Source organism: Frankia alni ACN14a (assembly GCF_000058485.1).
Taxonomy (GTDB): domain Bacteria; phylum Actinomycetota; class Actinomycetes; order Frankiales; family Frankiaceae; genus Frankia; species Frankia alni.
Window position 1 is genome coordinate 1 of record NC_008278.1, and the last position, 57,671, is coordinate 57,671.

At 72.9% G+C, this 57,671-nt stretch carries 44 protein-coding genes and 1 tRNA gene (1 of these 45 running past the window's edge); 23 read left to right on the forward strand and 22 right to left on the reverse strand.

All coding sequences use genetic code 11. The annotated features are described in order from the left end of the window. The first annotated feature begins 423 nt into the window (after nucleotides 1–423). From dnaA to gyrA, 6 genes are all read left to right on the forward strand, one after another. The gene (gene dnaA, locus FRAAL_RS00055; protein ID WP_011601270.1) at nucleotides 424–2,028 is read left to right on the forward strand and encodes a chromosomal replication initiator protein DnaA; all 1,605 of its coding nucleotides are present in this window, start codon (nucleotides 424–426) and stop codon (nucleotides 2,026–2,028) included. Nucleotides 2,029–2,918: 890 nt separating this feature from the next. Continuing rightward, complete coding sequence (gene dnaN / locus FRAAL_RS00060; RefSeq protein WP_041938587.1) at nucleotides 2,919–4,097, forward strand: DNA polymerase III subunit beta; 1,179 nt, start codon at nucleotides 2,919–2,921, stop codon at nucleotides 4,095–4,097. 1 nt (nucleotide 4,098) lies between these two features. Then, nucleotides 4,099–5,235: a DNA replication/repair protein RecF gene (gene recF / locus FRAAL_RS00065; protein ID WP_011601273.1), complete on the forward strand. Its 1,137-nt coding sequence runs from the start codon at nucleotides 4,099–4,101 to the stop codon at nucleotides 5,233–5,235. Then, nucleotides 5,225–5,941 (forward strand): DciA family protein, encoded by a 717-nt coding sequence (locus FRAAL_RS00070; protein ID WP_231861433.1) that lies wholly within the window; start codon nucleotides 5,225–5,227, stop codon nucleotides 5,939–5,941. The genes recF and FRAAL_RS00070 overlap by 11 nt, the downstream gene beginning before the upstream one ends. Nucleotides 5,942–6,388: 447 nt before the next feature. Continuing rightward, entirely contained in the window at nucleotides 6,389–8,323 is a 1,935-nt protein-coding gene (gene gyrB / locus FRAAL_RS00075) for a DNA topoisomerase (ATP-hydrolyzing) subunit B (protein WP_041938588.1), read from the forward strand. 167 nt (nucleotides 8,324–8,490) lie between these two features. Continuing rightward, nucleotides 8,491–10,995, forward strand: a complete 2,505-nt coding sequence (gyrA, locus tag FRAAL_RS00080; RefSeq protein ID WP_011601277.1) for a DNA gyrase subunit A — start codon at nucleotides 8,491–8,493, stop codon at nucleotides 10,993–10,995. Between the two features lie 155 nt (nucleotides 10,996–11,150). Here gyrA and FRAAL_RS00085 read toward each other — a convergent pair whose 3' ends face one another. Continuing rightward, a complete protein-coding gene (locus FRAAL_RS00085; protein WP_041938589.1) occupies nucleotides 11,151–11,981 on the reverse strand; it encodes a hypothetical protein in 831 nt (276 codons plus the stop codon). A gap of 244 nt (nucleotides 11,982–12,225) precedes the next feature. Here FRAAL_RS00085 and FRAAL_RS00090 point away from each other — a divergent pair, with 244 nt between their 5' ends. Together FRAAL_RS00090 and FRAAL_RS00095 are read left to right on the forward strand one after the other, a co-directional pair. Continuing rightward, complete coding sequence (locus tag FRAAL_RS00090; RefSeq protein ID WP_041938590.1) at nucleotides 12,226–12,897, forward strand: DUF3566 domain-containing protein; 672 nt, start codon at nucleotides 12,226–12,228, stop codon at nucleotides 12,895–12,897. Between the two features lie 64 nt (nucleotides 12,898–12,961). Next, nucleotides 12,962–13,035: transfer RNA gene (locus FRAAL_RS00095), tRNA-Ile, on the forward strand. Between the two features lie 292 nt (nucleotides 13,036–13,327). On the opposite strand, the gene FRAAL_RS00100 is transcribed toward FRAAL_RS00095, so the two are convergent. Continuing rightward, on the reverse strand, nucleotides 13,328–13,957 hold the full coding sequence (locus FRAAL_RS00100; RefSeq protein WP_011601281.1) for an RDD family protein: 630 nt from the start codon (nucleotides 13,955–13,957) through the stop codon (nucleotides 13,328–13,330). Nucleotides 13,958–14,457: 500 nt separating this feature from the next. Continuing rightward, complete coding sequence (locus FRAAL_RS00105; protein WP_011601282.1) at nucleotides 14,458–15,384, reverse strand: hypothetical protein; 927 nt, start codon at nucleotides 15,382–15,384, stop codon at nucleotides 14,458–14,460. 226 nt (nucleotides 15,385–15,610) lie between these two features. Here FRAAL_RS00105 and FRAAL_RS00110 point away from each other — a divergent pair, with 226 nt between their 5' ends. The 3 genes from FRAAL_RS00110 to def all read left to right on the forward strand — a co-directional run bounded on the left by FRAAL_RS00110 (nucleotide 15,611) and on the right by def (nucleotide 17,900). Then, on the forward strand, nucleotides 15,611–15,976 hold the full coding sequence (locus FRAAL_RS00110) for a hypothetical protein (protein ID WP_041938591.1): 366 nt from the start codon (nucleotides 15,611–15,613) through the stop codon (nucleotides 15,974–15,976). 116 nt (nucleotides 15,977–16,092) lie between these two features. Further along, nucleotides 16,093–16,470 carry a roadblock/LC7 domain-containing protein gene (locus FRAAL_RS00115; protein WP_011601284.1) on the forward strand — a complete coding sequence of 126 codons (378 nt, stop codon included), beginning with the start codon at nucleotides 16,093–16,095 and terminating at the stop codon, nucleotides 16,468–16,470. A 755-nt stretch (nucleotides 16,471–17,225) separates the two neighbouring features. Next, complete coding sequence (def, locus tag FRAAL_RS00125) at nucleotides 17,226–17,900, forward strand: peptide deformylase (RefSeq protein ID WP_011601287.1); 675 nt, start codon at nucleotides 17,226–17,228, stop codon at nucleotides 17,898–17,900. A 211-nt stretch (nucleotides 17,901–18,111) separates the two neighbouring features. Here the strand turns inward: def and FRAAL_RS00130 are convergent, their stop codons facing one another. Continuing rightward, nucleotides 18,112–18,504 (reverse strand): hypothetical protein, encoded by a 393-nt coding sequence (locus FRAAL_RS00130; RefSeq protein WP_011601288.1) that lies wholly within the window; start codon nucleotides 18,502–18,504, stop codon nucleotides 18,112–18,114. 578 nt (nucleotides 18,505–19,082) lie between these two features. Between FRAAL_RS00130 and FRAAL_RS00135 the strand changes: the two genes are divergently transcribed. Continuing rightward, entirely contained in the window at nucleotides 19,083–19,700 is a 618-nt protein-coding gene (locus tag FRAAL_RS00135) for a class I SAM-dependent methyltransferase (RefSeq protein ID WP_011601290.1), read from the forward strand. On the opposite strand, the gene FRAAL_RS00140 is transcribed toward FRAAL_RS00135, so the two are convergent. From FRAAL_RS00140 to FRAAL_RS00155, 4 genes are all read right to left on the reverse strand, one after another. Then, nucleotides 19,683–20,939, reverse strand: coding sequence for a hypothetical protein (locus FRAAL_RS00140; RefSeq protein WP_011601291.1), 1,257 nt, complete (start codon nucleotides 20,937–20,939; stop codon nucleotides 19,683–19,685). The two genes, FRAAL_RS00135 and FRAAL_RS00140, sit on opposite strands and share 18 nt — an antisense overlap. Further along, the gene (locus tag FRAAL_RS00145; RefSeq protein WP_011601292.1) at nucleotides 20,926–21,657 is read right to left on the reverse strand and encodes a class I SAM-dependent methyltransferase; all 732 of its coding nucleotides are present in this window, start codon (nucleotides 21,655–21,657) and stop codon (nucleotides 20,926–20,928) included. Before FRAAL_RS00145 ends, FRAAL_RS00140 begins: the two co-directional genes overlap by 14 nt. Nucleotides 21,658–21,668: 11 nt before the next feature. Beyond that, on the reverse strand, nucleotides 21,669–23,120 hold the full coding sequence (locus FRAAL_RS00150) for a glycosyltransferase family 4 protein (RefSeq protein ID WP_041938593.1): 1,452 nt from the start codon (nucleotides 23,118–23,120) through the stop codon (nucleotides 21,669–21,671). Nucleotides 23,121–23,424: 304 nt separating this feature from the next. Next, nucleotides 23,425–23,853 carry an organic hydroperoxide resistance protein gene (locus tag FRAAL_RS00155; RefSeq protein ID WP_041938594.1) on the reverse strand — a complete coding sequence of 143 codons (429 nt, stop codon included), beginning with the start codon at nucleotides 23,851–23,853 and terminating at the stop codon, nucleotides 23,425–23,427. Nucleotides 23,854–24,008: 155 nt separating this feature from the next. Here FRAAL_RS00155 and FRAAL_RS00160 point away from each other — a divergent pair, with 155 nt between their 5' ends. After that, nucleotides 24,009–24,647 (forward strand): TetR/AcrR family transcriptional regulator, encoded by a 639-nt coding sequence (locus tag FRAAL_RS00160; RefSeq protein WP_011601295.1) that lies wholly within the window; start codon nucleotides 24,009–24,011, stop codon nucleotides 24,645–24,647. Nucleotides 24,648–27,500: 2,853 nt separating this feature from the next. Here the strand turns inward: FRAAL_RS00160 and FRAAL_RS00170 are convergent. Then, nucleotides 27,501–28,775, reverse strand: coding sequence for a lipase family protein (locus FRAAL_RS00170; protein WP_063822579.1), 1,275 nt, complete (start codon nucleotides 28,773–28,775; stop codon nucleotides 27,501–27,503). 552 nt (nucleotides 28,776–29,327) lie between these two features. On the opposite strand from FRAAL_RS00170, the gene FRAAL_RS00175 reads away from it, so the two are divergent. Next, complete coding sequence (locus tag FRAAL_RS00175; protein ID WP_011601299.1) at nucleotides 29,328–30,245, forward strand: DedA family protein; 918 nt, start codon at nucleotides 29,328–29,330, stop codon at nucleotides 30,243–30,245. A gap of 344 nt (nucleotides 30,246–30,589) precedes the next feature. Here the strand turns inward: FRAAL_RS00175 and FRAAL_RS00180 are convergent, their stop codons facing one another. Beyond that, nucleotides 30,590–30,928 (reverse strand): P-II family nitrogen regulator, encoded by a 339-nt coding sequence (locus FRAAL_RS00180; RefSeq protein ID WP_011601300.1) that lies wholly within the window; start codon nucleotides 30,926–30,928, stop codon nucleotides 30,590–30,592. 167 nt (nucleotides 30,929–31,095) lie between these two features. Here FRAAL_RS00180 and FRAAL_RS00185 point away from each other — a divergent pair, with 167 nt between their 5' ends. Beyond that, on the forward strand, nucleotides 31,096–31,638 hold the full coding sequence (locus FRAAL_RS00185) for a YbhB/YbcL family Raf kinase inhibitor-like protein (protein WP_041938595.1): 543 nt from the start codon (nucleotides 31,096–31,098) through the stop codon (nucleotides 31,636–31,638). Between the two features lie 263 nt (nucleotides 31,639–31,901). Next, on the forward strand, nucleotides 31,902–32,882 hold the full coding sequence (locus FRAAL_RS00190; protein WP_011601302.1) for an SCO6745 family protein: 981 nt from the start codon (nucleotides 31,902–31,904) through the stop codon (nucleotides 32,880–32,882). On the opposite strand, the gene FRAAL_RS00195 is transcribed toward FRAAL_RS00190, so the two are convergent. From FRAAL_RS00195 to FRAAL_RS32570, 6 genes are all read right to left on the reverse strand, one after another. Beyond that, nucleotides 32,849–34,873: a conjugal transfer protein TraC gene (locus FRAAL_RS00195; RefSeq protein WP_011601303.1), complete on the reverse strand. Its 2,025-nt coding sequence runs from the start codon at nucleotides 34,871–34,873 to the stop codon at nucleotides 32,849–32,851. The genes FRAAL_RS00190 and FRAAL_RS00195 overlap by 34 nt on opposite strands. Before the next feature lie 83 nt (nucleotides 34,874–34,956). After that, nucleotides 34,957–36,459 carry an SCO6880 family protein gene (locus tag FRAAL_RS00200; protein ID WP_011601304.1) on the reverse strand — a complete coding sequence of 501 codons (1,503 nt, stop codon included), beginning with the start codon at nucleotides 36,457–36,459 and terminating at the stop codon, nucleotides 34,957–34,959. 76 nt (nucleotides 36,460–36,535) lie between these two features. Then, nucleotides 36,536–37,918, reverse strand: a complete 1,383-nt coding sequence (locus FRAAL_RS00205) for a hypothetical protein (protein ID WP_011601305.1) — start codon at nucleotides 37,916–37,918, stop codon at nucleotides 36,536–36,538. After that, nucleotides 37,915–38,712 carry a DUF8175 domain-containg protein gene (locus FRAAL_RS31060; protein ID WP_011601306.1) on the reverse strand — a complete coding sequence of 266 codons (798 nt, stop codon included), beginning with the start codon at nucleotides 38,710–38,712 and terminating at the stop codon, nucleotides 37,915–37,917. Before FRAAL_RS31060 ends, FRAAL_RS00205 begins: the two co-directional genes overlap by 4 nt. Nucleotides 38,713–38,781: 69 nt before the next feature. Continuing rightward, nucleotides 38,782–39,195: a DUF6112 family protein gene (locus tag FRAAL_RS00215; protein WP_011601307.1), complete on the reverse strand. Its 414-nt coding sequence runs from the start codon at nucleotides 39,193–39,195 to the stop codon at nucleotides 38,782–38,784. 13 nt (nucleotides 39,196–39,208) lie between these two features. Then, the gene (locus FRAAL_RS32570; RefSeq protein WP_157891934.1) at nucleotides 39,209–40,504 is read right to left on the reverse strand and encodes a MinD/ParA family ATP-binding protein; all 1,296 of its coding nucleotides are present in this window, start codon (nucleotides 40,502–40,504) and stop codon (nucleotides 39,209–39,211) included. 271 nt (nucleotides 40,505–40,775) lie between these two features. Here FRAAL_RS32570 and FRAAL_RS32575 point away from each other — a divergent pair, with 271 nt between their 5' ends. The 4 genes from FRAAL_RS32575 to FRAAL_RS00240 all read left to right on the forward strand — a co-directional run bounded on the left by FRAAL_RS32575 (nucleotide 40,776) and on the right by FRAAL_RS00240 (nucleotide 44,632). Beyond that, nucleotides 40,776–41,339: a hypothetical protein gene (locus tag FRAAL_RS32575; RefSeq protein WP_157734312.1), complete on the forward strand. Its 564-nt coding sequence runs from the start codon at nucleotides 40,776–40,778 to the stop codon at nucleotides 41,337–41,339. A gap of 1,206 nt (nucleotides 41,340–42,545) precedes the next feature. Then, the gene (locus FRAAL_RS35930) at nucleotides 42,546–42,821 is read left to right on the forward strand and encodes a helix-turn-helix domain-containing protein (RefSeq protein WP_011601311.1); all 276 of its coding nucleotides are present in this window, start codon (nucleotides 42,546–42,548) and stop codon (nucleotides 42,819–42,821) included. A 116-nt stretch (nucleotides 42,822–42,937) separates the two neighbouring features. Further along, nucleotides 42,938–43,630, forward strand: coding sequence for a hypothetical protein (locus FRAAL_RS00235; protein ID WP_231861436.1), 693 nt, complete (start codon nucleotides 42,938–42,940; stop codon nucleotides 43,628–43,630). Nucleotides 43,631–43,636: 6 nt separating this feature from the next. Next, nucleotides 43,637–44,632 carry an NlpC/P60 family protein gene (locus FRAAL_RS00240; RefSeq protein WP_011601313.1) on the forward strand — a complete coding sequence of 332 codons (996 nt, stop codon included), beginning with the start codon at nucleotides 43,637–43,639 and terminating at the stop codon, nucleotides 44,630–44,632. A 49-nt stretch (nucleotides 44,633–44,681) separates the two neighbouring features. Here the strand turns inward: FRAAL_RS00240 and FRAAL_RS33635 are convergent, their stop codons facing one another. From FRAAL_RS33635 to FRAAL_RS00255, 4 genes are all read right to left on the reverse strand, one after another. Next, entirely contained in the window at nucleotides 44,682–44,840 is a 159-nt protein-coding gene (locus FRAAL_RS33635; protein ID WP_173402669.1) for a hypothetical protein, read from the reverse strand. Between the two features lie 377 nt (nucleotides 44,841–45,217). After that, nucleotides 45,218–46,801, reverse strand: coding sequence for an FAD-binding oxidoreductase (locus FRAAL_RS00245; RefSeq protein ID WP_041938598.1), 1,584 nt, complete (start codon nucleotides 46,799–46,801; stop codon nucleotides 45,218–45,220). A gap of 276 nt (nucleotides 46,802–47,077) precedes the next feature. After that, nucleotides 47,078–49,375, reverse strand: coding sequence for a serine/threonine-protein kinase (locus FRAAL_RS00250; RefSeq protein ID WP_011601318.1), 2,298 nt, complete (start codon nucleotides 49,373–49,375; stop codon nucleotides 47,078–47,080). Between the two features lie 149 nt (nucleotides 49,376–49,524). Further along, a complete protein-coding gene (locus tag FRAAL_RS00255) occupies nucleotides 49,525–52,203 on the reverse strand; it encodes a serine/threonine-protein kinase (RefSeq protein WP_231861437.1) in 2,679 nt (892 codons plus the stop codon). A 355-nt stretch (nucleotides 52,204–52,558) separates the two neighbouring features. Here FRAAL_RS00255 and pgi point away from each other — a divergent pair, with 355 nt between their 5' ends. Together pgi and FRAAL_RS00265 are read left to right on the forward strand one after the other, a co-directional pair. After that, complete coding sequence (gene pgi / locus FRAAL_RS00260; RefSeq protein WP_041938599.1) at nucleotides 52,559–54,223, forward strand: glucose-6-phosphate isomerase; 1,665 nt, start codon at nucleotides 52,559–52,561, stop codon at nucleotides 54,221–54,223. 104 nt (nucleotides 54,224–54,327) lie between these two features. Continuing rightward, nucleotides 54,328–54,669: an STAS domain-containing protein gene (locus FRAAL_RS00265; protein WP_011601322.1), complete on the forward strand. Its 342-nt coding sequence runs from the start codon at nucleotides 54,328–54,330 to the stop codon at nucleotides 54,667–54,669. Nucleotides 54,670–54,709: 40 nt separating this feature from the next. On the opposite strand, the gene FRAAL_RS00270 is transcribed toward FRAAL_RS00265, so the two are convergent. Next, the gene (locus tag FRAAL_RS00270; RefSeq protein WP_011601323.1) at nucleotides 54,710–55,165 is read right to left on the reverse strand and encodes a hypothetical protein; all 456 of its coding nucleotides are present in this window, start codon (nucleotides 55,163–55,165) and stop codon (nucleotides 54,710–54,712) included. A gap of 201 nt (nucleotides 55,166–55,366) precedes the next feature. Here FRAAL_RS00270 and FRAAL_RS00275 point away from each other — a divergent pair, with 201 nt between their 5' ends. Then, nucleotides 55,367–55,690, forward strand: a complete 324-nt coding sequence (locus FRAAL_RS00275) for a hypothetical protein (RefSeq protein ID WP_011601325.1) — start codon at nucleotides 55,367–55,369, stop codon at nucleotides 55,688–55,690. A 37-nt stretch (nucleotides 55,691–55,727) separates the two neighbouring features. On the opposite strand, the gene FRAAL_RS00280 is transcribed toward FRAAL_RS00275, so the two are convergent. Further along, on the reverse strand, nucleotides 55,728–57,671 hold the 3' portion of the coding sequence (locus FRAAL_RS00280; protein WP_041938600.1) for an ATP-binding protein. The gene runs 1,263 nt beyond the window's last position; the window shows 1,944 of its 3,207 coding nt (coding positions 1,264–3,207); its start codon lies beyond the right edge, outside the window — the gene reads right to left on this strand; the stop codon is at nucleotides 55,728–55,730.

Here is a 57,671-nt window from a genome sequence, read left to right on the forward strand (position 1 = left end):
TGCCGGGGCCGGACATTCCCGTCCGGCCCCGGCACGGCGGTGCGGGCGGCGCCTTACGATCCTTGGACGACATCCCGCGCACGCGGGTGCCGGACGGTGCCGGGCAGACCCGCGTCCGGGGGGCGCCGCCGGCCGGGTGCACTCTGGCCTGTGGAAAACGCCTGTGGAGAGGGCGATCGGCGGGGGACGAGGCAGATCCGGACGACGGCCCGCGGTAGGGCGCCGTACCGGGGGTGAGCCGGTTCCGCCACGCCGGAGGCCCTGCCGTGTCCATGCACAGGTTGTGGACGACGATGTGGAGAACCATCGGGACGAGGCGTCCCGGTCGCGGCCGGACCGGGACCACATCAACATCCGCGACGTACCCCCACCCATGGGGCCAGCACCGCCCGCAAACCGTACCGAACTGCCCGAGGAGCCCCCGTGTCCAACCCCCGCGCCGACTCCGTCGCCGGTCTACCTTTCGGGGAGGAACCCGCGGGTGACCCGGACCTGGCCGCGGTCTGGAGCCAGGCCGTCGCCGGGGTCGCCGACGGCACGCTGTCCGCGCAGCAGCGTGCATGGCTGCGGCTGACCCGTCCGCTCGGCCTTGTGCAGGACACGGCCCTGCTCGCCGCCCCGAACGAGTTCACCAAGGAGCTTCTCGACTCGCGGCTGCGGCCGTTCCTGTCCACAGCGTTGTCCACAGCGTATGGACGGGAGATCCGGGTCGCGGTCACCGTCGAGCACCTGCCCGACCCGGAGCCGATGAGCGGTCCGATCAGGATCGTCCGGCCGGGGGAGGGCGACGGCGGCGCGCCGCGGGACGCGGGCGGTTCCCGAGGACGTGGGTCGGGCGGCGCGGCGGCGGACACCGGCCGGCGGGCGGGCGAGGCCGGCGCGCCGGTGAACGGCGAGCTGCCCTTCCCCGACTCCGCCGAGAGCACCCCGCCGATGCGGGTGGGGGCGGGGCTCGGCCGCGACGCCGCGCCGCTGGAGACCGAGCCGGCGCAGGCCCGGCTGAACCCGCGCTACGTCTTCGAGACCTTCGTCATCGGAGACAGCAACCGGTTTCCCCACGCCGCCGCGGTGGCGGTCGCCGAGGCACCGGCGAAGGCGTACAACCCGTTGTTCATCTACGGGGACTCCGGGCTCGGCAAGACCCACCTGCTGCATGCGATCGGCCACTACGCGCTGAAGCTGTACCCGAACACCCGGGTGAAGTACGTGAGCTCGGAGGAGTTCACCAACGACTTCATCAACTCGATCCGGGACGACCGTCAGCAGGCCTTCCAGCGTCGCTACCGGGACATCGACGTCCTGCTCGTGGACGACATCCAGTTCCTGGAGAACAAGGAGCGGACGCAGGAGGAGTTCTTCCACACGTTCAACGTCCTGCACGACGGTGAGAAGCAGATCGTCATCAGCTCCGACCGCTCGCCCAAGCAGCTCTCTGCACTGGAGGACCGGCTGCGCAGCCGGTTCGAGTGGGGCCTGATGACCGACATCACCCCGCCGGACCTCGAGACCCGCATCGCGATCCTGTCGAAGAAGGCCGCCACCGAGCGCCTGCCCGTGCCGCCCGACGTGCTCGAGTACATCGCCACGCACATCGAGCGCAACATCCGCGAGCTCGAGGGGGCGCTGATCCGGGTCGCGGCGTTCGCGAGCCTGAACAAGTCCCACGTCGACCGCACGCTCGCCGAGATCGTGCTGCGCGACCTGATCCCGGACGCCGGGAACCCGGACATCACCGCGGCCGCCATCATGAACGCGACCGCGGCGTACTTCGGCGTCTCCATGGACGACCTGTGCGGCACCTCCCGCAGCCGGGTACTGGTGACGGCCCGGCAGATCGCCATGTACCTGTGCCGCGAACTGACCGACCTGTCGCTCCCCAAGATCGGCCAGCACTTCGGCGGCCGCGACCACACGACCGTCATGCACGCCGACCGCAAGATCCGCGGCTTGATGGCCGAACGGCGCGCGATCTACAACCAGGTCACCGAACTGACCAACCGCATCCGGGTCCAGGCCCGCCAGCCCTGACTCGGGCACCCCCGAGCCCCGGCCCGACTCCCGACTCCCGACTCCCGAGCCCCGACCGCAGGCGGACGGGCGGGCACCGACCGCTGCACCCAGACGGCCGTGGCGCCCATGACGTAGCTCGCCGCGCCCCGATGCGGGACCGGGTCGACTCCGGCTGGCCGGACTGCGATGCGTTCCGCCGGTCTGCGACTCGAACCGTCCAGAACGCACCGCAACAGGCGTCGGCCCGGGGCGGCGGGGCCGGGTTCCGGCACTCCCGCGTCGGGGTGGGTGGCAGGGGCGTCGGCCGGCCGGTGGTCGGTCGGGGATCCCCAGGGGACGGCTGTCACAGCCTGTGGACAGCCGTCGCGGAGGTCGACACGGCGACGCGTCCTGTAGCACACCCGGCCGGCGGCCTCGAGCCCACGGGGTGGTTCCGCCCACAGCTTGTGGAAAACCTTGTGGACATCCTGGGGGTGGACCGGTGGAGGAAGGCGTGGACAGCCTGTGGATAACTCGGGGACGGCCTGTGGAGGGACAAAGTGGTCCCTGGGGACAGCTGCTCGGCATGTGGATATCCACTGCGGAAACCCACAGCTCCACCCACAGGTTTTGCACCGGCTCCTCAGGCCTCTGACCTGCGAAAACAGCGGTTATCCCCAGCATCCACAGCCCCTACTACCACCACGAACTTCAATTTCTTCTAAGAAGATCAAAAGCTTGAAGTACTAGGGGGTGTGGACAACTTTTCGCGATCTTGAGCGAGCGCGATCTGTGCCACTTCGTGGGCTCCGGGTGAGCGTTCGTGGTGGGGCCGACCGCCCGCCGAGGCCGCCTGGCACTCTGGGATGCTGATCGGTGTTCCCGACGGGCTGACTCCGAACACCGGAGGGGACGAAGGAGGGCTAACCATGAAGTTCCGGGTGGAACGGGACGAATTCACCGAAGCGGTCGCCTGGACCGCCCGCACGCTGCCGAGCCGGCCGACCACGCAGTTGCAGGTGCTGTCGGGCCTCCTTCTCGACGCGACCGGGCCGATGCTCAAGGTCGCCGCCTACGACTACGAGGTGGCCGCCCAGGGCACAGTGCACGCGACGGTGTCGGAGGAGGGCCGCGCCCTCGTCAACGGCAAGCTGCTCGCGGAGATCACCCGGGCGCTGCCGGCCGCGCCGGTGGACCTCGGCATCGACGGCACCCGGCTCGTGATCACCTGTGGTAACGCCCGGTTCGCACTGCCGATGCTGCCGGTGGACGACTACCCGGCACTGCCGGCCATGCCCCCCGTCACCGGCCACATCGAGGGATCTGCCTTCGCGGCCGCGGTCGCGCAGGTGGCGATCGCGGCCGGGCGCGACGACACCCTCCCGGTCCTCACCGGCGTCCGGATCGAGATCGAGGGCGACACCCTCACCCTCGCCGCGACCGACCGCTACCGGCTCGCCGTGCGCTCGCTGAAGTGGCGTCCGGACGACTCCGCCGGCGAGGGGGACGCGGCGGCCCCCGTCACGGTGGCCCTCGTCCCCGCCCGCACGCTGCTGGACACCGCCAAGTCGCTGTCCGGCTCGGGGGTGGAGGTCTCGATCGCGCTGGGGACGGGCCCGTCCGGGGAGACGCTCGCCGGCTTCGCGGGTTCCACCCGGCAGACGACCACCCGGCTGCTCGAGGGCCAGTTCCCGCCCTTCCGCAAGCTGCTTCCGGACAGCTCCCCGCTGATCGCCCAGCTGGAGATCGCACCGTTGCAGGAGGCGGTCAAGCGCGTGGCCCTGGTGGCGGCGAAGACCGCCCCCGTGCAGTTGTCGTTCTCGCCGGACCACCTCGTCCTGGAGGCCGGCACCGGCGGTGAGGCGCAGGCGACGGAGACGCTGCCGGTGACCTACGACGGCCCGGAGCTCTCGGTGGCGTTCAACCCGTCCTACCTGCTCGACGCGCTCGGCGCACTGGAGTCCGACATCGTGCGGATCGGCTTCGCCAGTGCCGAGGACCCGGCCGTCGCCGCGAACAAGCCGGCGATCCTCACCGGCAAGGCCGACGACGACGGCGAGGTGCCCGACTACCGGTACCTGCTCATGCCGATCCGCCTCCACGGGTGACGTGCACCTCACCCACCTGTCCCTTGTCGACTTCCGGTCCTACCCGTCCCTCGACCTGACCCTTGGTCCAGGAGTGGTCACGCTGGTCGGTCGCAACGGCCAGGGGAAGACGAACCTGATCGAGGCGATCGGGTACGTCGCGACGCTGGCCAGCCACCGGGTCTCCGCGGATGCCCCCCTGGTGCGCCAGGGCGCGTCGCACGCCGTGGTGCGGGCGAGGATCGTGCGTGGCGACCGGGCGGCCCTGGTGGAGCTCGAGATCGTGCCGGGGCGGGCGAACCGGGCCCGGCTGAACCGGGCGCCGGTCCCCCGGCCCCGCGACGTTCTCGGGCTGCTGTGCACGGTCCTGTTCGCCCCGGAGGACCTCGCCCTGGTGAAGGGGGACCCGGCGGGGCGCCGGCAGTTCCTCGACGAACTGCTCGTCGCCCGGACCCCGCGGATGGCCGCGGTGCTCGCCGACTACGACCGGGTGCTCAAGCAGCGCTCGACCCTGCTGCGCACGGCCGGGGCGGCCCGGCGGGCCGGCGGCAAGGGTGACCTGCGCACCCTGGACGTCTGGGACGGCTACCTGGCCAGCTACGGCGCCGAGCTGCTCACCGCCCGCCTCGCCCTCGTCGAGGCGCTGCGTCCGGGGGTGGCCGGGGCCTATGCCGCGGTGGCCGGCGCGCAGGCCGCGGTCGGGTTCGAGTACCGGGCCAGCGTGCCGCAGCCGGCGCCGGACCCGGTCCGCCCCGACCGCGAGCGGTGGGAGGAGGCGATCCGGGCCGAGCTGGTGGCGGCCCGCCCGCGGGAGATCGAACGCGGGCAGACCCTGGTCGGGCCGCACCGTGACGACCTGCTGCTGACCGTCGACGGGCTGCCGGCGCGCGGCTACGCCAGTCACGGCGAGTCCTGGTCGCTCGCCCTGGCCCTGCGGCTGGCCTCGTTCGAGCTGTTGCGGGCCGACGACCGCGAGCCCGTCCTGCTCCTTGACGACGTCTTCGCCGAGCTCGACGTCCAGCGCCGGTCCCGGCTCGCCGAACTCGTCGCCCCCGCGGAGCAGGTCCTGGTCACCGCCGCCGTCGAGGCCGATGTGCCGGCCGAGCTGACCGGCACCCGCTACGTCGTCGCGGCGGGAGAGGTGCTCCGTGCCTCCTGAGCCCGACGACCATCAGCCCGACCCGACCCCGACCCCGACGTCGGCGTCGGCGTCGTCGCCCGGCGTCGGCCGTGGCGCCGACCTGGCCCGGGAGATCCTCGCCCAGGCCAAGCGGGACGCCCGCGAGCGGGCTCGAGGCCGGCGCGGCGGGTCCTCCCGCGCCGGCGGATCCTGGTCCGGCTCCCCCGCCGGTGGCCCCGGTGCGGACGGCGGAGCCGGCGCCGGTGGCGGGCCCGGCGGCGGCCCCGCGGCGGCGGACCGCGCCGGGCGGCGGCCCCGGTCCGGCGCGGACGACGGCCAGGTGCCCCAGCGCCCGCGGTTGCCGGGCATCGCCGCCCCCGGCAGGGAGTGGCGCGACCCGGTCTCCTTCGGCACCGCAATCAGTCGGCTGCTCGCCGCGCGCGGCTGGAAGGCACAGGCCGACGACGCCGGCGTGCTCGCCCGGTGGGACGTCATCGTCGGCCCGGACATCGCCGACCACTGCACTCCGGTCTCGCTGCGCGACGGCAACCTCGAACTCGTGGCCGAGTCGACGGCCTGGGCCACCCAGCTACGGATGCTGTCCCGTCAGATCCTCGCCATCCTGCACCGGGAACTCGGTCCGCAGGTCGTCCAGCGGATCACCGTGCGCGGCCCGACGGCCCCCTCGTGGCGGCACGGGCCGATCCGCACCGCCGGGCGCGGCCCGCGCGACACCTACGGCTGAGTCCGGCACCCGGTCACGCGGCCGGCCACCGCGGCCGGTCACGCGGCCGGCCATGGTGACCGGTCATGGCGGCGGGCAATGGCGGGCCGGCCCGGCGACGAGCGCGCCCGGCCTGCGCGGGCTCGCCGGGTGTCCCGCCGGAAGAGACGGACAGACCGGGAGAGCGATCCGGTGCTCACCGATCGCGACGGCCCCGGGCGGTTGGGGTAGCTCCGGGCGTCGCCGGGCGGGCAACACGAGGCGATCATGTGGGTGAAGGTTGATCGCCGCGTCGGGTGACCGTCGTGAAGGCGCGCCAAGGCCCCGGGAGGCATCGGTCCCGTAGGGGGGTTCACCGTCCCGCCGTACGGGGCGCTGCGCAGACGTCAGGGGTCACCCTGCGTCCGCTATAACGGGTCGGCGGGTAGACTGGTGGATACTTCCGCCCAGAACGAGGGGACCCGCCGCGTGGCCTACGATGCAAGTTCGATCAAGGTTCTCGAAGGTCTTGACGCGGTCCGCAAGCGTCCGGGCATGTACATCGGCTCCACCGGGGAGCGCGGTCTGCACCATCTCGTCTACGAGGTGGTCGACAACGCGGTGGACGAGGCGCTGGCCGGCTACTGCGACACGATCACGGTGAGCCTGCTCGCCGACGGTGCGGTCCGCGTCGTCGACAACGGTCGTGGCATCCCCGTGGGCATGCATCCCACCGAGAAGCGGCCCGCGGTCGAGGTCGTGCTGACGACGCTGCACGCGGGCGGGAAGTTCGACGGCAAATCCTACGCGGTCTCGGGCGGTCTGCACGGCGTCGGCGTCAGCGTCGTGAACGCGCTGTCCACCAAGCTGGACGTGGAGATCCAGGTCGATGGGCACGTCTGGTTCCAGCCGTACGTGGGGACCCGCCCGGCGGCGCCCCTGGTGAAGACCGGCACCACGAAGAAGACCGGCACGTCGGTCACCTTCTGGGCGGACCCGACGATCTTCGAGACGACCGAGTACAAGTTCGAGACCCTCTCCCGACGCCTGCAGGAGATGGCCTTCCTCAACAAGGGCCTGTCGATCACGCTGATCGACGAGCGCCCCGAGGAACGCCTCGAGGTCACCTACAAGTACACCAACGGTCTGGTCGACTTCGTCGCCCACCTCAACGCCACCAAGGACGCGATCCACCGCAGCGTGATCTCGCTGGAGTCCAAGGGCGTCGGCATCGAGGCCGAGCTCGCGATGCAGTGGAACGCCGGCTACAGCGAGTCGGTCTACACCTTCGCGAACACGATCAACACGCACGAGGGCGGCACCCACGAGGAGGGCTTCCGCGCCGCGCTGACCAGCGCCGTCAACGCCTACGCCAAGGACCAGAACCTGCTCAAGCCGGTGAAGGCGGGCGCGAAGAGCGGTGACGAGCGGCTGTCGGGCGACGACATCCGCGAGGGCCTGACCGCGATCATCTCGGTGAAGCTCGCGCAGCCCCAGTTCGAGGGCCAGACGAAGACGAAGCTCGGCAACACCGAGGCGAAGAAGTTCGTCCAGGAGATGTGCTACTCGGCGCTGAAGGACTGGTTCGAGGTCAACCGGACCGAGGCGCGGGCCATCGTCAGCAAGTCGCTCGACGCCCAGCGCGCCCGGATCGCGGCCCGCCAGGCCCGGGACCTGACCCGGCGCAAGGGCCTGCTCGGCGGCACCGGCCTGCCCGGCAAGCTCGCCGACTGCCAGTACACCGACCCCGAGCGCTGTGAGCTGTACATCGTCGAGGGCGACTCCGCCGGCGGGTCGGCCAAGGGCGGGCGGGACTCGAAGTTCCAGGCGATCCTGCCGCTGCGCGGAAAGATCCTCAACGTCGAGAAGGCGCGCATCGACCGCGTCCTGAAGAACACCGAGGTCCAGGCGCTCATCCAGGCCCTGGGCACCGGCATCCACGACGACTTCGACATCGCCAAGCTGCGCTATCACAAGATCGTGCTGATGGCGGACGCCGACGTCGACGGCCAGCACATCCGGACCCTGCTGCTGACCCTGCTGTTCCGGTTCATGCGGCCGCTGGTCGAGGCCGGCCACGTGTTCCTCGCCCAGCCGCCGCTCTACAAGATCAAGTGGGGTCGGGAGGACTGGGAGTACGCCTACTCCGACCGCGAGCGCGACGGGCTCGTCCAGCGCGGGGTGGAGGCCGGGCGCAAGCTGCCCAAGGACGCCATCCAGCGGTTCAAGGGCCTCGGCGAGATGAACGCCACCGAGCTGTGGGACACCACCATGGACCCGGACAAGCGCATCCTGCTCCAGGTCACCCTCGATGACGCGGCCGTCGCCGACGAGCTGTTCTCCGTGCTCATGGGCGAGGATGTCGACGCGCGCCGCAGCTTCATCCAGCGCAACGCCAAGGACGTGCGCTTCCTGGACATCTGACGCGGTGGCGCGGTGCCGCGGCGGTCCGGCCCGCGCGGCGGTGCTGCGCTCCGCCCGGCCGGGACGACCCCGGGGCGAATCGTGGCTGGCGCCCCGCCGGCGTCCCGGCCACCCGCCGGGACACCCGTCCCACCTGACGACTGCTCCCACTGCCCTGGAAGGACCCCGTGGTCGACGTCCTACCGCCGCCCCCCGGCGACCGCATAGAACCCATCGGCATCGAAGTCGAGATGCAGCGGTCCTATCTCGACTACGCCATGTCGGTCATCGTCGGCCGCGCGCTGCCGGAGGTCCGGGACGGGCTCAAGCCCGTCCACCGACGGGTCCTCTACGCCATGTACGACGGTGGTTACCGTCCTGACCGCGGGTACTTCAAGTGCTCGCGCGTGGTCGGTGACGTCATGGGTAACTACCATCCCCACGGCGACTCGGCCATCTACGACACCCTCGTCCGGCTCGCGCAGCCCTGGTCGCTGCGCTACCCGCTGGTCGACGGTAACGGCAACTTCGGCTCGCCCGGCAACGACCCGCCCGCCGCCATGCGGTACACCGAGGCGCGGATGGCGGCGCTGGCGATGGAGATGCTGCGCGACATCGACCAGGAGACCGTCGACTTCGCGCCGAACTACGACGGCCGCTCCCAGGAGCCGCTGGTCCTGCCGAGCCGGTTCCCGAACCTGCTCGTCAACGGCGCCGGCGGCATCGCGGTCGGCATGGCGACGAACATCCCGCCGCACAACCTGCGCGAGGTCGCCACCGGCGTCCAGTGGGCGCTCGACCACGCGGAGGCGACCGACGAGGAACTGCTCGAGGCGCTGATCGGCATCATCAAGGGGCCGGACTTCCCGACCTCGGGCCTGATCGTCGGGCGCAGCGGCATCGAGGACGCCTACCGGACCGGCCGCGGCAGCATCCGGATGCGCGCCGTGGTCAACGTCGAGGAGAACAAGGGCCGCACCCAGCTCGTCGTCACCGAGCTGCCCTACCAGGTCAACCCGGACAACCTCGCCGAGAAGATCGCCGAGCTGGTCCGCGACAACAAGGTCACCGGGATTTCGGACGTCCGCGACGAGACCTCGGCCCGCATCGGCCAGCGGCTCGTCATCGACCTCAAGCGCGACGCCGTCGCCAAGGTCGTGCTCAACAACCTGTACAAGCACACCCAGCTCCAGGACACCTTCGGCGTCAACATGCTGGCGATCGTCGACGGGGTGCCGCGCACGCTGCGCCTGGACCAGATGATCCGCTACTACGTCGAGCACCAGGTCGACGTCATCGTCCGGCGCACCCGCTACCAGCTGCGCAAGGCCCGCGAGCGGCTGCACGTCCTCGACGGTCTGCTCATCGCGCTCGACCACCTCGACGAGGTCATCAGCCTCATCCGCAACGCGGAGTCCGCCGACGCCGCCCGCGGCCAGCTGATGGAACGCTTCACGCTGTCGGAGATCCAGGCGACCGCCATCCTCGACATGCAGCTGCGTCGCCTCGCCGCCCTGGAACGCCAGCGGATCATCGACGAGGCCGCCGAGCTGCGGGCGCGGATCTCCGAACTGGAGGCCATCCTCGCCTCCCCGGTCCGGCAGCGGCAGATCATCGGCGAGGAGCTCGCCGAGGTCGTCGAGAAGTTCGGCGACGAGCGGCGGACCCGCCTGGTCCCCTTCGAGGGCGACATGTCCATCGAGGACCTCATCGCCCAGGAGGACGTGGTCGTCACCGTCACGCGCGGCGGCTACGCCAAGCGGACCAAGACCGACCTCTACCGCTCCCAGCGCCGCGGCGGCAAGGGTGTGCAGGGCGCGGCCCTGCGCGAGGACGACATCGTCGAGCACTTCTTCGTCACGACGACGCACCACTGGCTGCTGTTCTTCACCAACAAGGGCCGGGTGTACCGGGCGAAGGCGCACGAGCTGCCCGAGCAGGCCCGCTCCGCCAAGGGCCAGCACGTCGCGAACATCCTCGCGTTCTCCCAGGACGAGCGGATCGCCGAGGTCATCGCCCTGAAGGACTACGAGGTCGCGCCCTACCTCGTCCTGGCCACCAAGCGCGGGCTGTGCAAGAAGACCGCCCTGAGCGACTTCGACTCCAACCGCGCCGGCGGCCTCGTCGCGATCAACCTGCGCGACGACGACGAGCTGATCGCCGCCCGCCTGGTCGCGCCCGGCGACGACCTGCTGCTGGTCAGCCGCAACGCCCAGTCGATCCGCTTCCACGCCGACGACGAGCAGCTACGGCCGATGGGCCGGGCCACCTCCGGCGTGATCGGCATGCGTTTCGACGCCGAGGACGAGCTGCTGTCGATGGACGTCGTCGTGCCGGGCACGACCGCCGACCTGCTGGTGGCCACCTCCGGCGGCTACGCCAAGCGGACCCCGTTGGCCGAGTACCCGGTGCAGGGCCGCGGCGGCAAGGGTGTGCTGACCGCTAAGATCGTCTCCACCCGGGGCGGTCTGGTCGGCGCGCTCGTCGTCGACCCGGACGACCAGCTCTACGCGATCGCCTCCAACGGGGGCGTGCTGCGCACCATCGCCAAGGACGTCCGCCGTGCCCAGCGGCAGACGATGGGGGTCCGCCTCATCGATCTGGAGACCGGTGTGCAGGTGGTCGGGGTGGCGCGCAATGCTGATGCGGAGGACACCGAGGCCCCCACCGACCCCGGGGCCCAGGAGAGCTGAGCCCGGGGCCGGCAGCGGTCCAGGTCCGGGGCGATGGCGGTCCTCGACGTCGGCGCCGTCCCCCGGCGCCGCGGTGACGCCGAAGCGGGGATCCGGCGTGCGCATGGCCCGCGTACGCCGCCAGGAGCGAACCGGGAGTAGACCGTGAGCGACAGTCAGGAAGACCGGCCCGCCCGGTCGGCGGTCCACCGCGGCTCCTCCCCGGCCGCCGGGCCGGGGGGAGCGCGTGACGGCGACCGTTCCCGCCGCCCCGGTGACGGCGGCGACGGGGAGCCGGCCGGCGAGACGCTGAAGCCGCCCACCGCCAGCGCCTCCGGCGGTGGAGCTGGCGCCGCCGCGGCGGCCGCCGGCGCCGCCGGCACCCCCCCGCCCGGCGGCGACCGCCCGGCGGCTTCGGGCGGGGCCCGTTCCGGCGGCGCCGGCTCGCTGGACCCGTCGGCGGGCAACCCCTTCTTCCAGCGTTCCGGCCGGTCCGGGGCGGGGCAGTCCCAGCACGGCGAGGACGGCCGTGAGAGCACCTCGGGGGCCGGCGCGGCCGGGTCCTCCCCGTCCGCCTCGCCGCCTGCCTCCCCGCCCGTCTCGTCGAAGCCGGGATCGTCCGCCTCGTCGTCCTCGACCGCTCTGGGGGGCAAGACGTCCGGGATCGCGGGCGGTGACCGGGCGGCGGCTGCGGAACCGGCGCGGTCGTCCGCGGCACCGGCCAGGTCCGCGCCGCCGAAGTCCGCGCCGCCGAAGTCCGCGCCGCCGGCCAGGTCCGTGCCGCCGAAGTCGGCACCGCCGGCCACGTCGGGATCGTCGCCGTCTGCGTCGTCCCCGCCGTCGTCGTCCTCGGTGCCGTCGTCGTCCTCGGCGTCGTCTGCGTCGTCGTCCTCGCTTCCCGCCGTCTCCGCCCCGGCGTCCCGGCCCGCGGCAGCGGCGGACGAGCGGTCCGGCCGATCGCGGGCGACGCCGACCCGCAACGGGGCAGGCGGGGCCCCGGCCGGCATCGGAGGGGCGGCGGTGCCCCCATCCGGGTCGGCTCGTACCGGGAACGCCGGGACCCACGGCGGCGATGCGGGCTCGGCTACCCGCAAACTCGGCTCGCCCGCCGTATCGTCGCCGGCGAAGTCCCTCGGTACGACGCCGCCCGGCGCCCGCCGAAGCACGACGGGCCTGCCCAGTGCCCGCCCCGAACACCCGGTCGAGCGACCCGGTGAGACCGACACGATCTCCCTGGTCCGTCCGCCCAGCATGACGAGGAGCGGTACCACGAAGCCCGAGAGCAACCGTGCCGCGCCGGAACGGGTGCCCGTCCCCGACGCGGTGCGGCCGGCCGCGCCCGCCGCGGGCCGTGGCGCCAACGCGACCGCGGCCTACGAGCGGCCGATAGCCGCGCCGTCGTCCGCGGGCACCACCACCGCCGCAGCGCCGCCGCACGCGATGACCACGACCTCTCCCGGCGCCCTCGACGACCAGCTCGAGGCCGTCCCGGCCGACCGGGCCAGCGCCCCTCGCGGCCCCGGTCGCCCCGGTCCGGGCACGGGATCCGCCCGCCCGCCCGGCGCCGGCCGGCGTGCCAAGCTGCGGCTGTCCAAGGTCAACCCACTGACCGTGACCCGGCTCAGCTTCGCGTTCTCCCTGTGCGTCTTCGTCGTGTTGCTCGTCGCCGTCGCCGTGCTGTGGTTCGTGCTCAACTCGATCGGGGTGTTCAACAGCGTCACCGACGCCGCGGACACCCTGACCGACAGCAGCGCCAGCAACGTCAGGAGCTGGCTGTCGTTCGGCCGCGCGATGGAGATCAGTCTGCTCATCGGCGCGATCAACGTCATCCTGATGACCGCGCTGACCACCCTCGGCGCCCTGCTCTACAACCTCTGCGCCGAGATGATCGGCGGCATCGAACTCACCCTCAGCGACCAGTAGCGCCAACGGACGGCGGCGGCCGCCACCCCGGCCCCGCCGTCCTGTATGGTTGCAGTCGTTGCCGGGACCTATAGCTCAGTCGGTTAGAGCGCTTCCCTGATAAGGAAGAGGCCGGTGGTTCAAGTCCACCTAGGTCCACGCGCTGATTCCTCGTGGTTGCCGCCCTTGGGGCGGCTTCCCCGTTGCCGTGATGCTGGCCGGGGGGACGACCCCCCGAACCCCCCGGGTGTGGCGTGGCAGCCTCTTATGATCCCTTCCCTTCGCTCCGTTGGTCGGGGTGTCGTGGGATGGGGGCGAGCGGATCCGCGGAACGCCGTCGCCTGGAACGGGTGGGACCGCAGCGGCGCTTCCCACCCGTTTCGGCCGCAGCACGCCGGGTCGACCCGGCGAGGCGTCAGTCGATACGCCGCTGCCCGACCGGCGCGCTCGGCTACCCGCGCAGCACCTGGGTACCGCCGGCGAGGCGGTCGTGGATGCCCTGGTCCCGCGGGTCCGAACTGATCGTGACGCCGATCGCGATGTAGGCCACGAAGAGCAGGAGCGGCCCGAGAATCGGGATGATGTTGAAGAGGAGAAACAGCTCGCGGACCGCGGCATTGTTGGGCCCGAGCCGCCCGCCGCCCGGACCGACGACCCGCAGACCCAACGCCTTCTTGCCCGGCGTCGCGCCGAGAGCGACGTCGAAGCCCACGAAGTAGGCGTACGTCAGGACGGCGGTGAGGGCTGTCCAGCCGAGCCCGTAGCCGAGGATGAAGAAGGTCGCGACGTTGACGACGGTGAGGATCAGGTTGTCCACGATGCGGGCGCCGAGCCGTACGCCCAGTCCGGGAAGTGCGGCGCCCTGGGGTTGTCCCGCCCCGTAGCCGGGTGCCTGGGGATACGGGGGATAGCCGGGCGGCTGGCCGTAAGCCGGTCCCTGCCCGTAGGCCGGCCCTTGCCCGCCGTAGGCCGGTCCCTGCCCGCCGTAGGCCGGCCCTTGCCCATAGGCCGGTCCCTGCCCGCCGTAGGCCGGTCCCGCGCCTTGGTTGTGCTCGTCGCCGTAGGGACCGTTGGTCGTCATGAGCGCTCCTGCTCTCGTCGAGGCTGCCAATGTAAACGGTAGAGATGCGCCGAACTCGCCGCGTGGGCAACAGGTTGTAGTCGCCTGTTTGACACCCTGCTGGAAGCGGGGTGCGGGACACCGACATGCTTCAGGTGATTTGGTATCGGCTACGAGTGTGTCGGGCGTCGCGGGTGCCTGCTGGTTTTCCGCAGGCGAACGGCGAAGGCGATGCGCTCCCACCCTGCGTCTGGCCAGACGTGTGCGTGCTGACAACTCGACCGAGCAAACAGGGCCAGCGGGGTGGCATGAGTTCGGTGCGCGGCCTGTGGACACCGTCGGCGCGGGTCGCCTCGTGGGCTGCCTTGGACCGCGAACCGTGACGGAAAACCCGAAGCGGAAGGGAAGCGGAAATCGCCATGCCGGGCGGGTCCGCCGGACCTGGTTCGCCGCAGTCGGACGCTCCGCCGGTCATCCGACGCTGTCGGCCTGTTCACCGGTGCTGCACGCGATTGCCGCGGTCAGCGTGTCCGGCGGCGGGCAGGAAAACCATGGTCGGGCGGGCCGCCGCCGTCGCGGTGGGGAGGAGAACGGCGGGGAAGGGCGGTGTCCGCCATCATTTTCTGGCGTTCCTGAGAATCGGCCCCGACCGCGAGGTGCGGGATTTCCGTGCGCACCCGGTCGCCATAGTCGGGCGGGCCGGACGCGGCGGGGCGCCCAGCGTCGGACCTGACCGGGGATCGCCCCTGCGGGGGTGGAAGAACGATCCGGCCATCACCCGCGAGCGACGCCAGGTCCGTCATGACCGGGAACAGGCCGCGGCCCACCGTGAACGCGATGTCCCGGCACGTCCGGCGCCCGTCGATCCGGGCCAGCAGGTCGGCCTGCGCTCCGCCCGCCGTCCCGTGTCGTGCCGAAGCCGTGGCCAGCCGTGGGCGGACCTGGGGTTCCAGGCCCAGGTCGGCGCGCCAGCGAGAGGCACTCGCCAGCCGTCGGCTCGTCTCCCGGATGGCCCGCTCGACCTCGATTCCCGGCTCCACGGGCAGCAGCGGAGGTAGGAAACCGGAGCCGGCGGGCTCCGTGGTCACCCTCGCGATCTGGGTCAGGGCCAGCGCGAACAGGGCGTCCATCGTGGCCATCCGGGTCACCACCTGGACGCCCGCGCTGCCCAGCAGCCGGCGTTCTACCAGCGCCGTCGGCAGCCGGCCGCTCGGCGCGGCCGCGGCGAACACCGCGGTCCACTCCTCGTCGGAGATGCGCCCGGACCGCAGCAGCAGCGATTCGAGTCCGGGTGCCGCCGAGGTGGTGGCGGTCGTGAGCAGACCCTCCCGAAGGACGACCTTCCCGTTCGCCTCGCCCAGCACCACGACCGCGCCCGAGAACTCCTCCCGGGCCTGCTGCCGAAGCGCATCCAGTAGGAGGTCGACGCGGGCCGGCGTTTCCTCCACCGGCCGTGTATCCGCCTCCTCCCTGTGGGGTGGGCCATCGGTAGAAGAAACGGGACCTTGTATGTTCTTCGTCTCATCCGGCATGGTGGGTCCTCGATGTGACAATCCGTTCGCGCACGGGTACGTTCACCTCGTCCACACGATATGCCCGCCGACGTGCACGCGAATGCTAAAAGGCCTGCCGAGTAATTTCGTCATGCTGTGTCAACGGGTTGAAGGGTACCTCATGGACATCGAGACCGCGCTCAAGGAAGCGATGACAATCGACGGCGCGATCGGTGCTTCGCTCGTCGATTACGAGAGCGGAATGATGCTCGGTTCCGCCGGCGGCGGCCGGACACTCGATCTCGAGGCGGCCTCGGCCGGCAACACCGACGTCGTGCGCGCCAAGGCCCGCACCCTCGACGCGTTGGGGATCAAGGAGGGGATCGAGGACATCCTCATCACCCTCGATCGGCAGTACCACCTGATCCGACTGCTTCACCGGGGCGGCAGCCCGCTGTTCTTCTACCTGGCCCTGGACCGGCCCCGGGCGAACCTCGCGCTCGCGCGGCACAGCCTGCGCGCCATCGCCCGCGGCCTCGACCTCTGACGGCGCCGACCCTCTGACGGCGCCGCCCCTCCTACAGCGCCGGCGGCGTCGGCAGACGCCGAGATGTGAGACCTGTCGGCCCGCGCGGACATCCGTGCGGGAGAAATGAGGCATCGATGAGCACCAGCACGATCACCGATGGGGTACTCGCCGAGCTCCACGCCCTGCGGGACCAGGTTCCGGGCGTCACCAGCAGCGCCGTCGCCTCCGCCGACGGACTGCTCGTCGCCGCCGACGCCGACGGCGTGCGATCCGAGGTGCTCGCGGCCATGGCCGCCGCCGCCCTCGGGCTCGGCCGCTCCACCGGCCAGGAGGCCGGGATGGGACCGCTGCGCGAGGTGATCACCCGTTGTCAGGGCGGGCACATCATCGTCTACGCGATCGGGGAGACCAGGCTGCTCGTCGTCCTGGGCGACGAGGGTCTCGACCTCGAACGGCTGCACCTGCAGTCGCGGCCCGCCGTGACGCGTCTCGCCGGGCTGCTTGCCGCCTGAGACCGCCCGGGGTGCCGGCTGTGCGGGCCGGCGCCGGCGCCCCGGGCGGCGGGCTCACCCGGCCGCCCCTCGTGTCGCCCAGCCTGTGGATAACCGGAGTCGGCACACACGGGCCGATGCGCTCCGGTGGTTCATGTGTTCGAATGCCCCCGTGCAGCCGTGTTCCCTGTGTGGCCATGTGTGGTCGGAGCACCACGGCGCCGGGCAACTGTCTCCCTGGGTGACCTGTGTGTCCGGATCGGTGAGCTGTTTCTGTCGGCGGACGGTCGAGGAGGCCCACCGCGAGATGGGTGGCACCGCCGGGCCGACGTGCGTCACCTGTGGGCAGTGTCCCGCCGAGGACACCCAGTGCCGTCAGTGCCGGGAGGAGCGGCAGCGCCGCGCGGAGGAGGAGTTCGCCGTCTGGTGGGAGCAACTCGGCCGCAGCCGTCGGACCGGCCGCCGCCCGTCCCGCTGACGGTCTCGCCGCCGCTCCCTCTGCGGTCCCGCCGGTCCACGCTGCTGGCCCGCCGCCGGCCACCGACATGCCGGGCGTCGTCGCGTGAACCGCTCCACCCGCCCGACGGTGCGATATTCGCCCGGGGAGCGTCGATCCGTCGCGCGGGCGACGGGAGCGTTCTGCCAAGCTCGTAGGCACAGCATGTCGAGGATCGACGGCGGCCCGGTTCGGCCTGGCGGACGGCGGGTGGGCCGGCCGGCACCGTGCCGCCGCCCGCGCGGGCGCGCCGGCGGTCGGACGGAAGGAGAAGCCCGCCATGGCCTCGCGTACCGCGCGATCGAATGAGGCAAACGAGAAGCGGGATCTGCGGGTCCGGGTCCTGGGGGAGCCGGTCGACGCCTATCCCGAGGTCCCGCCCGAGGTGGCGCGGGGCACCATCCGGCGCATCACGGTCGTCGGGGAGCCCGTCCTGCACCGGCCCTGCCGGAAGATCACGGAGTTCGGCACCCCGGAACTCGCCGCTCTCATCGACGACATGTTCGCCACGATGTACGGCGCCGAGGGGGTCGGGCTCGCCGCGAACCAGATCGACGTCGACGCCGCGCTGTTCGTCTACGACTGCACGGACGAGGACGGCGTCCGGCACGTGGGGCACCTCGCCAATCCGGAGCTGGAGGAGTCCGATCCCGCCGAGCGTCGGCTGGTCAAGGGCGAGGAGGGCTGCCTGTCCGTGCCGGGCGCCTACATGGAGGTCGCCCGGCTCGAACGCGCCGCCGTCCGGGGCCAGGACGCCACCGGTGCCCCCCTGCGGTTGGAGGGCACCGGCTACTTCGCCCGCTGCCTGCAGCACGAGACCGATCATCTGTACGGCGGCCTCTACCTCGACCGGCTGTCCAGCCGGGGACGCAAGAAGGCGCTCAAGGAGATGGAGGAGCGGGCCGAGGAGATCTTCGCCCGCCGCACCGAGGTGGCCGGGACCCTCGGCAAGTAGCCGCCGGCGATCCGTCGGCGGCGGCTACCTCGTCGTCGGCGACCAGCGCGTCGTCGGCGACCAGCGCGTCGTCGGTGGCTGCCGGCGCCGGGGCGGCCGCGACACCGGTCGGCGGGCTGGTGGATCAGTCCCGCCCGGCCGGCCCGTCGTGGCGGCCGGGCCGGACTGCCGGCGGTATCACCCCGCCGATCGGATCACCCCGCCGATCGGATCAGCCCTGCCGGCGGGTGGCGAAGCGCCGCGGGTTGCGGCCCGCGCCCGTCGCCCCGGCCGCACCGGGCAGCCGCGGCGCACCCGGCCCGGACCGGGGACCCCCACCGTCCTCACCGTGTCCTCGCCGCTCCCGCCGGGAACGACGATCCTGCGCCGGTACGCCAGCAGCGTCGGGGATCGGCGACCTGGCCGGGCCGCCGACAAGCGGTGCGGCCAGGTCGGTGAGCGGGGACGTGGCCAGGTCGGCGAGCGGGGAGGTGGCCGGGCCGACGGGCGGGGACACGGCCGGGTCGGCCTCGGGCGCGGTCGCTGCTCCCCCGGCCGCCCGGCGGGGGTCGGCGGGAGCGGTGTCGCGCGGGTGCGGCTTTCGGGATCGGGAACGAGCAGCCATCTGTGCTCCTTTCGGGCAGGGCGATCTCGCGGCGCCACCCCCACGGACACCCCATTCCCGGAATCACGCGAGAAACGACGTGAGAATCGCCGGGTAAACGCCGACCAGTCGCCGACAACGGCACTGATGGGCAGTGGGCGCGCGAGGAGAAGGTTCTACGAGCGGACGAACCAGCAGGACTACCAGGCGTTATGGCGTCTAGCGTGGCCGGAGGTCCGGCGCCACGAGGCCATCGCCCATGTCGGCTGGGGAAGAGGAGAGAATTCGGCCACCCCGCCGCGACGGCGGGTGCACCGGGGCGTTCACACGCCTACTCAGATGCCCATGAACGCAGGTTAGTTCATCGCGGGCGGGCGGGCAAACACTTTGCGCCTGCCGGTCGCGGCGCCGGCGCGACACGGCTGGTCGGCGGCGTCCGATCTCTTCTCCCTCGTACTGGTCGGCCGGCGACCGGCCCACGAAGACGGCGGTCGGCGACTCCGGGGCACTAAGTTCAAGTACCGGCCGGATCGGGCGGTACCCGCGCCAGCCGGCGGAAGCGGGCCGGCGGCACGACGACCCAGAGAAGGGAGCCGGCGGTGGACGCGGCATTGCGGCAGGTGGCCGAGGGGGCGACGGGCTTCATGCCCCCGCAGGAGGGGTTGGCGCTGTACACGGCGGCCACGGCGATCCCGGCCGGCGGGCTGATCTGCGAGGTCGGCACCTACTGCGGCAAGTCCACCCTCTACCTGGCCGCCGCCGCCCGGGCGGCGGGTGGCACCGTGGTCACCGTGGACCATCACCGCGGCTCGGAGGAGAACCAGGCCGGCTGGGAGTACCACGACACGACCCTGGTCGATCCGCGCACAGGCCGCCTCGACACGCTGCCGTTCCTGCGTCGGACGCTGGAACAGGCCCAGGTCGAGGACGTGGTGACGGCGATCGTCGGGCGGTCCGAACAGGTGGGGCGGTGGTGGTCGACCCCGGTAGCGCTGCTCTTCCTCGACGGCGGGCACACGGAGGAGCAGGCCCAGGCCGACTACTCCGCGTGGGGGCGCCACGTGGCTCCCGGCGGCCTGCTGGCCATCCACGACGTGTTCCCCGACCCCGCCGACGGCGGCCAGGCGCCGTACCACGTCCTGCTGCGCGCGCTCGACGAGGGCTTCCGCGAGCAGTCGCGGACCGGGTCGCTGCGGGTGCTACGCCGCGTCGACTGACTGGCAGCCGCACGCCGGCCCCGTGGCCGCCATGGCCGCCGTGGCCGCCATGGCCGCCGTGGCCGGCACCGGCCCGCCTTCCGGTGCTGCCGGTGATGCGGAGCCGGGCGCCCCCAGTGGGTCGCTGTCGGACGCCGGACGCTGCTGGGGCGGGCGCGCCTCCCCCCGGGAGCGGTCGGCGCCGGCGCCGGCGTCGGCGCGGCGCACGAGCGGTCGGTGCAGCCCGGCCGGCAGGTCGTCCCCTCGGAACAGCGTCTCGGTGACCCCCCCGGCCAGCGTGTCGGCCGCGAGGATCACCGCTGCCGCGGTCCACGTCGAACGTTCGACCGGCCAGAACGTGCGGTTGGCGAACTGCCAGCCCGTCCAGTAGCCGCCGTCGTCGTGCCGCAGGTGCTGCATGTCCGCGACCAGCTTGGCCGCGGCGGCCGTCTCGCCGACCAGGTGCAGCGCGATCGCGAGTTCACAGGTCTCCGCGCCGGTCACCCAGGGCTCGTCGTCGACGCAGCGGATCCCCAGGCCGTCGACGACGAAGTCGTCCCAGCGAGCGGCGAGCCGGGCCCGGCCGGCGGAGCGGCGCAGCACCCCGCCGATCACCGGGTAGTACCAGTCCATCGACCAGCGGTCCCGCGGCGCGAAGTACTCGGGATGCGCGACCAGCGCGTGATGCAGCGCGCCGGTCGCCCGCTCCCAGGCCGGCGGCACCTCGCCGACGAGCGCGGCGAGCGCCATCCCGCACCGCAGGCTGTGCAGGGTGCTGGAGCAGCCGGTGAGCAGCGACTCGGGGTAGTCGACGCCGTCCGACCCCCGCGCCCACCAGATCTGGCCGCTGGGGGCCTGCATGTCCACGACGAGGTCGAGCGCCCGGCGCACGACCGGCCAGATCCCGGCGGCGAAGGCGCGGTCCCCGGTGAGCAGCCAGCGGTGCCAGGCGGCCGTCGCCACGTAGGCGCACTGGTTGCTGTCGGCGAAGTCCTCCTTGACCGCACCGGCCACGTGGCTGGTCGCCCACGAGCCGTCGGCCCGCTGGTTGCGGCGCAGCCAGGCCCAGGCGGCGTCGGCCGCGTCGACGAGGCCGCCGAGGTCGAGCGCCATGGCGCATTCGAGATGGTCCCAGGGATCGGTGTGGCCGCCGGGATACCAGGGGATGGCGCCGTCCGGTTCCTGGACGGCGGCGATCGCGGTCGCGGTCGCGGTGAGCGCCTCGGGGGTCAACACCGGTGCAGACTCAACCGACCGCACGCGCTACCTCCGGTTTTCGTAGGTACAGGACGATGCTTTTGCCGATGACCGGATTGAGGATCCGATCGGCGAGCCGCGTCACCAGGGGACGGCGCATCATGTCCCACACCAGCAGCCGGTGGTAAAGCCGCGTCGCCGGATGGTCGTCGTCATGGACACCGACGAGACACCGCAGCCACCAGTACGGCGCGTGCAGGGCGTGGGCGAAGTGGGTGCCGATCGGCTCCAGCCCGACGGCGGTCAGCCGCTCGCGCAGCTCGGACTGCCGGTAGATGCGGATGTGGCCGCCCTCGACGGTGTGATACGCCGTCGACAGGCTCCAGCACACCTGCTCGGGCAGGCGGTTCGGGACGGTGACCGCGACCCAGCCGCCGGGCCGCAGCACGCGGGCGATCTCCGCCATCGCCGCCGTGTCGGCGGGCAGGTGCTCGAGGACCTCGGCGATGATGACCCGGTCGAAGGTGGCGTCCGCGAACGGCAGGGCGAGCGCGTCGCCGCGCACTCCGGCCGCCCGCGCCGCGGCCGGCGCCTGCCCCTCCAGGGCCATCGCGGCGAGCATCGCGTTCACGCCGCCGACCTCGTCGAGGGAGTAGTCCAGCGCGACGACGTCGGCGCCGCGCCGGAACGCCTCGAAGGAGTGGCGCCCGGCACCGCAGCCCAGGTCGAGCAGCCGGCAGCCCGCGGGTACGGGAAAACGATCGAAGTCGACGGTGAGCATGCGGCGCGGGCTCAGCCGGCGAGCGTCGGCGACGCCGACGGGCTTGCAGCGTCCGGGGCCGCCGCCTGGACGGGGGTGACGTCGGGGGTGACGTCGGCGGCGGCGAGCCCGGCCGACCCTGCCGGCCAGGAGGCGGGTGTCGGCGGCGCCCACGACCACGACGAGCCCGGGTAGGGCGAGGTCGGCGTTCCGCCCACCGCCGCGATCCGTTCGGCGTACCAGGCCGCGGTCGCGGCGCTCGCCGCCCGCCAGGAGAACCGCTCCTCCACCCGGCGGCGGCCGGCCGCCCCCATCCGGGCGCGGCGTGCCGGGTCGTCGAGCAGCGCGCGGATGGCCCCGGCCAGCGCGTCCGGATCGCCCGGCGGGACCAGCAGGGCCGCCTCGCCGTCGGCGCCGGCCACCTCGGGCAACGCCCCGGCGGTCGTCGCGACCAGCGGGATGCCACAGGCCATCTCCTCCACCGCGGGCAGGCTGAACCCCTCGTACAGGGAGGGGACGACCGCGACCTCGGCGGAGCGCAGCAGCTCGATCAGCTCCTGCTCCGGCACGTTGGATCGGAACGTCACCGCATCGCCCAGGCCCAGCTCGGTCACCCGGCGCTGCGCCTGCCCGCCCTCGCGGACCTTGCCGATGCAGACCAGGTGCGCGCCACGCTCGGAGCGCAGCTTGGCCAGCGCCTCCAGCAGCACCCCCAGGCCCTTGAGCGGCACATCCGCGCTGGTCACGACCACGATGCGACCCGCGACGGTCGGCGCGGGGGCGTTGGTCGAGGTGGGCGCGGGCGTGAAGACGTCGGCGTCGACCCCGAGGGGCACCGTGTGCATGACCTCCGACGGCAGCTCCATGTCGGTGATGATCTCGCGGCGCGAACTCTCGGACGGGATGACGATGCCGTCCAGCCGCCGCGCCACCCGGGCCTGCATCGGCAGGAACGAGTACCACCGCCGCAGCCCCACCCGGGCGGTGAAGCTCGACGCCGCGGCCAGGCTCAGCCGACGGTCGACGGTGATCGGATGGTGCACGGTGCTCACCACCGGGATCCGGTGGGGCCGCAGCGCCGCCCGCAGCGCCAGCAGTCCGTAGCCGAGCCCCTGGTTGTCATGAACGATGTCGAACGGCGGCCGCCCGCCGGCCGCTCGGGGCCGCAGCGCCTGGTAGGCGCGCAGGCTGAACGACAGCGGCTCGGAGAACTGGCCGGTGCGCATCATCCCGAACTCGACGACGTCGGGCAGCGCGCGCAACTCCGCCAGGCCCGGCCAGCGAAACGGGTCCGAGTCGCGGTAGAGGTCCAGGCTCGGCAGCTCGGTGAGGCCGACCCCGTCGTCGAGGTCGGGGTACGGCGGCCCGCTCAGCACCTGCACGTGGTGCCCCAGGGCGACCAGTTCGCGGGACAGATGTCGGACGTACACACCCTGACCACCGCAGGTGGGCAGGCTCCGGTACGACAACAACGCAATCCGCAACTGTGCGCCCTCCGTCCGTTTCGGGCCAGTCCTGGTCCCTCGACGTCGAGGGTGGCGCCGCTTCTTTCGCACATTAGGACATTCGGATCCGATCTTCACTGTGTTCGGATGTGACGCCAGCGGCCGGCCGGGTCGCGGACCGGCCGGCCGCTGGCGTGCGTCGACCTGCGGATCCGTCGGGTCCACACGTCCGAGGGACGCGCGGACCCGACGGGCCGTGGGGCCGTGGGGCCGCCTGTGGATCACTAGCCGCCTGTGGATGACCGACCGCCTGTGGATGGCGGCTCGGTTCGGGTCGGCTCGGTCAGTCGTTGTCCACAAGGACGACCTCGGCGGGAATGTTGCCCTTCGTGGCCCGGGAATACGGGCACATCGCGTGTGCCGCCTCGAGCAGTTCCTGGGCGGTGGCCCGCTCGAGCCCGGGGATCTGCGCCTCGATCCTCGCGCCCAGGCCGATGGCGCCGTCGTCGTCCCGGATCAGGTCGATGGTCACCGACACCGCCGAGTCGGTGACGTCGGCCTTCTTGCCGCGCGCGACGGCCTTGAGCGCGCTGTGGAAGCAGGCCGCGTAGCCGGTGGCGAACAGCTGCTCCGGGTTGGTGCCCGGCCCGTCGTCGCCGCCGACCCCCTTCGGGATGGACAGCTGGAGGTCCACCCGGTTGTCGCTGGATGCCACCCGCCCCTCGCGGCCGCCCCATGCGGTCGAGGTCGCCGAGTAGATCGTGGTCGCCATGCTGCCTCCGTGTGATGCTGGGCGTCGCCGTGCGGATACCGTCCGACGGCGACGTGGGCTGTCGGCGCTCCGTGGAGCCTGTCAGATTTACGCAACCAAGCTGGTGCCCTAAATATTCGCGGTCCACACCCCCGTTTCGCGCTTAGCCTGAGCGGATGGTGCAGCAGGAGACGGGGCAGCTCGACCGGCCGCGGCGGGGACGCCCCCGTGACGCGACGATCGACACCCGCGTGCTCTCCGCCGCCGTGGACGAACTCGCCGAGCACGGCGTCGGCGGGTTCAGCGTGAACCGGGTCGCGGCCCGCGCCGGCGTCGCCAAGCGAGGCATCTACGTGCGCTGGCCGGCCCGCGACGACCTCGTCCTGCACGCGCTCGGGACCCTGGCGGCCGGGCTCGTGCCCCCGCGCACCGGATCGCTGCGCTCCGACCTCATGCACCTCGCGCCCCTCGTCGACGCGGTGTTCACCGAGCCGCGGCTGTCGATCCTCGCCCGGTGCATGGCCGAACTGCGCCGCTTCCCCGCGATGTACGCGGCGTTCCGGCGCGAGTCGGTCGACCGCTGCGCGGCCGCCATCGAGGACGCCCTGCACGACGCCGTCACCCGGGGCGAGGCCCGGGCCGACCTCGACACCGACCTCGCCGCGGGGGCGTTCCTGGGCGCCCTGCTGGCCCGGCACGCCTTCGGCGGCGCCCGCCAGCCCCTCGACGACCCCGCCTTCCACGGCCGTCTCGTCGACTTCTGCGTCGCGGCCGTCCAGCGGGTCACCGCGGCGCCCGCCAGCCCCTCCACCTGACTGAGCCCCTCCCCCTGAGCCCCGACCGGCCGGGCGCCGTTCGCCGACAGATCCCCGACCCGTCCGCGGGGCATCGTGCGTGCACCGTTCGCGGGGCAGTATCCGTGCCCCGTTCGCGGGGCGGCATCCGTGCCCCGTTCGCGGGCACGGCGTCGACTGAGCGCCGTCCGTCCGACCTCCATCCACCCGTCCGTTCCGTCGGGTGCTCCCCCGGCACGAGGCACGGTGGATCACGGGGGCACGGTGGTGGTCACCGTGCGGCCCACGCCTCGTTGTCCACAGCGGTCTCCCTTGGAGGACAGCGTTCGCCGCCGAGCGGCGCCCGCGGGCGGGCACCGTGCTGTCCACAGCTCGACAGTGCCCATCCGGCGCGCGAGCATGCCGACCCCATGCCGCTCGGTGGGCCGTCCACAGACGAGCGGTGACCCTCGACGTCGATCGCGACCCTGGACATGCGCTGTCCACAGGCGCTGTCGGTGTCCGCACGGGGGGTGTGTGCGTTCCACCCGTGCGGCGGTGCACTGTCCGGCGCCGGGATGGTCGCTCATGAGCAGCGTCCACCATCACGGTGCCCGGCGATGGTGGGCGCCCGTATCGCTCGGTGTCTTCGGCCAGGCTCGCGAGGCCTGCCACGATCAGCTTCCTGACCAGGGTCTTTGTGGGTTCTCCACAGGGGAAAGGCCGGCCGTGCCGGTCGTGGGGACGTTCCTTGACGGTCACCGCCGACCGCCTGCCGTGCCGCCTGTGGACAACGCTCGGTGCGTCCGCCGTGCTGCCCGTTGAGGAGCACGGCGGACGCACACGGTGACCACCAGTGGTCACCGTGGCCGAGGATTCGGCGCTGTCCACAGGGGCGCGGGTTCGCGCGGCGAACGGCGCCTGACGGTCGTCCCCCGACGTTCCGGTCCAGCTCGACGAGGCTTCGGCGCGGGCACCGTGCCAGCCGCGGTCGCTGACCAACCACGACCTGCGTGGTGCCGACCCCGGAGCCGTGGGCGCCCGCCCGCACGGCACCCGTCCACAGCAGGCGAGCGTCGATCCGCCCGGTCCCCGGGCGGTCATGGTTACTTCCGTGGACGGTCACCCGCGTCGATGCCCGACACCCGCCAGTCGAGAAATCCACACCTCATCCATGGGCACCGTGGACGGATTGGCGCCGCAGCGGGCATCCGACCCAGCCGTCACCGCCAGGTCGGCGACGGTGTCCACAGGTGCGGCCGGGGCGGGATGGCCGCGAATCGTCCGCGGGCACCGTGCGGCGCAACGCCGGGTCGGCCCGAGGCCCATCCATGACCACCCCGAGTGCGCCCGCCGAGGCCCGCGGGCGCGGGCACGATCTCGGGACGCCGGGCGAGCGCACGGGGCCGCCGGTTGGTGTCCGAGAGCCCCGGGAGAGCCCCGGGAGGGCCGCGCCGCGGTCGTCCCCAGCTCGCCGGTGGGCATCGCCAGCTCTCGGGTGGGCATCGTCGCTTCCCGGTGCCCCCCGGGGACGACGCCGAGAATGGCGAGGCCGGACGCACACCATCCACAACCGTCGTCGGTGCCCCCGGACAACCTGCACGGATGCCAGCGCACCGCCCATGAGCACCGTGCTGTGCACGGGCTCCCCCGCGGCGACCGCCGTCGCCGGCAAGTCCCCGTGCGCGGGCACCGTGTTCCCCCAGCGATGCCCGGCAGGGAGAGCGTCGTCGCGGACCGGTCCGCGTGCGCGGGCATCGTGGCTCCTCACCGCCGGCCGCGACGGATGGTCGCGTGAGCATGCCGACCCGACAGGGGGGACCGCGCTGTCCCCAGGGGTGACGGTGACCGTCCCTCAGGGGTGCCGGTGACCGTCGGCGCCTCCTGTCTCCGGGGTCGCGCTCCACCGGGCGGCCTGGTGCCCGGTGGGAGCCCCGCGCGTTCGGTGCAGGGGTGGTGTCGGGATCCGCGGGCGCCCGCAGGACCGGCGACGGGCAGCGGTCCCGCTCATCGGTACGCGGGGAGGGCACCCGTGCGGACCGGTCACGCTACGGCCAAGACCGCGCATCAAGCCACGCACGGCCCCGTTGACCAGGGACTATTCCGGTCATGCACAGGGGGTGGGCGGCCGGCGCCGGCCGCCGGCGGGGCCCCACGACCCACTCTCGCCCGGCACGTCACGCGTCCTGTGGAAAACTCCCCGTCCCTCCCGACCAGCCTCACCGTGGGGCAGTGTGCTCGGCACCCTGCCCATGGATGAGCAGCGTGGGTGACGGTCGGGCCTTGTCCACAGGCCGAGCGAACACGTGGCGAAGGGCCGCCCCACGGTCGCCCTCCCTGGGCTCCCGTCCTGCTCGACGGGGCTTCGCGCCGGGCATCGTGCGCGGCTGGACGCTGACCACGACGGGGTCGTGCGCCCGGGCGGACGGGGCGTCAGCGATCCGGCGGGTAGCCGTCCACAGCAGTGGGAGCCCGGCACCGGCCGTCCTCCCGACCGGTCATGGTCACTTCCGCGAACGGTTGCCCGGGTTGGAGCCCGAAGCCCGCCGGCCCGGACATCCACAGCTCATCCGTGGGCACCGTGAGCTGGAACGGTGCGGCGGCGACGGCCATCTGCCGGGGTGCCGCCACCGTGCCCAGACGGTGTCCACAGGCGCGGCCGGTCTCGGCACCCCGAGCCCCCTGCGGGCTTGTCCCCAGCCCTGCGGTGGGCATCGTCTGCGCGCTCCCGCCGCCAGGGTGGTCACCGTTGCGCCGGGGTACGCGCCGGTTCGGCGCGGGATGCTCTTCGGGGTTGGGCGCGCTGGTCATCAGGCGGACGCCGCTCCCGCATGGAAACCGTGCGCCGATGCAACCGTGACCCTCAGCGGGGCACCCCGGGGTTATCCACAGGGCCTACCTGCGGGCGGGCGCGCCGAGGGGGCAGATGTCGGCGACCGCCGGCGGATGCGCGGCGAAGCGCTGCGCGACCCATGCCACGAGGTCGTTCATCGACGCGCCGAGGATCGAGCCATGGTCAGCCTGTGGGTAGCGCCGGTAGTCCACCGTCGTGCCCTTGCCGCACAGCCGGCTGACCACAGTGTCGGTGACCGGCCGGCGAATGATCGCGTCGCGGTCACCCTGAAGGATGAGCGTGGGAGCCATTCGTCGCAGGATGTCGTCCCGTTGCCGTGCGAATCCCGCGGCGAACGGCGGGTGCGTGAGCGGATCCGTGGTGAAGGCCGTGTGGATCGACGAGCCGACGCTCGCCCTGGTCACCTCGCCGGCGCATCGCGTCCGGGCGACCGCCAGCAGCCGCCGGCCGGTCGGGGTGAGGTAGCGGTCCAGGTCGATCCGCGGATCGTCGACGACCAGGCCGATCATCGCGAGCAGCAGGTATCCGACGCCGTCTGGGCCGCGCTGCAGCGTGGTGAGCGAGGCGGGCAGGTCCGCCAGCGGTGCGGTCGCGACCACACCGCGGATGCGCAGCTCCGGGGCATAGCCGGCGGCCAGCGCCCCGGCGGCGAGGACCGCCTGCCCGCCCTGTGAATAACCCCAGAGGACGACGTCGCGGCCGGCTCCCGTCTCGGGGAGGGAACGGGCAGCGCGGGCGGCGTCGAGCACCGCCCGCCCCTCGGGGCCGGCGATGTAGATCGCATGCTCGCCGGGGACACCCAACCCGGCGTAGTCGGTCAGCGCGACGACGTATCCGGCCTGGACCAGCGGGAACGTCCAGGCGGCCGCGGCCAGCGGCGGACGGGCGCGCGAAGGCGCACAGGAATCCCTGATGCCGGTCGTACCGTGGCCGAACGACACAACCTTGCGGCCACCGGCGGGCACCGGAACATCTGTGCCCGGAGCGAGAATGATGCCGGAGACCGCGGCTGCGCCCGTGCCGGTCGGCCGGGACGAGTAGGTGACCCGCCAGGCGCGGATACCGGCCGGGACCGGTGTGACGACCTCCCGGGAGAGCAGCTCGCCGGCGGCACGCTGCGGCCGGGTCGGCCGGCCGGACGCCCGCGCGTCGTCGCGGGTCGCGACGCCTTGTTCGCTGTCGCGGGTCGCGACGCTCTGTTCGCTGTCGCGGGTCGCGACGCTCTGCTCGCCGGTGACGTCGCCCCGCCGGCCGCAGCCGGCCAGCGGGATCAGCCCCAGCACGACAAGCAGCACCAGAAGTGGCACCCGGACCATCCCGGGACCGGACCGGCGCCCGGGCCCTCGCCGCGCGGCCGGGCCGGCGGCGCCTGGCCCGGCCGGGGAACGGTGGCGGTGCTCCCGGCCGTCCGATCGGGTCGCGCACGGACCGGCAGAAGTCGGCGCATCATCGTCCGGATCGGGCTGCGGGAATTGCACGAATGAAGACTATGGTTCCTGTTCTGGCAAACAAGTGGCGGTCCGAGCCGTCATGGTCCCGATGGTCGACGCGGGTTCGTTCCCCGTCCCGCTCCGCCCCGCCGCGTCGGCCGGAGCCACCCGAACGGATCAGTCGCGGACCGTTCGGACGGCGTGATCCGGCGCCTTCCGCCGGGTTCCCACGCGAGGCCGATCTGTGCGCTTGATGTGGACCGCAACTGTGGACCTCCTGTGGATCGAGGCAGATCCCCGCAGGTGCCGGTCGTGGCGGCGCGGGCGCTCGATACCCTTACGGTGTCCGCAGGCGGGCTGGTGCGGTGGGGTGGACGTCACCGTCATCTCAACGGACGCGTCCGACCCGTCGCCCGAAGCCGTCGGAGGCCCGCGATTGTGACCACGTTCGCGTCGAACACGTTCGCGTCGAGCACGCTCGCCCTGGGCCCCAGCGCGATCAGTGCTGACAGCCTCATCAAGGCGGGGTTGGCCGTCGTCCTGCTGATCGTCTTCGCGGAATCCGGGCTGTTGATCGGGTTCTTTCTCCCCGGGGACTCCCTGCTGTTCACCATGGGGATGCTGATCGCCAGGGACGAGGTCTCCACGCCGTTGCCGGTCGCGATGATCCTGATCGGGCTGGCGGCTGTCGCGGGCGACCAGGCGGGGTATCTGATCGGCCGAAAGGCCGGCCCGGCGCTGTTCCGGCGTCCCGACTCCCGGCTGTTCAAACAGGAGTACGTCGAGCAGGCGGAGGCGTTCTTCGCGAAGAACGGCCCGCGCTCCATCGTGCTTGCCCGGTTCGTTCCGATCGTGCGGACCTTCACCCCGGTCATCGCCGGGGCGAGCCGGATGAACTACCGGATCTTCACCATCTACAACATCATCGGCGGGTTGCTCTGGGGCTGTGGAGTGACTCTGCTCGGTTTCTATCTCGGAAAGATAGATTTCATTCGCAACAACATCGAGGCCATGCTCGTTCTGGTCGTCCTGGTCTCGGTGGTACCGATCATCATCGAATACCTCCGGAGCCGGCGGAAGCGCGCGCGGGGGATCGCCGGGTCCGCCGGGTCTGCCGCCGCCGGGTCTGCCGCCGCCGGCCCGACGGCCGGGGCTCCGACGCCGGCCGGGGATCCGACGGCGAGTCAGGCCCGCTACGGCGGTCTGCCGGCCGACGGCGGCGACGAGGACGGCTGGCGCCAGGGTGAGGAGCAGGGCACGGATCCCTCCGTCACCATGCGTCTGCGCCGTGGCGGCGGTGGAGGTGGCGGTGGCCGTCACTCGGCGGCCCATCGCCGCGAGACCGCCCGGGACTGAGCCCGGCAGCCGGTTCACAGGGAAGATGCCGCGGCGGTTCACGGAAAACGGCCTGGCCAGATGGGTCCCGACGGGCTCCGCGCCGATACGGGGGGAGTCGACGGGACGCCCGCCGGGACCTGTCAACCGTATCGGGTCATCGGGGCATTGTCGCCCCGCTGATCGCGCACCGAAGTACGGAAATGCAGGTAGCGTGTGCCATGTCGGTAAAATGTGACGATCATCTCACTCGAAGCGGGTGGCCGGTCGGTCTGCGGGCGCCCGAGGCCACGCCTGCCTCGCTGCGTCCGCTGGCGCTGCGCCGCGCCGCTCGGGCCGAGCCCCGCATCGGGCCGCGGTCCTGATCACAGCGCGTCGAGCCCGCGCTCGCCCGTGCGCACCCGGGCCAACGTCTCGACGGGCAGCACCCAGATCTTCCCGGCCCCGCTCGCCGTCGAACCGGCCGAGCGAAGGATCACGCTCACCACATCCTCGGCGTCGGAATCGGCGACGACACACTCGATTCGCACGGCGCTCACCGACTCGTCGTGGAACGTCCGTCCGCGGTATGTCTCGGTGCGCCACAGTTCGGTGCCGAATCCGGTTACCTGGCTGAGGGTCATACCATGGATACCGTAGGTGCCGAGGGCGGCTCGCACGTCGTCGACGCGGTGTGGGCGCAGGATCGCGGTGACCAGTTTCACGGCGTTTTCTCGTCCTCGCTTCCTGAGTGAGGTTTCGTCGCGGGGAAGCGTAGAGCCGACAGGTGACGGTTTCGTCTCGAGAACGTGATCGGATCGGGAACGTGATCGGATCGGGATCGTCATCGGATCGGGATCGTCATCGGATGGTGCAACGAAAGGAACAGTAGATGTCCCTGCTCGACCGCGGAACTCCCCCCGACCCGTATGACGTGCTTCCGGTGCGCCCATCCTTCGATGTGACCAGCACGGATCTCGTCGACGGCGGCGTCCTGCCGCTTGACCACGTGTACACGGACGCCGGCGGCGCGAACCTCTCCCCGCAGCTGTCGTGGTCCGGCCATCCCGCCGGGACGGAGAGCTTCGTCGTCACCGCCTACGATCCGGATGCGCCGACCGGTAGCGGCTTCTGGCACTGGGTGCTGGTCGACATTCCCGGCTCGGTGACCCAGCTGCCGCGCGGCGCGGGCGGCGGAGCGTTCACCGGCCTGCCGGGCGGGGCCTACCACGTCCGCACCGACTGGGGTACCAAGGAGTACGGCGGCGCCGCGCCTCCGCAGGGCGACGTGCCGCACCGCTACGTCTTCACCGTCCACGCGGTCGACGTGCCCAAGCTCGGGATCAACGACGAGGTCTCGCCGGCGGTCGTCGGCTTCAACCTCGCCTTCCACACCCTCGCCCGGGCCGTGCTGCGGGTGACCTACCAGCACTGAGTATCGGCCCGCCGGCCCCGCATCCCGCGCCGGTGTGGCGGGCGGCGGCGCGCCGGCGGCGGGCAGCGGTGGGCGGCCGCCCGGCACCACGGTGGGAACTGGAGCACCGTCATTTCCGTCGCGTTTCCGATGCGTTCCCGCTGGAAGCGGACCGTTGGCCGGGGTGCCGGGCCCCGGCCGGCGGTCGGTCATGCCGTCTTTTCCTGGCATACCGCACCCGTGCGGGGGGAGTCTGGAACCGACTCACCCGCGGGAGGAACTGCATGGGCGACGGTAGACAGACGGATGTGAGCGGTGTCGGTGCGGCCGGCGCCTATGACGCCCGCCGGATCTGGGAGGTGGGGGAGCCGATCCACGCGGTCATCTACTTCCACCCCGCGGTCCGCCGCTTCGGGGAGGAGGCCGGCTCCCACGGCTTCTGGATGGGGTACATCGGCATGCGGGCCGCACCGCTCGGGGCCGCGTCCGCGGCGACGATCACTTCGGCGTTCTACAACTTCGCGCCGCGGCGGATCGCACGCTCGGTGCCCGACGTCTGGGCCTACTCCTCGCCGGCCCGGCTGCTCGACGCCCGCCTCGCGGCGATGGACGCCGTCCTGCGCGAGCTGTGGGGGCTGGACACGACGGGCGTGGCGGTGCGGCGCGCCGCGGCGCTCGCCGGCCGGGCGGCGGCGGCCGCGGTCACCGCCGGGCGGCCGCTCGCCGCCGCCAACGCCGCCCTGCCGCTTCCCGCCGAGCCGCACCTGGCGCTCTGGCAGGCACTGACGACGCTGCGGGAGCACCGGGGCGACGGGCACATCGCGGCCCTCGTGCACGCCGAGGTCGGCCCGTGCGAGGCGCTGGTTCTCGCCGCGGCCACCGGGCGCAGCCCCGGCGAGCAGCTACGGATCTCGCGCGGCTGGAACGAACGGGAGTGGGCGGACGCGGTCCACAACCTCGCCGCCCGGGGCTGGCTCACCGCCGACGGCGCGTTGACCGAGCGCGGCGCCCAGGCCCGGGCCGGGATCGAGGACGCCACCGACCAGTTGGCGTCGACCCCCTACCTGGCCCTGAGCGCAGACGAGCTCGGTGACCTGTACGCAACGCTCTACGGGCTCGCCGAGCGGGCGGCGCTGGGTGGCGGGTTCACCTGGCCCAACCCCATCGGGTTGGACTGGCCGCCGTCCTCCGAGCGAGCGATGGCGGATCTGGGCCAGCCGGCGGATCTGCGTCAGCCGGTGGAGCTGGGCTCGACCGAGGGGTAGCCGTAGCCTCCCGTGAACGGCTCCTCGCCGAACGCGTCGCCGTCGAACCCCGCGTCGTCGGCGACGCCTTCGGCGCCGACGCGGCGCAGCCGACCCGGACCGAGATCCGGCGGGTCCAGCTCCGCCGGGTCGAGGTCGTCCGGGGTCAGGTTGGTGTCGTCGACCTCGCCGTGCATCTTCGACCCGTTCAGGACCACCGGGATCTCCAGATCACCGACCACGTGCTCGACGTAGAAGGCACGGGCGCCGATGAGCCACAGCGCGAAGCCCGGATCGAGCCGCGGCAGCAGGTCGGCGGCGACGTCGGTGAGCCCCAGCGCCTCCTGGGTGTCGGCGATCTGGTCGGACGCCTGCTTGTACAGGATGCGGATCGCGGTCTCGGCGAGCAGGCCCTTGGCGATCTCCACCGAGTCCGGGGAGGCGGACAGCAGGTCGGAGATGCGATGGGCGACGATCGCGTTGGCACAGCCCCACTGGCGGGCGAGCTTCTGCTGCGCCGAGAGCCGGCGGACGAGCCCCGCGAAGCGCATCAGCCGCCAGCACTCGTCGTAGACCACGTAGCGCTGGACGCCGTCCTGGCGCATCAGGGCCGCTTCCATCCACGCCTGCGCACAGGTCATGATCAGCGCGATCATCTCGTCGCTGCCCTGGACCCGCTCCAGGTTGAGCACGGCGATCGGCCGGTCGAAGTCCAGTGGGGAGGTCGTCGGCCCGTCGAACAGGCCGCCGAGCGCGCCGTGGGTGAGCCGGCGCAGCGTCAGGGTGGCGTCCCGGGAGGCGTCGCGCAGCTCGGTAGCCGTCATCGGCAGGTTGACGCAGTCCTCCTCGGCGGGATCGGTCATCGCCTCCAGGACGTGCGGGAGCAGCGGGGTTGCCCAGCGTTCCGGCGAGGTGCCGCTGATCTGCCGGGTGACGACGTCGAGGGCGAGATCCACGGCGGTGTGCTCGGCCGGGGTCAGCGGCACGCCCTTCGCCGTCTCGATCAGCGACGACAGCAGCGACGACCTGGCCCGCTTGACCTCCCGCGCCCAGTCCGCGTCGGCGATGCCCCGGGGGCGCGGCGGCGCGTCCAGCGGGTTGAGCCGGGTCGCCATGCCCGGACCGATGTAGGTGGGCTCGCAGCCGAGCCGGCGGGCCAGCCGGGTGTACTCACCCTTGGGATCACAGGGCACCGCCGCCTGGTAGCCGAACGCCGCGCCGCGGGAGATCAGCGTTTTGAGCAGCGCCGACTTGCGGGAACCGACCGCGCCGAACACGGCGAAGTTCGGGTTCTCGATGACCTGCTGGCGGTAGAGCTCGAAGACGTCGAAGTCGAACGAGTTGCCCGACCAGACGTGCCGACCGATGTACATCCCGGGCGCGGCCAGCCCGGAGTCGACCACGAACGGGTAGATGCCGGCGATCTGCGCCGTCGTCTCCATGTGCGCGGGCAGCCGCATCCGGTGGAAGGCACGCCCGGCGAAGGGGCCGAGCAGCTTCGAGGGCTGCGCGCCGCGGCGCAACGCCGCCTGGGCGCGGCGCATCGCGGCCTTCTCCGCCGCGGCGGCGGCCCGTTCCGCCCGCCGGCCCCGGCGGGGCGAGGGGGGCGGCGGGGGAGTCGCCCGGCGCCGGCGCGGACCGCCCCCCAGGTCGACGAAGCCCTCGGCGTCACGTCCCGGGTCGTGCCCGGCCGCCTCGTACGCCGCGGCCTGGTAGCCGTCCGGGTCGTAGCCGGCCTCGTCGTAGCTGGGCGGGTCGAGGTCGTCGAAGCCGGCATCCTCGAAGCCCGCCTCGTCGTATGCGGGCTGGCCGTCGTACCCAGTCTGGTCGTCGTACCCGGGCCGGCTGTCGTAGCCGGGCTGGCCGTCGTAACCGGGCTGGCCGTCGTGACCGACCTCGTCGCCGACGCCGCCGTATCCGTTCGTCTCGTAGGTGGCCTCGGGGGTGGCCCCCTTGGGGCCGGCCACCGCGGAGGCGAGGTCACCCGTCGGGTACCCGACTGGGATCGGCACGAAGCCGCCACGGCCGCCAGCCGAACTCGCCGGATCGGGACTCGCTCCGTTAGCGTTGACCGCTCCGTTGCCGTTGCCGTTCATCACGCCACTCCCACCGCCAACGGTAGAGCCCCGACGCTGAAGCCCTGGTCCTGTTCTCCGACGAGGCGCACCATCTCCAGCCGGCTGCGTGATGCCAGCGTCTCGGCCTCGCCGCAGGCGTCGGCGAGGCCGTCGAGATCGTCGGCGGAGACCGTGACGAAACCGTGGAAGCGGAACGCCCCGAAACCGGCGATCAGCTCCTGCTCGCGCCGTTCCACCTCGTCGGCCTCGGCCACGTCCCGCTGTGTCGTGACCTTGCCGACCTTGTCCCGCATCTGCTGCTCGCCGAGGTGCGCCATCCGCCGCCGGTTCACCGCCTTCTCCGCCTTCCGGCCGGGCAGCGGCTCCACGACCAGTGACACCGTGCGCCGGCAGGTGGTCTCCATCAGCAGCGGGGCGAGGAAGGCTGCGGGCGAGGGCACCCGGGGCCAGCCGTTGATCCAGTAGGTGGTGTGGAAGCCCGAGTCCGTGCGGTAGTGATCCCATGCGGTGACGGTCCGCACTGGCCCGGCGACCGCAGGATCGATGCCGGACGCCAGGCCCTTCAGTCCGCCGGCGAGGTCGGTGCTCGCCCCGCCGCGAGCATCGATCATCTCGATCGAGTACGGATCGTAGGTCGTGCGGATGACCGCGGCCAGCGCCCGCGGGGGCAGCCAGCCAACCGTGTTGATCGACGCTCGGGCGAGCGCCGCCTCCATCGTGCGCAGCTCGCCGAGCAGGACCGCGCAGGCCGCCTGGTCGCCGCCGCCGGCCCGCTGGATCGCCCGGCGGGCGTCCTTGGCGCGCAGTTGGAACGACAGGTACGTCTCGTGCCGCTGGGCGACGGGACCGGCGGCGTCGATGACCTGCTGGTAGGCGTCCGCGGCCCAGGAGTCGTCGTGATGGCCGCGGACCCGCCAGTGGCGTTGGAGCTGGTCCCCGGAGTCGGGCAGGGTGCGCTCCAGCCACTGGATGCGGGACAGCTTGCCGCCGCCGGCCGTCAACCCGGCCAGCAGCTCACCCCAGGCGTCGACCCGGGCCTGCTGGTCACCGGACTCCAACAGGGCGAACTGGCTGCCCTGCACCTGCAGGACGGCGGTGTAGGTCTGCTTCTTGGCGTCCTTCACCACCGCCACGTACCGCCCGCCGCCGACCGGGACGGACAACATCACCAGGGAGGACAGCGGCCCGGGAAGGACCGTGCGGCTGAGCTGGTCCTCCCCGGCGCCGAGCCGGAAGAACGCGCCACGGAACACCGTCTCGCCCGTCACCTTCTGCATCGTGAAGCCGAAAAGGATCGGCACCCACTGGTCGAGGTTACGATCCTCCACCCGGACGAAGGCGACGAACAGCAGGGCCACCGCGAGCAGCACCCAGATCGGAATGGTTACCAACGGTGACCGGAGGGCGCCGAGGACGCAGAGCATCACGCCGATCATCAGAGCGAGCTGCGGCCAGCGCATGCCGAGCATGACGCCGCCGCGTTCGAGCGGTCCGAACCGATAGCTGCGTTCCGCGACCATCTATTACCTCACTCGCCGATTGATCCTTTGCGCGGTGCCGGCCGCCCGCCCGGTGCGGCCTGTTCGCGTGCCGTGCTCACTGACCGCCGGTGCGGGACGGGGGCAGTTTCGGTGCGACAACCGCGGCCGGTCGGGCTGCCGGCGCGACCGGCGGCCGGGCCTGGCTCGTCCGCGGGGACGCGCCGTTCCTGGCCGGCGCGACGCGGGTGGCAGTCCGGGTCGCACCGTTGGCGCCGGCGCCGGCGCCGACCGGGACGGCAGTCCGGCTGGGGCCGCCCGTCCGGGCCGGCTGCCGCACGGCCGCGCCTGCGCCGGAGCCGCCGGTCCGGGGCCTGCCGCCGGAGCCCCGCACTGACGCGGTCGCGGCACCGGCCCGGGAGGACCCGCCCACGGGCGCGCCGATTCCGCCGCGTCCGGTCCGTAGCGCGGCCGGGCGAGCGAGTCCGGGCTCGACCCCGATGCCGCCGGTGTCTCCGAGGACGCCTCGATTACGCGTCTGCAGCCGAGCGCCAATGCCGCGGAAGGTCTCCCGGGACGTCGATCCGAGCAGTGCGCCCGCTCCCTGGCCAAAGGACGCGGCGCTGCGCCGGCCGGCCGAGCCGACGGCGCGCATCAGATGAACGTCGGCGAATCCCATCAGGTGCATGAGGACGAACGGGGCGAACACCGCGGCAATCATGACCACGGTCCCGCCGAGGATCGTCAGGGTCTGATCGACCGTGGACCCCGTCGAGTCGCTGGCCATCCCGGCGCCGAGCGTGAAAATGGCATAGATGACTGGCTTCGCGAAGATCAGGGCCAGGAGAAGTTCGGTGGCACGCTTGAGCCAGGCGCTCGTCGACATCGTCGGCTGTCCGGCGAGGTAGAGCGGGATGAAGACCGCCATCACGATGATCGCGACCTTGCGGATGTAGAGCACCACGAACAGCGCGAACGAGAACATCGCGACGAGCAGCGACAGCACGAGGTCGAGGGCGAAATTGCCCTGTTCGGGTAGCGCTCGTACCTGGGCCACGAGGTCGGATCCCAGCGGTTTCCCGTTGCCGAAGGCGTCGGCGATTCCATCCGAGGCGGTCAGAATCATCTGAAGCAGGGCAAGCGCGATGAACGAGCCCAGGATCGAGGTACCGGTCGCCGCGAGCGCCCGAACGAAGATGTGCGGGTCACCCCGCACCGCCCCCATGATGCAGGCGCAGAGGAAGAGGCCGGTGACGATCAGCACCGCGACCCCGAACGCGATGTTGTAGTTCTCGACGACGTAGTCGGCCTTCAGGTCGATGGTCGTCTTCTGCGCCGCGAAACTGAACACAGAACTCGACAGGTCCGCGGCCATCCCACAGAACGCCGTCCCCATCGAATCGAAGTAGGCATCCACACTCCCCGAAATCGCGTGCTTGATTCCATTTAGGGGATTCAGAGAGCTAAATGATGCGGCAAGAACTTCGTTACCTGCGGTCACGTGCCAGCTCCGACCAATAGAAATTCCTTGAAACTTTCGGCTGCGCGCTGTGTGATATCCGGCTCCGCGGGGCCGTCGCCCGCATCCTTAAGCTTCCAGTCCCCCTCGTGCCAAACGATCTGGCAGAAGTCCGTCCCCCACCCCTGTCGGGGCGCTAGATTGGGGTCCGAATTCCCATAAATGCCGAACGCCACGGTACCCCAGATGGTTACATTTGCTTCATTGTCATTATAGGATCTGACTGCGTAACCAATTCCTCGTCCGATTAGACTGAAGTCGGGACTTTGAATTGACGGGACACCGTATGCCTTGGCGCTATCCTTGTCATTCTTAATGATTGTATCGGAAATCCGCTTAGAGGATTCAGGGAGCGCGATCGAATCGTACATCATTCTAATTCGGGAAGGTTCGCGATTTCGCAATGTCCCGGTGATGGCATCGTAGTTCGCGCAGGCACTCACTGCACCGGCTTCGGTACGAGGGTACCCAATCGGGATGCCGAATTCATTGATGCGGGTGGGGAGGCCGGGGATCTGGCTGGTGCTGGCCGAGTCCGCGGGTTTCCCCTCGGCGGAGTCTGGTTTTGGGACCAGGGTGGGGGTGGGTGCTATTGCCGCCGGGCTCGGGGTGGGCGTCGTACTGGGTGCGGGCGCGACTGAGGCGGTGTCTGGGCTCGCGCCCTTGTCCGGGATGACATAGCGTCCGATCACCAATCCGCCGATCACGCTCACCGTGCCAGTGGCTACGATGATGATGATCAGGCGTCTGGCCACACTCTCCATCAGGCCCGGCAACGCCCACTCCCCTCACAAGACGGCACGGTCATCATCGCAATGTCCGCCCGCCGGTACCCGGGGAACCGGTCAGAAGAGCGTTGACGATGGGTCATGGACCACGCCGGGGTCAACGGCGACGGTGACAACGACGGCGGGTGGGCGATGCCCCCCGGGGTTGGGCGCGGGTGCGGTGGCGGTTGCGCCCGTCGCCAGGAAGAAGTTGATGAAGGCCGCGGCGGCGCCGACGAGGAATGCGAGCCCGAAGCCGGCGATGACGCCGCTCTTTCCGACCGTCGAAGCCCGTTCGAGTCCCATCCGCTCGCCGAGTGCCCAGGCGATCCCGCCGAGTAGCACGGCGGCGACGGCAGCGATCACCGCATAGGCGGCCAGGCCGTTGACCAGGTCTTTCAGTGCGTTGATGCCGGGCGCTTTGGTGTCGTCCGGGTTCACCTTCACGTCGGCCAGGATGACGGTCGCCTTGGCGGCGGCGTCCAGGATCATCGCGGTTCCTTTCTCACGGGCGGGGTCCGCCCGGACGATCCGGTCCGGCGATCCTTGAGGGTGCCGTTGGTGACCGTAGGTCGCCGAATGATACGCCTGGCGGCGTGGGGTGATCCGCGGTAGTGCTCGTCGTGCCGCTGGTCGCGTCGGCCTCGGCACGTGCGGTGACCGGGCCGATGGCTTCGGGTGAGGTCCGCGCCAGCCGCTCGCCAGCCGCCGCAGGGGCCGCTACCTCGGCCTTTGCCAGAGCGAACAGGCTTTCCACGGTGGCCGCGGCCAGTCGCATGTAGGCACGGCGAGTACGTCGGCGCAGCCGTGGGATGCGGACCGGCGTATGCCGACTCGGGTCCAGTCGGGCGTCATACGGGATGCGCACGAGGGAGTCGACCTGTCGGCCGAGCCGTGCCGCGGCCGCTCGGGTGCGGGGCGACGGCCGGCCGCGGCGCGGCGCGACGATCGCCGCGACGATCGGCGGCCCCCCGTCGCGGGCCGCCCGCCGACCCGGCCCCTCACGGAATGCCCGCAACCGCATGAGGGTCGCTTCCAGGTCGGCCGCCGTGGCGAGCGTCGTCAGGACGACGAGATCGGCGGCCTCCACCGCGGCCTCGGTGAGTGGAGCCCCGGTCGGCGCGTCGACCAGGACCAGCGGGTAGGAGTGCGCGAGCAGGCCCAACGCCGAGCGCAGTCCGGTCGGGCTGACCGGTTGGGCGTCCGACGGGACCGCGGGCGCGTCCTGTCGCAGCGGGCCGTCGTCGGCGGCTGGCGAGCCGGCGGTGGCTGGCGAGCCGGCGGTGATCTGGCCGGCGTCCGGCCGGACCGGCAGCACGTCCAGGTCCCGAGCGCCCCCGGGACGGCGGCCGCTGACCATCAGGCGCAGCTGCGCGGCGGATCCGTCGGCGGCCTGGTGCCGGACGACGTCCGTGATCGTGGTCGTCCCCGCGGAGCCGACCCGACTGGTCAGCGGGTCGCCGCGGGGCTCGTCCTCGTCGCCGTCCGAGGCCGCTGCCGTGCCCCCGGCCGTGCTCTCCCCGGGCCACAGGTCGACGGCGAGTACCGGATGCGCTCGCACCCCCGTCAGGGTCAGGCCGATCACACCGGTGAGCGTCGTCGTCCCCGAGTACGGGAACAGCGACGTCACGGTGACCCGCCAGGAGCCCGGCAGCGGGATGCGGGCCCGGTCGCGGACCGAAAGCCGGACCGGGATCTCCTCCCGTGGCTGCAGGCCGTCCGCGCCGCGGCGCGACTCCTGCCACGGCCTGAGCGGACCGTCCGGTTCCGGTCGGCGGGCCGAGCCCGGCCCGTCCGCCACCGGTACGGCCGCCTCGCGGGAGGGACGAGGAGGGCGCCCGGTCCGCGGCGCAGGCGCCGGTTCCGCTGCGGGCGTCGGCGCCAGCGCCGGGGTGCGGGCGGACCCCGTGGACGGGGCCGGCTTCGAGGAACCCGGGTGGCTGGTTGGCGTGGCGGGTGCCGCGGGGCCGCCCTCCGCCGCTCGCGCCCGGGGCGGGATGGGCGGCGAGGCCTGACGGGGCGCGGTCGGCGTCCGGCTCGGGGTCGACGACGCCGATCGGCTCGGTGGACTCGTGCGACTGGGCGCGGGCGTGGGCGTGCGGCTGGGGATCGGGCCCGGGGCGGCGGGCAGACGGCTGGGCGTCGGCGGGGCCGAGCGGGCGACGGGTCCGGTGGCGGCGATGGTTCGCTCGGTCGGAGCCGGCCTGGTGACGGGGACGGGCGGGGCGGCGGCCGCCGGGCCGGAGCCGGGCACTGCGGTGGGGGCGGCCACCTCGATCGGGCCGGTCACGGCGATGGAATCGGTCACGGCGACGGAATCGGTCCCGGGGATGGAGTCGCCCACGGAGATCGAGTCGGTCACCACGATCGGGCCGGTCGCGGGCGTCGGCACGGCGGTGACGGCTCGATCGCCCTGCTCCGGGGGTGCCGCATCGGGGGCCCCCGGGAGTCTCCCGACCGAGACCGGGCGGGTGGCCGCCCGCGGTGGAGCCGAAGCCCTGGGCGGTCGGCTGCGGGGGGGCGTCGCGCCGACAGGTGCGTCGGGCAGGGGCGGCGACCCGGTGGTGTGCGGGGGGATCGCGGTGGGCCCGGGACCTGCGGCGAGTGCGTCGGTGGGGGCGGCTGCGGAGCCGTGACCGGCCCCCGGGCCGGAGCCCGCGGTCCGTGTGCCTGTGCCGGTGCCGACGGCATGGTCGGGACCGTCTGCCGGGGACGGGGCGGCCAGGTCCCGCGACGACTCCGGGGCCGCGCCGTCGGCGCCGGCGGGCGGCGCCGGGCGGCGGGAAGGGTCTGCCTGGTTGCGCGGCGCGATGGCGGCCGGCCGGCCGGCACGGCGCGTCAGGCTGCCGCGCGCACGCCGGAGCTCCTCGGCCGGCTCGGCGCCCGGCGCGGGCTGGCTGCCGCGCCCGGCACCCGGCGGTTCCGCCGGGGATGTGGCGTCCGCGGCGCCTGCACGGTCCGCACCCGGTTCGGTCGCGGATGTCGCATCATCGAGGTGGAAGGCCTCGCTCTGCCACGCCTCGTCGGGTGGCTGCGGCGAGTCCGGCCCGCCGCGCCGCCGATGCCGCCGGCGCCCTGAACGCGCGTAGGGAGGTGACTCGGCGTCCTCGGCGGTCGACGACTCGTCGCGCCCGTACTGGTCGTCTCGGTCAGGCAGCCGGTTGGAACGGGAGGCCGACGTGGGGATGCGGGCTCCTATGAGCGAAACGGGCCGCGCGTCGCCTTCCTCACCGTACGGTGCCTGTGGCACATCGCTCACGCGCCGTCGCCCTCCCGGCTCTCTACAGGTTAGCTAGTGCCAGTTAAGGTTACTTACGGTTACTTGCCTTCGGCTGCGGTCGGATCGATGTAACACGAGCCATTCGAGTATGACAAGCTCTGGTTGAGGCTACCCACAACGGATGGGTCGGTGTACCTTCCGGAACCGGAGATGTGCGATCCGCCATTACCGAGGCGAACCGGTGGCGGGTTCGGCGGAAGATCCGCGCCGGGGGCCGGCGGGGGCGGCCAGGTTCACGCGGCGCGAATCGTGCGGCAGAGCGAAAGGAGCGTCGGTGGCGCAGGACGGCTTCCCGATGGCGACGCCCCGGCCTTCCGCCCGTCCGGGGCGCTCGGGCGCCCCGCAGGGTGCCCCCCTGTCGGGCCGGACGGCGCCGGCCGGATCGCCTGCCCTGCGCTTCGCCCCTACCGGGTCGAGCCGGCCCCGGGCGAGCTCCGGCGGCCCGGCGGGCATGCCGTCCGCGACCGCCCCGGGCACGCCGGCCGGCGCATCCTCCGCCGCGACGCCTCCGGTCGCGCCGCTCGCGCCGCCGCCGCTGTCCCCGCCGGAGACCAGGCCGTCGGTGTCCGGCGGCAGCACCGGCGGGGCCGCCAGGCTGGGTGCCGTCGGGGCTGCCACGAGTGGTGGGGGTACGGCGCCCGCGGCCGGCGGACCCGCGGTCCGGCCCGCCGACGACGACGATGTGCTCACCGTCGACGAGCTGGTCGCCTGGCTGCGCCTGTCCGAGAGCACGGTCCTCAAGCTGCTGTCCGAACGGGCGATTCCGGCCCGCAAGGTCGGCCACCAGTGGCGGGTGCGCCGCGGCCGCGTGCGGGACTGGCTGGACGGCCGGGAATGACCGGCGGCGTGGCAGGGGCGGGTGCGAGGAGCGCCGTTGGCGGTGCCCCCGAGCCCGGCGGTGTGCCGGCGGTCGGGCGCCACGGCGGCTCGGCGTAGCGGCGTCCGGACGTGCCAGTGAGCCAGGTCAGTTCGGCGCCGCCGCGCCGTGCCCGGCTGTTCCCGCCGGCGCTGCCGGCGCTGCCTGTGTCACTGGCGCTGCTGGTGGTGCCGGTGTTGCTGGTGGTGCTGGCGGGCTGCGGGGCGTTGGACCGGGTCGCGGACCCGACACCGAGTCCGGCGGTGACCACCGGCCCGCCGGCGGGTGCCAGCCAGGCCCCGGGGCCCCCACTGGCCACCGCGACCGCCCCGGCGACCGGCGAGGTGGACCGCACGAACCCGGCCGCGGTCGCGGCCGACTGCTTCACCCGCTGGCAGTCGTTCGACGCCCGGACCGATGCGGGCCCGTCGGCCGGCGTCGAGCGGGCCCGGGACTGCCTCACCGAGGACTTCGCGGCTTCGCTCGGGGCGGGCTCCGCCGGTGCCGCTGACGGCGGCGCAGACGGGCGGGCCTGGGAGGATCTGCGGGCCCACGGCGCCCACTCGCAGGTGTCGGTGCTGGCGACCACGCCCCTGGGCGGCATCGACACCACCGCCACGGGCCGCGTCGTGCTCCAGCTCAACGTGCGTCGCGAGAGCACGACGGGCAACGAGGCCCCGGTGGCGACCGTGTCCACCCCGGCCCTGACGTTGCTGCGCCAGGCCGACGGGACGTGGCGGGTCGCCGGCGCGGACCTCGCCAGCGTCGCCGGCGACGCGCCGGGGCGATGAGGTCGGATGGCCCGTCGCTTCCCGCCCAGCCGATCCGGGTGGCTGGTGTGGTTGGGCACCGGCTCGGCGATCGTCATCGGTGGGATCATCCTGTTGATCTCGGTCCTGATCATGACCCTCGCCGGGCCGTTCGTCGGTGATCACGGCCGGGGCAACAAGTCGATCGAGAACGCCGACGGCATCCCGGCGGAGTACGTGCAGCTGATCACGGATGCGGCGAACGCCGCCGGCTGCGAAGAGGTGACGCCGGCCCTGCTGGCCGCCCAGCTCCACCAGGAGTCCGGGTTCAACCCGCAGGCCCGCTCGCCCGTCGGGGCGATGGGGATCGCCCAGTTCATGCCCGCGACCTGGGCCAGCCACGGCCAGGGCGACGTGTGGAATCCCGCCGACGCGATCCCGGCCGCGGCCCGTTACGACTGCGCGGTGGCGGCGTCGGTCGCCTCCGTGCCCGGCGACGGGCAGGAGAAGATGCTGGCCGCCTACAACGCCGGCGCCGGGGCGGTGCTCGCGTTCGCGGGCATCCCCCCCTACACCGAGACCCGCAACTACGTGCGCACGATCCTCGCTCAGACGCAGGTCTACGGTGACTCCCTCGAGTTCGGCGTGGAGATCCCCGCCGGCACGATCGCCCCCGTGGTCGCGTTCATGGAGTCACAGATCGGTAAGCCCTACGTCTGGGGGGCGGTCGGGCCGGACTCCTGGGACTGCTCCTCGCTCGTGCAGGCCGCGTACCGGAACATCGGCATCGAGCTGCCCCGGGTGACCACCGACCAGCTCCGGTTCGGCCCGGTGGTCGCCGGAGTCGACCCACAGCCCGGGGACCTGCTGTTCACGCCGGGCACCGACGGCACCGCCGACGCTCCCGGCCACGTTGGCATGTACATCGGTGACGGCCGGGTCATCGCGGCCAAGGGGGCGCGCTGGGGAGTCGTGGAGTCCGACATCTCGGACTGGACCGGTACCGTCGCCGTGACCAGGCCGTTGGCCAAGGACCTCCGTTAGCCCGACCAGCCGCCCGATGTCGCGGGCGGCCGGTCGCAGCGGCGACGGCTCACGCGGTGGCCTCGGACACGAAGTCCGACAGCCCGTTGGCCACCCCGCCCAGCACGCCCACGGTGTTGTGCACCACGTCAGCGGCGTCACTCGGGGCGGTCACCGCGAAGAACAGGATGAACAACCCGATACCCCACGGCCAGATCAGTCTCTTCATGCAGGACCTCGCAGCACAGCCAGCCGATAAGGCCGGACGGACACCAACGTCGATAAGTCACCGACAGCATGTGTGTACTCACCTTGCGTAGCCGTCGCAAGGGGAATCGCCGAGGGACGGGCGGCGCCCCGGCGGGCGGCCACCTCTCCACCCGGCCCGGGTGAGGCGCAGCCCCGGCCGTCCTCGGACGCGCCGGCGGACACCGCCGCGGACACGGCGTACCCCTCGGCGGGACACTGAACGGACAGTGAGATGACCATCTGTAGCCACTTGGCGACGTGAATGGGATGGGCTCTAATGATGCAAGCCACCCCGGGCCGGCTGACGTCGACTCCTGGCACGGGGTGGCTACCAGTTGTGATTGATCATTGCCCCGGTCAGGCCGGCGTGATGCCCTGCGCGAAGCGGAACAGGTCGTCGGGGTCGTAGGCCCGCTTCACCTGCCGCAGCCGATCCAGGTTCGCCCCGTAGTACGCCTGCGCCCAGCCGGCGAGCTCGGGGTCGATGTAGTTCTGGTAGGCGGACCGGGAGACGAACGGCGCCGTCGCCTCGACGGTGGACCGCAGCCAGCGGCGGTTGGCCTCCTTCGCGGCCGGCGTGGCGTTCGGGGCGTAGCCGGCGACGTACTGGGCGCTGGCGATCGCGCCGCGGTGGACGAATGCCGTGTCGCCCGGGGCGACCCGGTTGATCGCTCCGCCCCAGGAGTCGAGGATCACCCCGCCCGAGCCGGCCCCCGCGGTCCGCTGGCGCTGCTCGACCGCGCCCAGCATCACCTCGACGCCGCGCGACGGCATCGGCTCCAGCAGGAACGCCGACGCGGCCCGCTGGGCGACCCGTGGCAGCGTGCCACCCGGCGACCGGCCGCGCAGGTGGCAGGCCTCGACCGCGCGGCCGGCGCAGCCGCCCTCGATGAGCATCGCCTCCAGGTGACCCCGGGTGGTGACGTAGGTCCCGGTGGGCCGGTGGCCGGCCGCGGCGACCAGGTCGGCGAGCCGCGCGCGCAGGCCGGCCACCGCGTCGTCGCCGGCACCGCCCGAGAGCACCCCGCTCACCCGCAGCGTCGGGGTGCCGCCGACACCGGCCGAGGGCGCGGAATAGGCGACACACGTCGACCACAGGCTCTCCGGCGCACCGCCGGGAGCGGAGATCCATTCCTGCCACGCGGACACCACGTCGGCGGCGCCATCCCAGGCCCAGCGGTAGGTGAACAGCACCAGCGGCGTCGCCCGGTGGGTGGCGAAGGTGAACGAGGTGACGATGCCGACGTTGCCGCCGCCCGCGCCGCGCAGCGCCCAGAACAGGTCCGGCTCGTGGTCCGCGTCGGTGTGCACGACCTCCCCGGAGGCGAGCACCACCTCGGCGGAGACCATCCGGTCGCAGGTCAGGCCGTAGCGCCGGCCGAGCACGCCGATCCCGCCGCCCAGGGCGAGCCCGGCGATGCCCACGGTCGGGCACGAACCCGCCGGCAGCGCCAGCCCTGCCCGGGCGAGACCGGAGTACACGTCGACGAGCAGGGCGCCCGCCCCGATCCGCGCGACCTGGCCGGGTGCTGCGGCCACCGCGGCCATCGGGGTGACGTCCACGACCAGGCCGGTCGTCGTCGAATAGCCGCCGTAGCTGTGCCCACCGGCGCGGGCGGTCAGCGGCAGCCCCGTCCGACGGGCGAACTCCACGCAGGCCTGGACGTCGGCTGCGGAGGTGACCTGGGCGACCGCCTGTGGTCGGATCGTGTCGAAGGCCGGGTCGAACAGCACGCTGGCCGTGGCGTATCGAGGGTCCGTCGGGCGCAGCAGCGGGCCGGTCAGGCGTGCGTCGAGGGCCTGCCAGTCGACGGCGGAGGGGGCGGGGCTGGTGTCCCCTCGGCACCCGGCGAGCAGCGTGCTGCCGAACTCGGCGCCGGCGAGCGCCAGCCCGCCGCCGCCCGCGGCCCGTAACACCGACCGGCGGTCGGGTCCGCCCACGCGTCCTCCCAGAGAGCCGTCCACAAGACCGGCCTGGCAGGACTGACCGGGCCCGCGAGGCTGGCTGGCGGGCGGGCCTGACCGGCAGGCAGGTCTACCGGCGAAGGTATGCCAATCCAGATCGCGACGGCGCTGTGGCGGCACGAGTGGGCTGGCGACGGTCGGCCCAGGCCCACGTGCGGACACCGAGCCGAGCGCCCAGGCCCGGAAACTCGGACCGGACGGCCGCCGCGGCGCGCCGGGACACGAGGGGACGGCCCGGCGCGGTGCGGGTCGTCATGCGGGCGGCCGCAGGGCGGTCGTCATGAATCCGTCTCGCCCGACCCGTCGCACGGTCCCGTCGGAGCAGGCGAGGTAGACCGTGCCGGTCGGGTCGACGGCCACCCCGGCCGGATCGCTCAGCCGGGTCTGGGTGGCCAGCGCCCCGTCGTGGTCGCCGGCGGAGTAGGAGGCGGTGCCGGCCACGGTGGTGATGATTCCGTGCCCGTCCACCCGGCGGATGACGTCGTTGCCCGCGTCGGCGATGTACAGCGAGCCGTCGGGGCCGAGCGCGAGGCCCGTGGGGTCGTCCAGCAGGGCCGCGGTGGCGGCCCTGCCGTCGCCCCGGTTGCCGTAGGTGCCGGGCCGGCCGGCGACCAGGGTGATGCGTCCCGACCGGTCGATCCGCCGCACGGTGTCCTCGCCCCTGTCGGCGACGTACAGGCTCCCGTCGTCGCCGAGGGCCAGGCCGCTGGGCTGGTACAGCGTCGCGTTGACGGCCGGGCCGCCGTCGCCGGCCGAGCCGTACTCGGTCGCCTTGCCCGCGACCGTGGTGATCCGGCCCTTCTCGACGCGCCGGACCCGGTATCCCTCCGCCACGTACAGCACCCCGTCGTCGTCTACGGCGACGGCGCTCGGATCGTCCAGATGTGCCTTGGTGGCGTCGCCGACGTCCGCGGTGAACCCGTCGGCATAGTCCGGACCGGCCCCGGCCACCGTGGTGATGACCCGGTCCCGGCCGATCCGCCGGATCCGCCCGGCGTCGCGCTCGGCCAGGTAGACCGCGCCGTCGCGCCCGACCGCCACCCCGGCCGGGTCCTGTAGGTCGGCGGCGAGGGACGGGCCGCCGTCACCGATCACCGGTGATGGGGACGGCGACGGTGATGGTGCGTCGCCGGTCGGCGTCGGCCGCGGCCCGCTGCCGCCGATGCGGTCGGCGCGGCCGGCGGAGGTGAGCCGGACGACCTGGCCCTGCCCGGTGCCGACGCCGGGGTCGGTGAGGTAGAGCGAACCGTCGGCGCCGAGGGTGAGGCCGCCGGCGTCGGACAGCCCGGCGAGGGTGACCGGCGCGCCGGCGTAGGCGGGACGCCGGTCGCCGTCCCCGCCGCCGAACGCCCCGAGGCCGACGAGCAGCCCGGCCGCCACGGCAAGCGCACCCACCGCCGCCACCGAGATGACCACCAGCCGCCGACGGCCAGCCCCTCGCGCCCGCCGTCGGCCCTGTCCGCCTCGCGCGGGGGCGCCGGTGCGGTACAGATCGGCCGCGGCATCGCCGTGGGGGTGGGGGGGACTGCCGGAAAGCGGGGCGGTGCCGGAAAGCGGCGCGGCGGCGGGACGTGGGGTGGCGGGACGTGGGGTGGCGGCGGGACGTGGAGTGGTGGGGTGGTGGCCCGCTGCGGAGAGCACGTCGTCGGGGAGGCGGACCGGGATGCCGCTCGCGGCCAGCCAGCCGGGGCCGAGCGTGGCGGTCATCGCGGCGGCCAGGCGCACCGCGAAGTCGAGGGCGGATGCCGGGCGCCACGAGGGTTCCTTCGCCATGGCCGAGGCGATCACGTCGGCGACCGGCCCCGGCGCCTCGGTGAGGGGCAGCGGCGCCACCGACAGGTGGTGGTGCAGCAGCGCGGCGACCGGCAGGTCCGGCGGGAAGGGCGAGCGGCGCGCGAACAGCTCGTACAGGACCACGGCGAGGGAGTAGAGGTCGGTGCCCGGACCGAGCCGCCCACCGGTGATCTGCTCCGGCGCCATGTACCGCGGGGTGCCGACCAGCCCGGTCGTGGTCGCCGCGGTCGCCTCGACGATCTTGGCGATGCCGAAGTCGGTGACCTTGGGGACGCCGTCCCCGGTGAACAGCAGGTTGTCCGGCTTCACATCGCGGTGCAGCACGCCCCGCCCGTGCGCGGCGGCCAGGGCCACCGCCGCCGCGACGCCGATCGCGCCCACCTGCGCCGGACCGGTCGACAGCCGGCTCCGACGGCGCAGGCTGCCGCCGGTGAGCTGCTCCATCACGAGCAGGCACAGCCCGTCGCACTCGACGTAGTCGTAGATGCGCACGACGTGGGGATGGTCCAGCCCGGCCAGCACCCGCGCCTCGGCGAGGAACCGGGCCCGCAGATCGTCGGCACCGCTGGCACCGGCGGCACCGCTGGCACCGCTGGTGCCGCCCGGGTCCAGCAGCACCTTCACCGCGACGATGCGGTCGATGAGCCGGTGCCGGCCGGCGAGCACCGCGCCGAAGCCACCGCGGCCCAGCTCGCCGCCCAGTTCATAGCCGGGCAGTGCGGCGGCCACGCGGCCGGTGTCCACCTGTTCCGTCATCGGGTCCGGGACGGGCGGACCCCGCCGTGCACGGTGGGAAGGAAACGCCGCTCCGTCATGGTGGGCATCTGTCGATTTCCTTCCGCAGAATTCGGAGCACGTCCCGTCTCCGGGCGGGCCCGGCCGGGCGATGGCCCCGGACGGCCGGCTCAGCCCGGCTGGGCGATCGTCGCGATCGTGCCGGCCGGGTCGATGCGCCGGACCCGGTCGTTGCCGTTGTCCGCGACGTACACGGCGCCGCTGCCGTCGACCACCACCGAGCTCGGGTTCTTGAACTGGGCGGCCGTCGCCGGGCCGCCGTCGCCGCCGGAGCCCTCGGTGCCGGTGCCCGCGATGGTGGTGATGATGCCGTTCGGGTCGATCTTCCGGACCCGGTTGTTGTTGTAGTCGGCGATGTAGAAGGTCTCCCCGTCCGGCCCGATCGCCAGGGATGGTTTGTTCAGCTTGGCCGACCGGGCCGGGCCGCCGTCGCCGGTGTAGCCGGCCTCACCGGTGCCGGCGATCGTGCTGATGATGCCGTCCGGGGTGACCTTCTGGATGGTCTCGCTGGTGAGATCGACGAAGTAGAGCGTGCCGTCGTCGGTCATCGTGATGTCGTTCGGGCCGTCGATCCTCGCCTGGGTTGCCGCGCCGCCGGCACCGGTGTAGCCGGCGACGCCGGTGCCCACGTACGTCGTGATGATCCCCGCCGGGTCGATCTTCCGGATGCGGTGGTTGTCGTAGTCGGAGAAGTACACGCTGCCGTCGGGTCCGGTGGTCACCTTCTCGGCGCTGTTGAGCTGGGCCGCGGTGGCCGGGCCGCCGTCGCCGCTGTAACCCGCGGTGCCGGTGCCGGCGACCGTGGAGATCACCCCGGCGGGCGTGACCTTGCGGATGCGGTTGTTCTTCGCGTCTCCGATGTAGATGTTTCCGGCCTTGTCCCGGGCGGTGGAGCCCGGACCGTCAAGCTGGGCCGCGGTGGCCGGGCCGCCGTCGCCGGCGATCCCGCCCGCGCCGGTGCCCGCGAAGTCGTCCGCGGCACCGGTCGGGGTGATCTTCTGGATTCGGTCCGTGGCCAGGCTGGACACGAGCAGCGACCCGTCGGGTTCGAGGGCGAGGCTGTACGGGCTGAGCCCCTGCACGGACAGCGCCTGCCCGCGGTACGCGGAGGCGACCCGAGGGGCGGCCGAGTCGACCGGGTCGTCGCCTCCGCCGCCGGAGGTCGCCACGGCCAGGACGATGCCGACGGTGGCCGCCACGACGAAGGCGAAGACGATGCCGCCGATGATCCAGGAGGCGCGGATGCGCGTGCCCGCGGTCTGGTGGTGCCCGGCCTGCCGGGTCGGGTCGAGCGGCATGCCGCCCGGGCGCGGGCCGAACTGCGCGCCGCCCGGTCCGCCGGCCCCGGGCATGCCGCCGTAACCACCGCCCAGGGGGCGTGGCGGCGGCGTGTACGGCGCGGGCGTGTTCCCCGGCGGGTATCCGCCCCACCCGCCTGGTCCGGGCCCCTGGTTGCCCCGCACCGTGGGGGCGCCGGTGAACCCGGGGCCGCCGGGGTCACCGAGCCCTCCGGGGCCACCGCCGGAACCCGGCTGGCCGCCGAAGCCGGCCGGGGCGCCGGGAGGCCTCTGGTGGCCGCCGGGCCTCTGGTAGCCGCCCATCCCCGGCCCGCCCATCCCCGGTCCACCAGCCCCAGCCCCGAAAGGCCCAGCTCCGGAAGGCCCAGCGCCAGATCCGGCGAGCCCCGGTCCAGGCACGCCAGGTCCAGGCCGGGCTCCGCTGCCGCTGGGTCCGCCCGGGCCGCCGGGTCCGCCGGGGCCGCTGGGTCCGCCGGCCCGGCCCGGGCCACCGGCGCTGCCGGGGTGGCCGAACGCGCCCGGACCCGCCGGGTAGCCGGGGCGGGCCGGGCCGGATCCGCGGGCGGGTCCGCCCGGGTAGCCCGGCGCGCCCGAGAGCGGCGGTCGCGGGGTGGTCGAGACCCCGAGCGCCGCCTCGCGGATCTCGTCGTCCACCCGGACCTTGATCTCCGACCGGGACAGCCAGTTCGGCCCGAAGGCCCGGCTGCCGGCGCGGGCGAGTTCGAGGGCGAAGTCGGTCGCGTCCGCGAACCGGGCGTTCGGGTCCTTCGCCAGCGCCCGCATGATCACGGTGGAGATCGGCGGCGGAACCGTGGTGAGCGGCTCCGGCATGATGGTCAGGTGGTGGTGGGTGAGCGGCTGCACCGCCATCTGGCGGCCGAACAGGGGCCGGCCGGCGATCATCTCGTAGAGCACCCCGGAGAGGGCGTAGAGGTCGGTCGACGGGAACAGTCGTACGCCCATGATCTGTTCGGGGGCCATGTACCGCGGGGTGCCGAGGATCGCGCTGGCGGTCGTCTCCGCCCCGTCGAAGATCTTGGCGATGCCGAAGTCGGTGACCTTGAGCAGGCCGTCCCCGGCGAACATGATGTTGTCCGGCTTGACGTCGCGGTGCAGCACGCCCTGCGTGTGCGCGTTGGCCAGGGCCGCGGCGGCCGCCAGGCCGATCGAGCAGGTCGTCTCCGGGGACACCGGACCCGCGCTGATCCGCTGCTTGAGGGTGCCGCCGGAGAGCAGCTCCATCACCAGCAGGCAGGTGCCCTCGTGCTCCACGTAGTCGTGGATGCGCACGATGTGCGGGTGGTCCAGTTCGGCCAGCACCCGGGCCTCGGCCAGGAAACGGGCGCGCAGATCGGCGTCGTCGGAGGTGTCCAGCAGGATCTTGATGGCGACCTTGCGGCCGATGAGCCGATGCTGGCCGGCGAGCACGAGCCCGTAGCCGCCCCGGCCCAGGTCGCCCTCGACGGTGTAACCCGGAAGCGCCGCCTCCACGAGTGATCTGTCAATCAACAAGGTTCAGATCCGTCCGTTAACGCCGTCGGGCAGCCCGCCGCACCGCCGTCCCCGTCCCGACCGCGGCATCCTGGCCTGCAATGACGCCTTCGTCGGGTTCCTGGCGATCCTACGACCACGACCTTCCCATTCGGCCGCCCGTCCGGGGGCGCCCTGTGACGTCGGATCGGCGACATGTGCATGCTGCTGGGGCCGACGAGTGTCGGCGCCGCCACGGTCCGGATGATGCGACAGGTGTCGGGATGACGGGCAGGAGTCCGGATGACGTGCCACGGACACCGATGGTGGTTGTGGCGGCAACGTGTTGAACCTGCGAGGAAGGGCGTCCCACGTCATGTCGACAACCGAGCCCGCCGCTCTGGCAGCTCCGCCCGACATCACCGCGACGGAGGAATGGACGGCGCTGAGGGCGCATCTGCGCGAGTTGTCCGAGGTGTCCCTGCGGGATCTGTTCGACGCCGATCCCACCCGGGGTGAGGCGTTCACCGCCGAAACGGACGGCCTCTATCTCGACTACTCCAAGAACCGGCTGACGGCGCGCACCGTCGAGCTGCTCGTGGCGCTCGCCCGGCGGGCCGGGCTCGCCGAGCGCATCGAGGCCATGTTCCGCGGCGAGCGGATCAACGTCACCGAGAACCGGCCGGTGCTGCACGTGGCGCTGCGGGCCCCGGCGGGAACCCGCATCGAGGTCGACGGCGTGGACGTGGTGCCCGAGGTGCACCGGGTGCTCGACCGGATGTCCGCGTTCGCGGACACGGTGCGTTCGGGGACGTGGCGTGGGGCGACCGGCGAGCGGATCACCACCGTCGTCAACATCGGCATCGGCGGCTCCGATCTGGGCCCGGCCATGGCCTACGAGGCGCTGCGCGACTACTCCGACCGGGGGATCGCGGTCCGCTTCGTCTCCAACGTCGACCCGACCGACGTCTGGGAGGCGACGGTCGACCTCGACCCGGCGCGAACCCTGTTCATCGTCGCGTCGAAGACGTTCACCACCCTGGAGACGCTCGCCAACGCGCGGGCCGCCCGTTCCTGGCTGACGGCGGCCCTCGGGGAGGACGCGGTTTCCCGGCATTTCGTCGCGGTCTCGACGAATGCCGAGAAGGTTGCGGAGTTCGGCATCGACACCGAGAACATGTTCGAGTTCTGGGACTGGGTGGGCGGCCGGTACTCGGTCGGCTCGGCGATCGGACTCTCCGTGATGATCGCGATCGGGCCGGCGGCCTTCCGGGAGTTCCTGGCCGGGTTCGCCGCACTGGACACGCACTTCCGGACCGCGCCGTTCGAGCGAAACCTGCCCGTGCTGCTCGGGCTGATCGGCGTGTGGTACCGCGACTTCCACGGATTCGCCGCGCACGCCGTGCTGCCCTACAGCCAGTACCTCGACCGTTTTCCCGCCTATCTGCAGCAGCTCGACATGGAGAGCAACGGCAAGAGCGTCGATCTCGCCGGCCGGCCCGTGGGGACACAGACCGGCCCGGTGGTCTGGGGTACGCCGGGGACGAACGGTCAGCACGCCTACTACCAGCTCCTGCACCAGGGGACGACGATCGTCCCGGCCGACTTCCTCGGCTTCGTCCAGCCGAACCACCCCGGCGTGGGACCGGCGGACGGTCCGGACCAGCACGCGCTGCTGCTGGCCAACTTCCTCGCCCAGACCGAGGCCCTCGCCTTCGGCAAGACCGCCGAGGAGGTGGCGGCCGAAGGGGTGGCGCCGGAACTCGTTGCGCACCGGACGTTCCCGGGCGACCGGCCGACCAACACCCTGCTCGCCCCGAAGCTGACCCCGTTCGTGCTCGGGCAGCTCATCGCGTTGTACGAGCACAAGGTGTTCACCCAGGGGACGGTCTGGGGCATCAACAGCTTCGACCAGTGGGGCGTCGAGCTCGGCAAGGTGCTCGCCGGGCGGATCGTGCCCGAGCTGACGGGCCCGAACTCCCCGGCGCCCCGTCATGACAGCTCCACGAACGCGTTGATCAGGCGGCTGCGCGGCGCCTGAGGGCCGCCGGACAGGCACCGGGCCGACCTCGCCATGTTACTCTCCGTAACAGTTCCGGGGGGGTCGGCCCCGCACGGTGACGAGAATTTCGGGGGGCGGGCAGCATGCGGGTCGACGCCGGAGCCCTGACCATGTCCGTGCGGCGGTCGGGCGAGGACGTGGTCATCGAGCTCGCCGGCGAGCTCGACACCGCCGGCCGGCTGCGGTTCCGGGAGCAGATCGGCGAGCTGCTGGGCCGGGGCGGGGGGACGGTGACCGTGGACGTCGCGGGCCTGCGCTCGATCGACATCCCGGGGCTCGCCGCCCTGCTCCGGGCCGATCTGCTGCTCCGCCGCGTGCACTGCGAGCTGCGGATCTCCTCGCCGACCCCGGCGTTCGCCGCTCTGGTGCACGAGACCGGCCTGGACGGTCGCCTACGCGTCGGCGAGGCCGCTCGCCGACACTGAGCGGCCCGGCCCGGCGCGGGCTGAATGGCTACTGCCGCCGTCAGCCCGCCAGCGATGGGGGGCTCGCGGGAGCCGGCTGGGGGCGGTCCAGCGGGTGGGTGTGGGCGGCCGAAACCGCGGCGGAGCTCGCCACGGCGGCCGCCATGCTGGAGTCCAGGGCAGGCGCCAGGGCGGACGTCGCGGTGATCCGCGGGGCGCGGGCGCCGTCGTCCGCCATCACTGTCCGTAGCGTGAAGCGCAGGGGAGCGGTGGGGACGTCATCTGTCCGGAAGTGGCCCACAAGTGCCGAATGTGCCGGGAGCCCGGCGCCGGCGGGGCCGTCGGTGCCGCCCGCGGTCGCGGACCCGACCACGGTGGCGGCCTCCTCGGCCACCCGGGACAGCATGCTGCGTGAACCGATCAGTTTCTTCTCGATCCCACCCATCATCAGCATTCCAGCCATGACGAGAAGCGGAAATCCGAGCACCATCAGCAGGACGGGTGGTGTGAGACTCACCGAAAGACCCCCAGGCCGACTTACGGATCCGACCGACGCCGCCGGCGCCGTACCGTATGCCTTCCCATCGACCCCGGTTGCTCACATCCGGGCGGCCATCTCACCCGACCCGGGTATCCCCCGGGGTGGGGTGGAAGGTCACCGATCTGTCCACCCCCGGTACTGTTCCCGCGGACGGTTCGCTCGTACGCTTCGAACAACATGTCTGTGCGGCCCGTACCGTTGCCCGCCTACAGCGGCCGTCCCTGGGTCGGTGATGCGGACCTGCTGGCGCGGCTTCACCTGCTCACCGAGCAGGTCGACTACGCCCTCGCCGAGATCGTCCTGCGCCGCGCCGCCTACCGGCGGGCCTGCGAGGAGGAGGCCGACTGGCAGTGGTCGCCGTCCGGCGTCGAGGCGCTGAGCCGGCCGGCGGTCGCCGAGGCGCTCGCCCGGCAGCTCGCCGCGGTCGAGCGGCTGCGGCTGTGGGCCCAGGAGCTGCACTGGTTGCAGGAGCAGGCCCGGCTGCGCGGCCTGCTGCGCTGAGCGCGGGACGCGCCCGCGCCCTCGGGTCCCCGGCTTCTCAGCCGGACAGCGACGACGGCCGGTCGAGGGTCTCGAACAGGCGGCGCCCGAGATTCGCCGCCGCGACGTTGCCGCGGTGCAGGTACCGGGCGATGCCGGCCTCCATGCTCTCCGCGGCGTCGTCCTTGCGCCCGGCCCGGTAGAGCACCTCCGCCCGCGACAGCAGCGCGTGGCCCTGTCCGTCGACGTCGTCGGTGCGCCCGGCGAGGTCGACGGCGGTGTCGGCGAAGCGCAGCGCCTCCGCGTCCCGGCCGCGCAGGGACAGCAGCCGGGCGTGCACCCCGCACCAGCCGGCCTGGGCGGGTAGCTGGTCGGCCGCGGCGGCGTCCCGGCAGCGGGTCACGTACTTGCCGGCGTCGTCGACCTTGCCGAGGCGCACCAGCACGTCCGCCAGCGCCGCGGCGCGGTTGGCCAGCAGCGCCCGCTCCCCCATCCGGGACAGGGCCCGGCAACTGCGGCGCAGCTCCCGCTCGGCGACGGTCAGCTCGTCGGCGAGCAGGGCCACCCGGGCGACGACGAACCCGCCGTGGAGCGGATCGGCCCGCGGGGCCCGCAGGTCGTGGACGATCTCCTCGGCGGCCTTGAGGTGGATGCGCGCGCCCTCCAGGTCGCCCGACATCGCGGTGAGGACGGCGAGCTGGGCGAGCAGGGCGCGGCGCAGCGCCCGGTCGTCCCCGGCCGCGTCGAGGGCCTCCCCGGCGCGCGCCAGGCTGCTCGCGACCGGCCGCGGCCCCCAGCTCGTCAGCAGCGTGAGTTCGCGGCGCAGCGACTGCGCCGCCCGCGGCACCCCGGACTCCTCGGCGTGGCGCACGGCGTTCTCCATCGCCCGCTCGGCCGCGGCGAACTGGCCGGCGGCCAGATAGGCGTTGGCCTGGCTGCGGCAGGCCAACGCCGCGCCGACGTCGTCGCCGGAGCGGACGAAGTTGGCCAACGACGCGGCGGCCTCGGTCAGCGTGGTGGCGACCAGGCCCTCCGGGTCGGTGGAGAACAGCACCCGCAGGTGGGCGAGCCGCGCGTGCGCCCGCAGCCCGTCCTCCCCGGCGCGCCGGGCCCGCTCGGTGACCTGGCGCAGGATGCGTTCGGCGTCGGAGAACCGGCCGAACGAGTACAGCGCCCAGCCGAGGTCGATCTCGGCGCGCAGCCGCAGCGGGTCGGTCTCGGGCAGCAGGGTGATGGCCCGCTTGAGCAGCTGGGCGGCGCCGGTCTCGTCGCCCTGACGCACCCGGTCGGCGGCCTCGATGAGGCAGGTCGCCGCGGACCGGCCCAGCTCGATGGTCTCCGCGTCGCGTTGGCCGATCTCCACTCGGTAGCGGAACGCCTGCTCCAGGTGGTAGCCGACGAGCTCGTCGTGCTCGCCCGGGCCGCCGACCAGGCGGGCCTGCAGCCAGTGGGCGAACTGCTGGTGCAGGTCGGCGCGGCGGCGCTTGGCGGTGGACTCGTAGGCGCAGTCGCGCAGCAGCACGTGCAGGAACCGGAAGGCCTCGACGCCCGGCAGATCCGAGCGGTCGGGGTGGACCAGCTCCTTGCGGACCAGGTTCAGGCAGTGCACGTTGACCATCGACCGCTCGGCCGGATCGGACAGGTCGATGACGGCGTCGAGGTAGAAACGCTCCCCGACGACGGCGGCACGTTCCAGCACGCGGCGCTCGGGCGGGTCGAGGCGGTCGAGCCGGGCGGCGAGCAGCGAGGAGATCGTCGGCGGCACCGTCACGTTGCGCAGGCTGCCGGTGGCGATCCACCTGCTGCCCTCCCGGCGCAACAGCCCGTCGTCGACGAGGGCGGCGACCATCTGCTCGACGAACAGCGGGTTGCCGGCGGCCGAGGTGGTGATCCGGGTGACCAGCGCCGGGTCGAGGTCGTCGGAGCCCATGAGGCTGCGGATGAGGCGCTGGCAGCGGGCCTCCGTCAGCGGGGCGAGCAGCATCGAGGTGGCGTTGAACTT

Coding starts and splice junctions, on each gene's coding strand:
- dnaN (WP_041938587.1), top strand. CDS start 2,919: ATGAAGTTCCGGGTGGAACGGGACGAATTCACCGAAGCGGTCGCCTGG.
- FRAAL_RS00085 (WP_041938589.1), bottom strand. CDS start 11,981: ATGCCGGCCGGGGCCCCGCCTGCCCCGTTGCGGGTCGGCGTCGCCCGC.
- FRAAL_RS00090 (WP_041938590.1), top strand. CDS start 12,226: ATGACGAGGAGCGGTACCACGAAGCCCGAGAGCAACCGTGCCGCGCCG.
- FRAAL_RS00100 (WP_011601281.1), bottom strand. CDS start 13,957: ATGACGACCAACGGTCCCTACGGCGACGAGCACAACCAAGGCGCGGGA.
- FRAAL_RS00110 (WP_041938591.1), top strand. CDS start 15,611: ATGGACATCGAGACCGCGCTCAAGGAAGCGATGACAATCGACGGCGCG.
- FRAAL_RS00115 (WP_011601284.1), top strand. CDS start 16,093: ATGAGCACCAGCACGATCACCGATGGGGTACTCGCCGAGCTCCACGCC.
- def (WP_011601287.1), top strand. CDS start 17,226: ATGGCCTCGCGTACCGCGCGATCGAATGAGGCAAACGAGAAGCGGGAT.
- FRAAL_RS00130 (WP_011601288.1), bottom strand. CDS start 18,504: ATGGCTGCTCGTTCCCGATCCCGAAAGCCGCACCCGCGCGACACCGCT.
- FRAAL_RS00145 (WP_011601292.1), bottom strand. CDS start 21,657: ATGCTCACCGTCGACTTCGATCGTTTTCCCGTACCCGCGGGCTGCCGG.
- FRAAL_RS00155 (WP_041938594.1), bottom strand. CDS start 23,853: ATGGCGACCACGATCTACTCGGCGACCTCGACCGCATGGGGCGGCCGC.
- FRAAL_RS00160 (WP_011601295.1), top strand. CDS start 24,009: ATGGTGCAGCAGGAGACGGGGCAGCTCGACCGGCCGCGGCGGGGACGC.
- FRAAL_RS00170 (WP_063822579.1), bottom strand. CDS start 28,775: ATGGTCCGGGTGCCACTTCTGGTGCTGCTTGTCGTGCTGGGGCTGATC.
- FRAAL_RS00185 (WP_041938595.1), top strand. CDS start 31,096: ATGTCCCTGCTCGACCGCGGAACTCCCCCCGACCCGTATGACGTGCTT.
- FRAAL_RS00190 (WP_011601302.1), top strand. CDS start 31,902: ATGGGCGACGGTAGACAGACGGATGTGAGCGGTGTCGGTGCGGCCGGC.
- FRAAL_RS00200 (WP_011601304.1), bottom strand. CDS start 36,459: ATGGTCGCGGAACGCAGCTATCGGTTCGGACCGCTCGAACGCGGCGGC.
- FRAAL_RS00215 (WP_011601307.1), bottom strand. CDS start 39,195: ATGATCCTGGACGCCGCCGCCAAGGCGACCGTCATCCTGGCCGACGTG.
- FRAAL_RS00240 (WP_011601313.1), top strand. CDS start 43,637: ATGGCCCGTCGCTTCCCGCCCAGCCGATCCGGGTGGCTGGTGTGGTTG.
- FRAAL_RS33635 (WP_173402669.1), bottom strand. CDS start 44,840: ATGAAGAGACTGATCTGGCCGTGGGGTATCGGGTTGTTCATCCTGTTC.
- FRAAL_RS00250 (WP_011601318.1), bottom strand. CDS start 49,375: ATGACGGAACAGGTGGACACCGGCCGCGTGGCCGCCGCACTGCCCGGC.
- pgi (WP_041938599.1), top strand. CDS start 52,559: ATGTCGACAACCGAGCCCGCCGCTCTGGCAGCTCCGCCCGACATCACC.
- FRAAL_RS00265 (WP_011601322.1), top strand. CDS start 54,328: ATGCGGGTCGACGCCGGAGCCCTGACCATGTCCGTGCGGCGGTCGGGC.
- FRAAL_RS00275 (WP_011601325.1), top strand. CDS start 55,367: ATGTCTGTGCGGCCCGTACCGTTGCCCGCCTACAGCGGCCGTCCCTGG.